Below are 57671 nucleotides of genomic sequence, written 5' to 3' on the forward strand. Positions count from 1 at the left end.
CCACGACCACGACGATTGCGGGGGACCCGATCGTGACGGTGACCCGGGCTGCTGGTGAGCCGATCGTGACCGAGCAGGTCGTGCCCGCAGATCCCGAGGTCACCGTCACCGAGGGCGAGGCCTTCTCCGAGACCACCACGACGACCGCTCCCGCCGAGCCCGTGGTCACGGTCGAGCGCACGCCCACCGACAGCGTCGTGGTCGTCACCGAGGCCCCCGGCGCACCCATCGTGATGACTCAGACGCGGATCACCGGTAGCTGCGTGAGGAATCCCGGGCAGGGCAACCAGGCGAACGCCTGCTGAGCGCGGCCAACCACACCGGCCTGCCACGCACCCTCCGGGACCGCGCGGCAGCTCGGGCTTGACTGACGACGGGTGGGGACTCGCGGAGAGCCCCTACCCGTCGTCATCCGCGTCCTGTCCCGACGGGTCGATCAGCCAACCACCAGCCGACCTGCGTCACCGATGAGGCAGACACCGAGGCCGCGGCACGGGTCAACTCCGCGCCCTCTGCGTTGCTTCGGCCCTCGTTGACAGACTTACTGAAATTACCCTGCCTATCTGACGTTGTCCGGTCTGCCCGTCGAGAGGGTGGTCGTCGCCTGCGTCCATTCTTCGCCGTCAGGGGCCCACTGGCAGTCGCCGGCGGCGCACCAGCGCGGGCAGGGGAGGGCGACGGCGCCCGAGTCACTAGGATTGATCATCGGGTCGTGCACGGTTTGGGGTGACAGCATGGGGTCGTCGAGCGCAGCCTCGGCGGGCGGTCCTACGAACCCCTGGCTCAGTGCGACCTCGGTGCCGCGACGATCACCGACCTCATCGGACCGGCCGGGACGTGCGCGTGCGCGCGCCGCCTACCCACCGACCGGTGCGACGTCTCCTCAGTCTGAGCAGAGGCCGTTCGTGTCGGCTGGTGCCGGCCCCGCTTAGTCCACGGGTGCTTCGGTTTCGGCGCTGGGCGCCCCAGGCGGCACCCGGACCCGGGCCTTCTTGCGACGGTGCGGCGCCCGATTCAACCGGAGCTCTGCCGCCGGTGACAGCCCAATCGTCGGCACGGGCCGGCCGTGCGGGTGCCCGACCGCACCTGATGGACCCGCCCGTTGACGGGCCGGTGGCCATCGGCGAGCCTGCGGGTGTGGACCGGGATCGTCGGGTGACGGTGGCGGAGCAGGCTCGGTCCATCGCGGCGGCCTGGTCGCCGCCGGATGCGCCGCCCAGCTGGTGGCTGACCGCTGCGACGTTCACCGCGATCGCGGAGGACGATGAGCTGCTCAGCCTGGCTGCGGCGGTGCCGCTGGACCGGCTGCCGCCGCTGGTGCTCAGCGCCGCGCTCAGGTTCCACCTCGACGAGCGCGGCCCAGCCCGGCTGGCCGCCTACTATCCGCGACCCGGCGGTGGGCAGCCACCGCCGGACGAGGGATTCCGCCCGGCGCTGCAGGCCTTCGCCCGGTCCGAGGCCTCCGTCCTGGCCCGGCTGTGCCGTGAGCACCGCTACCAGATGAACGAGGTGGGCCGGTGCCTGGATGTGGTTCCCGCGCTCGCCGCGATCGCTGCGGAGGACCCGCGGCCTCTGGCGCTGGTCGACCTTGGCACCGGTGCTGGCTTGGGCCTGCACCTGGACCGCTACCACTACACCTACCGCCTCCCCGACGGCACCGAGTCGAGCGCCGGGGACGTGCGGTCGCCGGTGCGGCTGTCCTGCTCCGTGCGCGGCAGAGGGCGACCGCCGGTCCTGCCTCGGCTACCCGCCGTAGCGCTCCGACTCGGCGTCGACGCCGAGCCGCTGGACCTCACCGACGCTGCCACGGCGCGGTGGTTAGCCGCCTGCGTGCCGCCGGAGGTCGGCGCGGTCACCCGGTTCGCCGCCGCCGTCGAGGTGGCCCGAGCGCACCCCGCGCCGGGCCTGCGCGGTGATCTCGTCGAGCTGCTGCCCACGGTGGTCGAGGAGGTTCCGCCGGATACGCTGCTCTGCCTGGTCGACACCTATGTGCACGTGTTCCTGCCGCCGGAGCGCCTGTCCGCTTTCCGGGAGGCAGTCGCGCGGATCGGGCAGGTCCGCGACGTGGAGTGGATCTCGGTCGACCCACTGGTCCCGCTGGGACCGGCCGCGACCGGGACGGTGCAGGGCCTGAAGGTCCCACCGACCTGGCTGCGGGACAACCGCGACGGCGGCGTGTTCGGCGTGATCGGCCGGGTGAACATCCGGAACGGGGTGCGCCGCGGCACCGTTCTGGGCCGGGCCCACCCCGGCGCCGCGTGGTTGGAGTGGACCGCGGCGCCCTGACGGTCACCAGCTCGGCAGGCTCTCGGGGTACAGCACTGTGCCGGTCGCACCCAGAGGTCGGTCGCGGGGACGGCCGTCGACGTCGGCCGCATTGACCATCACCACCACGCCCGCCTCCTCCGGCAGCTAGAAGACCTCCTCGCAGGTGACCACCCGCTCCCGCGCCGGGATCGCCGCGCTCAGGCAGTTCAGCAGCGACATCTAGCCGCTACGGCATGGGTCACTCCGCGTAGAGACCTCCCGGGCCGGAGCAGCTCACTTCTCCTGGGGAGCGACGAGCACAACCTCTCGACGAGAAATCCATGCCCGAGACGCCGGTCCCCGCCGCTGACGTGGGTCGGTCTCGGGCAAGCCGTTGCTGACCGGGAGGCCGGGGACTCTGGCGACCTCGGTCGAGCAGCCGCGCCGACGCAGGGAGCGCGCCAGCAGCGGCGAGCACCGAAGATGGGGGTTTTATAGGGTTCATAAACCGCTGGCGAGGGTCATCATCGCGTTGACCAGGAGTTTTGCTCCCCCGATTGGACTCGAACCAATAATCTGCGATTTTGTGGTCGCTCGACTGAGCAACGCTGCGCACGTGCGCAGCCATGGCACAACATCCTGCGATGCGATGTTCCCGTCGGCACCATCGTGACCTCAAAACTTGTGTCCACATCCTGGAGTCACGAGGTCACCCGGTAAGCAGGTGGCCGGAGGGACAACCGGAGAAGCGCTGCAGCGGGGCGGCGACGCTCGATCCCATGACGATGCGAGCAGCGCAGGGGCGAGACATCGACCGGGGCCCCCTACTCACCGTCGCGCAGGCCGGTGAGTTCCTCGGCACCGGGGAGCGCTTCGTCCGCCGGCTGATCACCGAGCGACGGATTGCTTACGTCAAAGTGGGCAAGTATGTGCGCCTCGAGCGCGCCACGCTAGACGCCTTTGTGGACGCCGGCCGCGTCCACAGCCAGCGGTAACGAAGGCGGACAACCGCCGACGCTCCCGACAGAGTCGCGGCATGACCAAGCGAACGTTTGGGTCGGTCGACCGGCTCCCGAGCGGCCGCCACCGGGCTCGGTACCTCGGCCCCGATGGTCAGCGGCACACCAAGATCTTCAACAGCAAGGCTGACGCCTGGGCCTGGCTGGCCACCCAGCAGACCGACCTCCTCCGCAAGAGCTGGCGAGCACCGAACGCCAGTAGCCGGACCGTCGGCGATTACGCCCAGGAGTACCTCGCCCGCAACGACCTCCGCGAGGGCACCCGCGTCCTCTACGGGGGCCTGTGGCGTCACCATCTCGCCACGCCATGGACGGACGTCCCCGTCGACGAGGTCACCCCCGCCGCCGTCCGCTCCTGGCACGCCAAGGCCGGCCGGACGACAGGCCCAACGGCACTGGCGCAGGCGTACCAGCTCCTGCGGGCCATCCTCAACGTCGCGGTCGCCGACGAGGCCATCGCTTCCAACCCCTGCCGGTTGCGCGGCGCCGGCACACCGAAGGCCTCCCGGCCGTCCCGCGCACTCACGGCGACAGAGGCCTTGCAACTGGCCGAACAATTGGGGCGGGACCGGAGAACCGAGCGCTACCGCGCACTCGTGCTCGTGCTGGCCTTCGGCGGACTCCGGTTCGGCGAGGCCACCGCGCTGCGGCGCTCCGACGTCCGAGGGAACGGGCTGCTGCGTGTCGAGCGCTCGGTTCGCCGCGTGGGCGGACGGTGGGTCGTCGGCGAACCCAAGACCGACGCCGGACATCGCACCGTGGCCCTGCCCGCCGCCATCGCGGCGGTACTGGAGGACCACCTGGAGAAGCACGTCCCCACTTCTCCGGACGCGCTCGTGTTCTCCACCAGTTCCGGCGGCTACCTGGCCCGCAGCAACTGGAACTCGACCTTCCGCCGCGCCGCCGACGCCATCGGCCTGCCCGCAGTCCGACCGCACGAGCTCCGCCACACCGGCGCCACCCTCGCCGCGGCCACCGGCGCGACCACCAAGGAGCTCATGCGCCGGCTCGGCCACTCCTCACCCGCCGCCGCTCTCCTCTACCAGCACGCCGCCGACGACCGCGACGCCGACATCGCCCGAGCTCTCGACGCCATGCTTGGTGCCATCAGCGAGACGAAGGCCAACGACATCAACAAGCGGCCGGAGTGACGCCGGCCGACAGGCGATTGGTCACATAGTGGTCACGCAGGCCATCTCGTACACTCAAACAAGCCGCTGACCAGCGAGGACTAGTTCACAAGATCCTGCCTTCCAAGCGGGCCGTGCGAGTTCGCTCCCGTCACCGCTCCACGTGTACAGGGTCGGCAGGCGGCGCGACCTCAAAGCCGCTGATGTGGATTTCCATCAGCACAAAGTGACGGAACACATCGTCGCTGTGATGGCGCGAATAGACCCTTGGGCGCGCCCCGCGCGTGTCGTACATGGGAAGTCTGATGCGCCTTGCGGCGCGGCCTCGCCTTCCTACCGTCGAACCAGACCAGCAGGACCAAAAGTGAAGCGCAGGTGAGCCAGCGGGCTGACCACGGCACGGGGCAGCCTCTGGCCGGCGGACAGCGCACTGGTCCGGGTGACTGATGCGCCGCCCGCCCGGCGGCTCGGTCGGCCAATAGGCGGAGCCCGTTCGCGCCCGCGTAGATGCTGACCTGGACTGCCGGCAAGGCGCGGGACCCAAGGAGGAAGGCGACATGACAACTGAACGGTTCTCCCTACTGCCCAAGGCATCCATTTCTCTCGGCCTACAGGCTCACCAGCGCCCAGAGCTCCGCTCCCGCATGGCCGCCGCCCGCGCCTCAGGAATCACCAGCGCCGAACCCGAGCAAGAATGGCGGAACGGTGTTCCGGCCGCCGCAATCGTGGAGGCCCGAGATGCAGCTGGAGTGGCGGACCGGGTGAAGGGGGACGGCGAGGTCCTGCGGCTGTCACAGAACTTTCTGTCGGTGCGCGCTGACGTGGAGACCCTTGCCCGGCTGACCGAGGTCGCCGAGGTCCGCCGCGTGCAGACGAAGAAGCTGTCACAGCCGCACCTCGACGCGGCGCTGCCCGACATCGGGCTGGTAGCCCCGCAGACTGGCCAACGCCCGTTTGCCGAGGACGGGGAGGGCGTGCTCGTCGGGATCGTCGACTCCGGGTTCGATCTCTCCCACCCGATGTTCCGCGACGCCAATGGCCAGCTGCGGGTCGAGGGCCTGCTCGACCAGAGCCTGGCACAGCCCCGCGAGTTCAGCACCGGCCAACTCGAGCAGGGCTGGGCCAGCGGCAGGGGTCCGGGCGCGGACGAGAACGGCCACGGCACGCACGTCGCGGCCATCGCCGCCGGGTCGAGGTTCGGCGCGCTGGAGGGCGTTGCGCCCGGCGCTCGCTTGCTCTTGGTCAAGACGAACTTCCGCGACACGGACACCGCGGTGTCATGGGTCTTCCGGAAGGCAGGCGCACGGCCGTGCGTCGTCAACCTCAGCCTTGGCCACCACTTCGGCGCGCACGACGGGACGGACGCCGAAGAACGCCTGCACGGCCAGCTGACGGGTCCGGGCAAGATCATCGTGGTCTCCGCCGGCAACGAGCGCGGTGACGACATCCACATCGGTGGCAGGTTCCACCCCGGCCAAGCCGAGCAGGTCCCCTTCGACCTGCAACGCCAGTCCGACGGAACAGCCTTCGCCGTGCTGACGCTCTGGCACGCTCGCGCGGACCGGTTCGCGATCTCGCTCGTCACACCGGCAGGCGAGGTTATCGACGAACCGCCGAGCGGAAGCGCCATCCGACGAACCTTCGCCGCCGTCGCGATCGACCTCGCGCAGCAGCGCTACCGGCCCAGTGATCTGATCGAGCACCAGATCGCCCTCGACGTACGGGCACAAGCCGGCAACGGTGAACTGCGTGGCTGGCGAGTGCGAATCAATTGCCGGGCGGCGACGATCGGCCGCCTCGACGGCTGGTTCAACAACAGCGGCTTCGCCGCGTTCCGGGCGCACGCCATGTCGGAATCCGCCCGCACCGTCGGACTGTCCGCCACCGGCGATGGCTGCCTGGCCGTCGCCAGCCACGTGACCCGTAACGCATGGGACAGCGACTCAGGGCCGATGCAGGACGCGCGCCTGGTCCCGGGCCGGACCAGCGCCTTCAGTAGCCTGGGCCCGTCGCGCGATGGGCGGCAGAAGCCGGACGTCTCGGCACCGGGACAGATGGTCACGGCGGCGCTCGCACAGGGCAGTGAGTCCGCCGCCGACGACCGGTTCGCTTCTAACGGAGACCAGCTGCTCACGATCGCGGGAACCAGCATGGCCGCACCGGTGGTCACAGGTGCGGTGGCAATGCTGCTGCAGCAGAAGCCTGATCGGAACCTGGGCGACGTGCGTGACCTGCTGAGAGCCAGCGTGCGGCGCGACGTGCACACCGGTCCGGGGCCGTGGGATCCCGCCTACGGCCTCGGAAAGCTGGACGTCGCGGCAGCCCTGCGGGCGACGTAGCCTTTGAGCACTGCCAGGGTCTCCGATCCGGCCCGCGCGAGTGAGGAGGGCCGAGAGTGACCTCCAACGAGAGAGAGTGGTTCTTCGGCGGTCGGCAGTCCGACGTCGACGTCGTCCTGGAGCCGCTGGAGGGGTTCACGGCCGAACAGGTGGCGCAGCGACTGCGAGACGAGGGTGCCTCGAACGTCGAGGTGCTCTCCCCGGGGTTCATCTCGGCACGGGCGGCGCACGAGACCGTCGAAGCGCTTCGACCCGTCGCCACCGCACGTCCGAAGGCAACCAAACAGCTGCATCGGCTGGGACCCGCGCCCGAACGACGGACTCCCCGGGGCTGACGCAAGACGACCTGGCCAACGGTTCACGCGGAGGCTCGCGCTCAGATGAGGCGGCTGCCGCGGACAGGGCTGCAGTACAGATGGGCCCCCCGGGTGACCGCGCTCACTGCCCGGCGAGACCGGACCCGGGGACGGCCCGGGACGACGTCCCGGAGCGCCGTCGACGAACTGAAGGCTGAGGCACGCCGAAGGCACGGCGCGGGGGCGCATAGGCTGTCCGAGCTGCACGGAAGGATGTCAGGAGCCTTTCCCTTCCAAGCTGACTGTGCGGGTTCGATTCCCGTCACCCGCTCTACTGCGGTGTCGCGGGACACCGTTCACGGGTGCCCCGCGACACTGACCCAGGCCGCTCACGCGGCCTGATCGCCCCTACCGAACCGAGTCAACTCAAGTGGGGCAGTCCCGACGGTCTGCCAGTGGCCATAGGCCGGCGGCAGGTCCCGCCAGGGCGCCCCGGTCCGGGTGCGCCAGAGGACCCCGTCGACCACCGGGCGGTGATCGCCCCAGCGGCCTCCTCGCCGCGGAGTGCGGTCGGGCAGCAGCGGCTCGAGCACCGCCCACTGCTCATCGGTCAGGTCATGCCGGTCCTGCATCCACCTGCCCTACACCCGCGGCGAGCAGATCCGCCAGACAGGCCCTAGACGCGCGGTGGCAGCACCTTGCGCTCCTGGAGCACGCGGATCCAGTGCCGGAACGACTCCTCGGTGTCCATCACATCGCAGAACCCGTGCTGTTTGATCTTGACAGTGCTGACGAACGCGAGCGGCGGGCTCTCGGTGGCTCCATAGAGGAAGCAGAAGTCGGCGTAGTGGTGCGACTCCCCCAGCAGCTCCTGCATGCTGATCCTGCGCAGGCCGTGCTTGCCGACGATGCGATCCCACACGTCCGCCTTGGACGGCAGGTACTCCGCCATGCTGAGCGGCTCGTCGGGGCCCACCTCGACGCCGAGCTCCTCGGCCAGGGCCGGCCACAGGTCGTGCCACTCGAACACTTCGCCGTTGGTGAGGTTGTAGTGCTGCCCGTCGGCCGTCGGCTCCGTGGCGGCCCAGCGGATGGCGTTCGCGACGATGCGGGTGTCGACCGCCTCCCAGACGAAGGGCGTCCCGCCCGGGAAGGAGAACGGTCGGCCCTCCTCCTTGCAGATCGCGGCGTAGGCCCCGATGACCGGCGGCAGGTTCATCACGACGCCGTAGTTCGGTCCGACGATGAGCTGCGGGCGGAAGATCGTGTACCGCAACCCGCGCTCGGCGGTCTTCTCCTTCAGGTAGTCCTCCTGGAGCCAGTAGAAGTTGGCGTGCTCGTCGCGCGGGTACCGTTCGCGGGCCGGTACCCGCATCGGGTGCACGTGGATCCCGTACGCCTTGGTGCCCTGCAGCAGCGTCACGTGCTCCAGGGCGTCGTCGCCGGACAGCGGCTCGATGAGGTTCTGCAGCATCTCGAGGTTCGTCTGCATCTGGTCCTCCTCGGTCCACCCGGCGACCAGGCCCGGCTTCTCGTAGACCGCTGCGTAGACGACATGGCTCACGTCCGCGATTCCGGTGAATGCTGCCTTCGAGGCGCTCTGGTCCTGCAGATCCACCGGGAGATGCGTGAAGGGCTTGTCGCTGAAGACCTCCGGCTTGCGCCGCGACACCGCGACGACGTCCCAGCCGTCGTCGAGGAACCGGTCCACGACGGCGGCCCCGACGAGCCCGCTCGCTCCGGCGACGAGGACCTTGTGCGTCATGGCGCAACTCCTAGAAGGCATGACGGGGAGCGCAGAGTCGCTCGCGTAGAGCTTGACAACCGTTAAGCGAGCGCACGTTCGGCCCCACTGTGGCCTACATCACACTCTCGGCCGATTCAAGCGGTGTCAAGAGCACCAGCGCCAGGACTCGTGCAGCAGACCCGAACTGCTCGGGTGGCCGGGCCGAGCGCCGCGTCTCCGTGCGATGACTGCGCAACAGCGTCTCCAGGGTCCACGGGGAGCCGTTCGGTCACCGTTCGCCTTGGCTGCCCGTGCAGTCATCCGTCGTCGCGACCGCTGCCTCGTGACGAGGCCACGACCCGCACCCGTTCCGCGGCCGTGAACCTCGGCTCTGGCGGGTCGGGCTTGGTGGCTGCAGCCTCGCCTCGTTGAGTCCTGTCTTCCCCGCAGAGGTTGGGACCCTCAGGCCGAGTGCGGCGCTCAAGTGGTCGGCATCGCGCTCGCTGGCTGGCCGGCTTCCGTGAGCCGAGTGCGGAGCGCTGTCATGGGGAAGTACGCCCGGACTGCGGTGATGACTCCGTCCGCCACGTCGTAGGACATGGCGTAGGGGATGCGGACATGGGCTCCGTGTGCCGGTACGCCTGCAAACTCCCCGATCTGCCTGCTGTCGAAGACTGCCTCGATCATCGCAGTCCCATCGCCACAAACCAGGCTCACGAGTTCTGGACGGGCATCGAAGACTCGGGAGTGGAGGCCGATGATCAGGTCTCGAACCGCCTGCTGTCCGTGAGTTCCCTCGCCGGTCTCCGTGGTCGTCCAGACGACGTCCGGGGCGAAGAAGCGCTCGAACTCCGTACCGTCGAGCAGGGCCCGTCCTCGTCCAGACGTTCTCGTCATTGGAGGACGCCAGCGACGCCGCCAACGACGAGGCCAGCGCCGCTCGATCTGTCCGGGGAACTGCTGATGTCGCCGGAGCCGCGGCAATCGCACGAAGATGTGGCGGTCACGTCCCGCCCGGAGGCGGCGGTCACCTCACCGCGCGGCGCTGGGAAAAGTCGGCGGTCGCTTGGCGACGAACGCATCGACGCCCTCCCGCCCATCCGCGCCGTCGGCGCAGGCGCGGATCGACAGGGTCTCGCGGCGGAGCGCCCCCTCGGCCCAGGGCACGGCAACCTCGCGGAGCAGTCGCTTCGCGGCGACCTGGGCGGTACGCGACCCCGCGAGCAACTGGGCGAGGACGCGATCGGCAGCGGCCTCGAGGTCGGCGTCCGGGTGCACCTCGGCGACCAGCCCTGCGGCCTGTGCCTGCTCGGCTGAGAGCACCGGGTTGAGCAGGGCCAGGTGCAGTGCCCGGTGCAGGCCGAGCGAGGCGGTGAGCAGCGAGCTGCCGCCGTCCGGAGACAGGCCGAGCTTGGTGTAGGCGAGGGTGAAGCGCGCGGACTCTCCCGCCAGGACGACGTCCGCTGCAGCTGCCAGCGCCACGCCGGCGCCCGCAGCCACCCCCTGTACGACCGAGAGCACGACGGCGTCCATGCGGTGCAGGTCGCTGATGGTCCGGTGCAGGGTCTCGGCGAGGTCGTCGACCAGCCGTTCTCGGTCGTCCGCCGCGGCGAAGGAGCCGACATCACCACCGACGCTGAACGCGCGGCCCTCACTGCGCAGCACGACGACGCGGGCGTCGTCGTGGCGGGCGCGGCGCACCGCCCCCTGCAGCTCCTCCGCCGTCTCGGGATCAAGCGAGTTCCCCCTGCCCGGAGCGGCCAGGGTGATGCGGGAAGCGCCCGCGCCGAACTCGTAACGGACCGGGTTCACGCGCCGCTCTCCAGCGGCTCGAGGAACAGATCGGCCTCCAGCCGGTTACTGCCTGGCACGGTGCGATACCCCTCGAGGTCGGTGACGCCCTCATGGGCGAGGACCTCCTCGTCGACGAAGAAGTTGCCGGTGCAGCTGCGAGGGTCGCGCACCGGCACGGCGTACGCCGCGTCGGCCATGATCGCCGGGGTCCGCGAGCCGGCCAGTGCCTCCTCGCCGCCCAGCAGGTTGGCCACCGCCGCGGTGGCGATCGTGGTGCGCGGCCACAGGGAGTTCGCCGCGATCCCGGCCTCGCGCAGCTCCTCCGCCAATCCGAGGGTCACCAGGCTCGTCCCGTACTTGGCCATGGTGTAAGCGAGGTATGCGCCCGCCCACTTGGGCCTCAGGTCCAGCGGCGGCGACAGGGTCAGCACGTGCGCGTGCGCGCTGCGCTCCAGGTGCGGGATCGCGGTCTTGGACAGCAGGAACGTGCCGCGGGCGTTGATGTCCTGCATGAGGTCGTACTTCTTCATGTCGATCTCGCGAGTGGGCCGCAGGTCGAGCGCGCTGGCGTTGTTGACGACGATGTCGATGCCGCCAAACCTGTCCACGGCCGCGTCCACCGCCCGCGTGACGTCGTCGTCGTTGCGGACGTCGCCGACGACCGCCAGGGCCTGGCCGCCGGCTTCCTGGATCTGCGCCGCGGCGGTGTGCACGGTTCCCTCGAGCCGGGGCTGCGGTTCTGCGGTCTTCGCGAGGAGGACGACGTTCGCTCCGTCCTGCGCCGCTCGGGTGGCGATCGCCAGCCCGATGCCGCGGCTGCCGCCCGACATCAGCAGGGTCAGCCCGGCGAGCGTGGTCATGGCCGTGCCTCCCGGGCGGTGCCGCGGGACTCGGCCGCAGTCCGGCCGGGGGGTAGCACAGGCGTGCGGCCGATCTCGGCCTTGGCGATCGACCGGAGGTGTACCTCGTCCGGGCCGTCGAACAGCCGCATTGCGCGGTGCCAGCCGTACATGGACGGCAACGGGGTGACGTCGGTGACGCCAGCGCCACCGTGCACCTGGATCGCTCGGTCGATGACCGCGGTGGCGGCCCGCGGGACGGCGACCTTCGCCATCGCCACCAGGTCACGGGCCGCCTTGTTGCCCGCCGTGTCGATGACGTGGCTGGCTCGGTGGCACAGCAGCCGTGCCTGCTCGATCTCGAGCCGGGACTCGGCGATCTGCTGCTGCACGACGCCCTGGTCGGCGAGCGGGCGCCCGAAGGCGACCCGCGACCGTGCCCGCTCGACCATCAGTGCCAGGGCGCGCTCGGCGGCACCCAGCGCGCGCATGCAGTGGTGGATGCGGCCTGGACCCAGTCGCGCCTGGGCAGCCGCGAAGCCACCTCCCTCCTCCCCCACCACGTTGCTCACCGGCACCCGGGCTCCGTCGAAGACGACCTCGGCGTGCCCGTGCTGGTCGTGGTGGTTGAACACCGGGAGGTCCCGGACGACCGTGGCCCCGGGTGTGTCCAGCGGCACGAGGACCATGGTCTGCTGCCGGTGCGGCTGCGCCGCGGGGTCGGTCTTCCCCATGACGATCAGCACGGCGCAGCGCGGGTCGAGGGCGCCGCTGGTCCACCACTTCCGCCCGGAGATGACGTATTCGTCGCCGTCGCGCTCGATCCGGGTGGCGATGTTGGTCGCGTCGCTGCTGGCCACGTCGGGCTCGGTCATGGCGAACGCGGACCTGATCTCACCGGCCAGCAGCGGCTCCAGCCACCTCTGCTTCTGCTCCTCCGACCCGAGCAGGTGCAGCAGTTCCATGTTCCCGGTGTCGGGCGCCTGGCAGTTGATCGCCTCCGGCGCCAGGTCGTTGCTCCAGCCCGACAGCTCCGCGATGGGCGCGTACTCCAACTGGGTGAGTCCGGACTCCGACGGCAGGAACAGGTTCCACAAGCCCCGCTCCCGCGCCTGTTTCTTGAGTCGCTCGATCACGGGCGGGACGTCGTGGTCGTCGGGGCCGGCAACCCGGCGGTGGGCGAGGTACTCCTCCTCGGCCGGCAACACCTGGTCTCGCATGAAGGCGAGCATCCGTTCGTGCAGCTCGGCGGCGCGGGACGAGGGCGCTGGGAGGAAGTGGTCGGCGCGGACTTGGGTCACGACATCCTCCAGGGACGGAGAGCTGACCGCCGGGCACGACTGCCCAGCGGCGGGCGGTGCCATCGGGTCACGTCGTGCCGCTCAGTGCGGCGTGGCCGCGCTCGACCAGGGGGGGCACCAGGTCGCCGAGGCGCTCGAAGCCCTCGCCGATCGTCAGGCCCTGCTGGGATCGAAAGTGGATCCCCTCGAAGATCGCGGCGATCTTGAAGAACGCGAATCCGAGATACCAGGGCAGCGGCTCGAGGTCGAGGTCGCTGTGGCGGCCGTACGCCGCAAGGAGGTGGTCACCACCGGGATAGCCGGGCACGTCCGCCGGGACGGCCGCGACGGGGCTGTCCAGGCCGCGCATCCCGTCCCACCACACGAGCGTGGACGCGAGATCGGTCAGCGGGTCGCCCAGGGTGGCCATCTCCCAGTCGAGGACCGCCACGATGTGTCCGAGCACGGAATCGACGACGACGTTGTCCAGCCGGTAGTCGCCGTGGACGATCGCGGCACTCTGGCTGTCCGGGATCCGCATGGCCAATCGCTCGGCCAGGCGAGTGAGTTCGGGCAGGTCGCGGCTGTGCGACGACTCGAGCTGGCGCCGCCACCGGCGCAGCTGGCGCTCCAGATAACCGTCGGGCCGCCCGAGGTCGCCCAGGCCCACCTGCTGCGGATCGAGTCGGTGCAGTCGGGCGAGTACGTCGACCAGCTCGTCCGCCAGCGCGGTTGCGGCGGGAGCGTCCAGGCGCTCCAACTGCGCCCGTTCACGCAGTACCTGCCCGTCGGCGTACTCCATGAGGTAGAACGGCGCGCCGATCACCTCCGCGCCGGCCAGCAGCAGGGGCCGGGGCACCGGTACGTCGGTCGGCGACAGTGCCGCGAGCAGCCGGTGCTCCCGACCCATGTCGTGGGCGGTCTCGAGCACGTGCCCCAGCGGAGGCCGACGCAGCACCCAGCGGTCTCGCCCGTCGGTCAGCAGGTAGGTGAGGTTGGACCGCCCGCCGGCCACCAGCTGCGCCGACAGCGGCCCCTGCAGCAGTTCCGGGAGCGTCTGCCGGATGTGTTCCTCGAGGGCCGCCAGGGGGAGACCGGGTGGGTCCTCCCCCGTTCCCGGCCGCTGGTCCGCCTGTGCGCCGGTCACCGTCCGACGCCACCCGCGGCCGACCGCCCCGGCCGCTCCCGCGCTGCGGGAGCCGGCACACGATCCAGCACGTACGACCCGGGGGCGGGTTCGAGCGGAGGATGACCGTCGCTGCCCAGGTCGGCCGGTGCGGGCCGCTCCTCACCGGAGCGCTCGAGCACCCACTCGGCCCAGGCCTCCCACCAGCTTCCCGTGTGCTTCTCGGCGCTCGCCTGCCAGGTCTCCGAATCCGTGCCGGCGGCCCTGCCACCGGCCCAGTAGGTCGCCTTGGGGTTGCCGGGCGGGTTGACCAGGCTCGCGACGTGTCCGGCGTTGCTGAGCACGAAGGTGCTCGGTCCCGACAGCAGCTGGGTCGTGCGGTAGCAGCCCTTCCAGGGCGTGAGGTGGTCGTTCACGGCCCCGGTGACGAAGGTCGGCACCTCGATCCGGGAGAGATCGACCGGCGTCCCGAGCACCGAGACACCGCCCCGCCGGATCAGGGTGTTGTCGCGGAAGATCCCGAGGAACTGCTCGTGCAGCCGGGCGGGCAGGTTCGTCCCGTCGGCGTTCCACGCGAGGATGTCGAACACCGGCGGGTCCTCGCCCATCAGCCACTGGTTGATGACGTAGTTGAAGACGAGGTCGTCGGGTCGCATCCAGGCGAACACGGTCCCCATCGAGCGCGCGGAGATGATCCCCTTGCGCCGGCTGTCGCGCTGGGCGAGCTCCAACAGGCGCGGCGCGGAGAACGCCCCGATCGGCGCCTCGCTGTCGAAGTCGAGCAGCGTCACGCCGTAGGAGGCGCTGTGCACCACCGGGGCATCGGTCTGGGCGAGGTGGCTGAGCACCGTCGACATGAGGATGCCGCCGGCGCAGAAGCCGATGGTGTTGACGTCGTCGGAGCCGGTGATCTCCCGGACCGTGTCGAGTGCGGCCACGATCCCGCGGCCGTAGTCGTCCATGCCCCAGTCCGCCTGCTCCGGCTGTGGGTTGCGCCAGCTGAGCATGAACACCTGCAGGCCCTGGCTCACCGCGTACTCGACGAAGCTGCGACCGGGCCGCAGGTCGAGGAAGTAGTAGCGACCGATCGGCGGCGGGATCACCAGGACCGGCCGCCGGCGCACCGTCGGGGTGCTCGGCGCGTACTGGATCAGTTCGGCCACCTCGGTCCGGTGCACGACCGCGCCGGGCGTGAGAGCGAGGTCCTGACCCACCGTGAAGGCCGTGCGGTCGGTCTGCGACGGCATCCCGCCGTTGTGCCGGACGTCGTGGGCGAGGTTCTTCAGTCCGCGCAGCACGCTGGCGCCTGCCGTGTCGAAGGCGTGCTTGAGCGCGGCGGGGTTTCCGAGAGTCGTGTTGGTCGGCGCGAGCGCGCTGGTCAGCGCGTTGACGGCGAAGCGGGCCCGCTCGACGTCGTGCCAGTCGATCTGCTGCGCCTCGAGATCGTCCACCAGCCGGCTCGCCGCGCCCCCGGCGGCCAGGTAGAGCTGCCCCACGCGCCGGTAGACCGGGTTCTTCGACCATGCCGGGTCGCTGAAACGCTTGTCCTTCGGCGACGGCAGGTGCTCGTCGGTGCCGCGGGCGATCTGCACGGATTCGCGAGCCAGGCGCGTGGCCTCCCTGCTCACCGGCCCGGCCTGCGCCAGCGCGAGGCCGAGACCGCGCAGGAAGCCGCCGACCGACGGGATCGCGACCGCCTCGCCGTTCTCGACCGCCTCCACGGCGTCGGTCTCGTCGTGCGGCACGTCCCCCCGGCTGTCGTCCCGGCCGTCCGACGCTCTGCCCACGTCCGCGGTCATCGTTCTCCCCCCTCGCTCTCCGGAACTCGGTGTCGACGGCGCGGCGGTCAGCCGACGATCACGACCTCTTCGACGAAGGCGGTGGGCAGCCGTTGCGCGTCGGCGAAGTTGTCCAGGTCGGCGATCGCAGCCGCGAACTCGGGTGACGCCGCCGCGACACCGAACGCGTCCTCGTCGGCGAAGGTCAGGGTGGCCACACCGAGGAACGGCGGGTCGCCCTCCGGGGCCGCGATGGCGTGCTGCTGCACGTAGCGCTGGAGGCCCGGGATCTTCGCGTCGATCGGGCCGTGCGTGTCGCGCCAGTAGCGCAGCGCCTCGGCCCGGTCGAGGCCGGCCTTCTCGTACACCACGAAGGTCACCTTCAGCACGGCCTGCTCCTCACTTCTCATTGGGAACGAGGACGCCGCGCCCGATCATGCGGCCCTCGTCGAGCGCGTGCAGGGCGTCGTTGACGCCCTCCAGCGGGAAGGTCGTCGTGGTGAGCGTGACCGCGCCGCGGGCGGCGAGCGCCACCAGCTCCACGAGCTCGTTGTAGTTGCCGCAGATGTTGCCGACGAAGCTCGTCTCGGGGAACAGCGCCTGGCTCAGGATCTCCACCTCCAGCGTGGCCCCGTAGCCGACGAGGAAGTCGACCCCGTTGGCGCCGAGCAGTTCGACACCGTCCTTCTCCGCGCCGCCCTCCCCGACGTAGTCGATGACGACCTCGGCGCCGGCGCCGTCGGTGAGGTCGCGCACCTCGGCGACGTGCGAGCGGTCCTCGCGGGCGAGGACGACGTGGTCGGCGCCCCAGCCCCGGGCGTGCTCGAGCGCCTCGGCGTTGCGGTCCACCACGATGATCTCGGTCTGCGACAGTGAACGCAGCGCCTGGATGCCGATGTGCCCGAGGCCTCCCGCACCGAGGACGACGGTCCGGCTCCCCGGGACGGCGAACGGCAGGGCCTTGCGCACGGCGCGGTAGGCAGTCAGCCCGGCGTCCCCGAGCGGGGCGACGTCGACCGGTGTCAGGTCGCCCTTGAGCGGAACGACGGCGCGGGCGTTGGTCTTGACGTACTCGGCGAAGCCGCCCGGGGCGAACAGGCCCGGGAACACCCCGGCCGTGCAGTGCATGTCATCGCCCGCCCGGCAGGCGTGGCAGTACCCGCACGTCGCGAGCGGGTGCAGCAGGACCGCGTCGCCGACGGCGATGTGCTTTACGCCCTCCCCGACCTCGGCGACCCAGCCCGCGGTCTCGTGCCCGCAGACGAACGGCAGGTCGATGCCGGCGGCCTTTTGCGCCGCGTCGAACTGGCCGTCCCACATGTGGATGTCGGTGCGGCAGAAGCCGGCCGCCCCGACCCGGACGATCACGTCGTCGGGGGACTCGATCGTGGGATCGGGGACCGTGTCGAGGGCGAAGTCGTGGCGGTACTCGGTCAGCAGGGCGGCTCGCATCGTGTCTCACTCCCGTGGCGCGGCGGATGGGTGGCGGTGGCGGGAACGGGCCGGCAGTCGGGCCGCGCCGGCCCGGTTGAGAGCTACTCCCGCAGCTCGCGGCGCAAGATCTTGCCGGTGACCGTCTTGGGCAGCTCGTCGATGATCTCGACCTGCCGCGGGTACTTGTAGGCGGCCATCCGCTCCCTGCAGTGCGCGATCAGCTCCTCGGGGGTGACCGTGGCCCCGGGCTTCACGCTGACGAACGCCTTCACCGTCTCGCCGCGCTTCTCGTCGGGCACGCCGACGACGGCGGACTCGCGGACGGCCGGGTGCTCGGCCAGCACGTCTTCGACCTCGCGCGGCCAGACCTTGTAGCCGGACGCGTTGATCATGTCCTTCTTGCGGTCGACGATGAAGATCCAGCCCTCGGGGTTCATGAAGCCGACGTCGCCGCTCTTGAGCGCCCCGCCGGGCAGGCTGGCCGCGGTCTCCTGCGGCTTTCCCCAGTAGCCGGCGACGACCTGCGGGCCCTCCGCGACGATCTCCCCGACCTCCCCCAGCGGCAGGTCCTGGCCGTCCTCTCCCTGGATGCGCACGATCGTGCTGGGCACGGGGACGCCGACCGACAGGGCTCCGGAGGTCGGGTCCACCGGGGACGGCGCTCCGAACGGCGTCAGCGTCATCGGGCTGGTCGTCTCGGTCAGCCCGTAGGCGTTGTGCACCTGCTTGCCCGTCTCGGCCAGGAAGGCCTGCTCGGCCGTGGGTGAGATGGCCGCCCCGCCGGAGTAGACCGAGGTGAAGGAGCTGAAGTGGTCCTTGCTGAACTCGGGGGATCCGAGCAGCGCGTTGAAGGCGGTGATCGCGCCGATCGTGTACGTCGGCCGATGCTCGAGCAGGGCGTCGAGGACGACCTGCGGATCGAACCGGTAGGCCAGCACGAGCGTGGACGGGGCGAGGAAGCTGACGGCGATGTGCCCGATGAGGCCGGTGATGTGGAACAGCGGCGCGATCCCGAACACCGACCCGCCGGGGGCGAACCGGGCCCAGTCCCGGTACACGGATGCGGTGAACACGACGTTGCCATGGGTGTTCATCGCCCCCTTGGGCACTCCCGTCGTCCCGGAGGTGTAGGTGAGGAAGGCGACGTCGTTCGGGGTGAACTGGACCGCCGGCGGCGTCTGGCCTGCGTGCTGCTGCAGCAGCTCGGTGAAGTCCGTCGTCCCGTCGTGGCGCTGCCGGTTGACGCCCTTGAACAGCCGTTCGTCGTTGCGGCTCTGGTACTCCAGCTCGCTGGTCGTCAGCACCACGGTGACGTCGGTGTCGGGCACCACGCCGCGGGCCACGTCGTCGTAGAGCGTCTCCAGGCAGACCAGCACCGTCGCGCCGGAGTCCTTGAGCAGGTAGGAGAGCTCGCGGGTGCGGCTCATCGGGTTGATCGAGACCATCACTCCGCCGGCCTTCCAGGTGCCGACCATGCAGACGAGGAACTGCGGCACGTTCTGCAGGTAGACCGCGAGCCGGTCACCGCGGCCGAAGCCGTTGGCCAGCAGGGCGCTGGCGAGGGCATCGCTCTGCTCGTCGAGCTCGGCGCGCGTCAGCACCCCGTCGAAGTACTTCACCGCGGCGCCGTCCGGATCGGCGGCCACGCCCGCCCGGAACATCTCCAGCGCGTTGCCGTACTCGAGCTGCTTGTCGGCCGCCTGGTCGCCGTACAGGCCGAGCCACGGGCGCTCGTCGTAGACGCTCATGGCGGGCCTACTTGATCGCGAGGGGGTTGACGGGTGACCCGCTGCCCTGGGCGACCTTCAACGGCGCGGCCGCGTAGAAGAACTCGTAGCGACCGTCGTCGGCGCAGTCGTCCGCGAGCTTCTCCAGGTCGGCGATCTCGGTCAGCGTGACGCCGAGGTTGCGCATGAGCGCGCAGTGCAGGGGCAGCGCCACACCGTTGTTCGGGTCGTAGGTGACCTCGTTGGCGATCGTGTCGGTGACCAGGTTCGGGATCTCCATGTCGGCGAACCACTGCACGAGCTCGGGGCTGTACACCAGGCCCGGCTCGCAGAACCCCTCGTAGAACTTGTCACCCAGTTCGAAGAACAGCTGCAGGAAGTTCGTGCGGATGACCAGGATGTCGCGCTTCCGGAGCTCCACCCCCTGGGCCTGCGCGCAGGCCAGCAGGTCCTCGTGGGTGAAGGTCTCCGCGGCCTCCAGGGTCGGCTTGCCCCGGAAGCGGGCCATGTCCAGGAGGACGGCGCGGCCGACCACACCCCGCTGGGCGATCGGCTCGACGCTGGCCTTGTCCAGACCCCCGATCGTCGTGCGGGCGTCGTAACCGTTCCAGATCTTGCCGTCGTACCAGACGTGCCCCAGACCGTCGTACTGCGTCGAGCCCTGCAGGAACGCATTGATCTTGTCGTCGGCGTAGTGCAGACCACCGGGGAAGGCCGGTCCGCTGCCGCCCTCGTCCCAGTCACCCTCGTCGAGGATCTGCGTGCGCTCTGCCGGCGTCCGGCCCGGCCAGACAGGGTCCCCCTTCGGATCGCCGATGAGGCGCTGCAGGGTGAAGACCTTGCCCGAGCGGATCAGCTGTGCGGCGGCCAGCACCTGCTCCGGACCCAGGTAGTTCAGCGCGCCCACCTCGTCGTCCGGACCCCACTTGCCCCAGTTGCTGGGTGCGTCCTTCAAGACCTCGCCGACGGCAGGAACGGTGGTCTCGGTCATGGGTCCTCCTGGACATTGCGGCATCCACGGCGTGACCGCGGGCGGACGGCTGACGAATGCACTGTGATCCAGGTCATACTCGTGGCCGGTCCGCGAGGCAACCGAGGGACCGATCTCTGGGACGTGGCGCGGCGGCAGCGTCCCGGACCGCAGGCCGCGATCCGTCGTCATGCGCATGCCGGGCCGGCGCCGGTCGGACGCGGCCCTTCCCGTCGGCCGCGCTCGACCTGGCGTCGGCGCTCGGGCAGACTGCGTCCACTTGCGGATGCCGACGAGCATCAGCCTCGTCGTCCGACGGACGAGCCTCGCTCGAGGAGGACGCAGGTGGCCCACACCCAGCCGCAGGATGGGCCGGGTGCGCCTCCGGTGCTGTGGCAGCCGACAGCGGCCGACCGGGAGAGCAGCCGGGTCGTCGAGTTCCTGCGGTGGCTCGAGCGTGAGCGCGGCCTCGCCTTCGCCGATTACGACGACCTCTGGCGCTGGTCGGTCGAGGAGCTCGAGCACTTTTGGGACGCTGTGTGGCGGTTCTTCGCCGTGCCCGCGTCTGACCCCTACTCCGCTGTCCTGAGCGACCGGGCGATGCCCGGGGCGCGCTGGTTCGAGGGATCACGGCTCAACTACGCCGAGGCCCTGCTGTCCGGAGCGTCGGGCGACCGGCCCGCCCTCATCGCGGTCGCGGAGGAAGGGCCACCTCGCGAGGTCTCGCGGAGTGAGCTGCGGGGTCAGGTCGGGGCGCTCGCTGCCGCGCTGCGCGACCTCGGCGTGGGACCCGGGGACCGGGTCGCGGCCTACCTCCCCAACATCCCCGAGGCGGTGGTGGCGCTGCTCGCCACGGCGAGCCTCGGGGCCGTGTGGACGTCGTGCGCCCCCGATTTCGGGCTGCGCAGCGTGGTCGACCGCCTGGGTCAGGTGGAGCCCACGGTGCTCATCGCCGTCGACGGTTACCGCTGGGCCGGCCGCGAGCACGACCGGCGCGACGTCGTCGCGCAGCTGCGCGCGGCGATGCCCTCCGTCCACACGTTGATCATCGTGCAGTCCCTGTATCCGGACGCTCCACTCACCCCCTCCGAGGACCTGCCCTATTCGGATCTCGTCGCGCGGCCGAGGGAGCCGGTGTTCGAACAGATGGACTTTGCAGCTCCGCTGTGGGTGCTGTTCTCCTCGGGGACGACCGGCTTGCCGAAAGGCATCGTGCACGGCCACGGCGGCATCGTCGTCGAGCATCTGAAGGCCCTCGGCCTCTGCCTGGACCTCCGGCCGGACGACACCTTCTTCTTCCCCAGCTCGACGAGCTGGATGGCGTGGAACTTCCTCGTGGGCGGCCTGCTGCACGGCAGCACCGTCGTCCTCTACGACGGCAGCCCCGCGCACCCTTCCCCTGATGCCCTCTGGCAGGTGGCTGCACGGACGGGTGCGAGCGTGCTCGGGATGGGCTCGGCGTACGCGGCCGCGTGCGCCAAGGCCGGTGTCGTGGTGCCGGGCGATACGCGTGCGCGCCTGCGGACGGTCATCCCCACCGGATCCCCACTGCCCCTCTCCGGCTGGCAGTGGCTCGGCGACCAGCTGGGCCCGCAGGTCCGTATCGACTCCATCTGCGGCGGCACGGACGTCTGCACGGCATTCTTCGGCGGCAGCCCGTTGCTACCGGTCTGGCAAGGGGAGATCTCCGGCCGCTGGCTCGGCGTGGCCGCGGCGGCCTACGACCCCGACGGGCGGCCGCTTGTGGGCCGGGTGGGTGAGTTCGTCCTCACCGCACCCATGCCGTCGATGCCGGTCGGGTTCTGGCGGGACCCGGAGGGGGCGCGGTACCGGTCCTCGTACTTCGAGACCTTCGACGGCGTCTGGCGGCAGGGCGACTGGATCACCCTCACCGAGCGGGGCAGCGTCGTCGTGTCCGGCCGCTCGGACGCGACGCTTAACCGGGGCGGCGTGCGGTTGGGCTCGGCCGAGATCTACGGCGTCGTGGAATCGATGCCGGAGATCACCGACAGCCTCGCGGTTGGGATCGAGCTTCCCGATGGCGGCTACTCCCTGCGGCTCTTCGTCGTCCCGGCTGCCGGTGTCGAGGTCGACGCCGGCCTACGGGAGCGGATCGTGCGGGCGTTGCGGCAGGAGTTGTCCCCGCGACACGTTCCCGATGAGATCGTCGCCGCCCCAGGGGTGCCACGGACGCTCACCGGCAAGAAACTCGAGATCCCGGTGAAACGGATATTGCAAGGCACGGATGTCGATGCTGCCGTCTCCGACGGCGCGGTGGACCGGCCGGACCTGCTGTCGTGGTTCGCGGCCCCGACTTCCCCTGAACCCCGCCCGAGCAGGTGACCGTCACGGTCGGGTGCCGGCTCCTCGGGGAGAACGGCGATCACCTCCCCGGACAACCTGCCGCGGCGGCTACCTGAACAGCCTCGAGTCGAGACTTGGCGCGTCGGGACCGGACGGCCGCCGCTGGGCCCTCACCGATACGGGAGGTGCTCGCCGCCGAGGTAGGTGTGCTCGGTGAAGGTGAACAGCGTCGACCCCGACCGGCCGACCGAGAGCCTGCTGACGGCGCCGTTGACCGCACCCGGTTGAGCGCCGCCAGTCCGGCCGCGCCGGTACCGAGCAGGTCGGCGCAGACGGTCGCGATGACGCCGGCCGAGGTGAAGACGACGGCGTCCTGGCCCTGCTCGAGGCCCTGCACGAGCTCCCGAAGGGCGCGGGCGACGCCACCGGAGAACGCGGGCCAGCCCCCCTCGTCGCCGTGCTCGACCCAGGCGGTCAGCGCCGAGTCGAGCAGGACCTGGAACTCACGCGAGCTGCGGGGTTCCTCGCTGCCGTGCGCAGCCGCGTACCGACGGACCAGGTCGATACGGTCGTACTCGTCCCACCGCGGGTCGATCCGGGGCTCGATCCGCTCACTGTGCGGGTTCGATTCCCGTTACCCGCTCCACCGTGGCGTGTCGCGGGAGACTGTCCACAGGTGTCCGCGACACCGTTCACGTTCGGGCAGTGCGCCATGACCCTCATCCTTCTGGCCGATGAGAGCCTTCGTCAGACCCGGCGCGGGCAGGCAGGGAATGGCAGCCCGCGCGAGCGACGCCGGCATGGGCGTCAGACGTCCGGATTCGGCTGCACCATGGCGGCCAGAAGAGCGACGGTGAGCGTCGGCTTGCGGCAGACGACGTCGTGGCATGATTGTGGCATGAGTAGAACACGGCTCAGCACTACCGTCGATGAAGATCTCCTCCAGGCCGCTCGACGGGTGCGATCCGGTGACACCGACGCCGCCATGATCGATGAGGCGCTCCGTGCGCTGGTGGCGCGCCACCGTTCAGCCGAAGTCGAGTCGAGCTACACCGCGTACGACGAACACCCCCTCGACGAACCGGACGAGTGGGGTGACTTGGCGTCGTTTCGCGAAGCAGCCGCACGGTCGTGACGACGCTCCCCACGCGCGGTGAGGTCTGGTGGTGCGAGATGGCCCAGATCGGGCGCCGCCCGGTCGTCGTCCTCTCCCGCGACGCAGTGATTCCCCGACACCGGCGCGCACTCGTCGCACCGTGCACCACCACGATCCGCGGCCTCGTCAGCGAAGTCGGCCTCGAGCCCGGCGAGGACCCGGTACCCCGCCGCTGCGTGGTCAACATGGACTCGGTCGAGAGCGTCTCCGTCGCGATCCTCGTTGAGCGGCTCGGACGGTTGGCCGACACGCGCATGCGGCAGATCTGCGGAGCCCTCGCCGTCGCGGTCGACTGCGCGGACTGACGCTGTCTCGGTGGAGGAACCCACCCGGAAACATCGCGGGATAGTGGCCATGCCGTCGGCCACCGTCCCGCAGGACCGGCCCGGTGAGCCGTCCCGGACGGGGAGGACAACAGTGACTCGCTCCTCCGGGCCGGCGTGGGGCAGCCATGGCGCCGCGAACCGCAGCACTCGACTGGCCGCTGGCTGAGCGACAGCGAGGAGCCGCTCCTCCGGGCCGGCCATTGGCGCTGAGGCACGCGGAAGGCACAGCATGCGCCTGACTTCACGCTGACCAGCGTGTAAGGACGTCAGGAGCCTTACCCTTCCAAGCTGGCCATTCCGGTTCGATCCCGGTCACCCGCTCCACGCAAGGCGCAGGTCGATAGGGGCTTTGAGGTCTTTGAAAAAGCTCCGAGAAGCCTCTCTGAAGGGTCCGTTCCAGACCCTGGAGACTCCGGATTCCGCCAGTGATCTGCGATTGGGCACGCTGGGCAGCTGGATACGGCCAGGTGGCGTTCCTCAGCAAGCTCGGGCGGCTTCCGTCTCGAGCGCTCGGTCCGACGCGTGGGACCCCTGCCGAGGCGCAGTGGGGGCGGCCAGGTCAGGCAGCCTTCCGGGTGCTCTTCGCCAGCACCTCGTCGGACTTGTCCAGCTTGACCAGGCGGCGCTTCTTGACCGTGTAGCCCGGCGGGAGCGTCCCCTCGGCGAGGGCGCGGAGGGGACACCGCTTGCAGCGCGGCTTGTCCTGGCAGCACTTCTTCTTGGGCATGCGCACCGACTTGGCCACCCGGTGAGGCTAGCCTGCCCTTCTCAGACGATCCACGGGCGCCGGCGGGTCACCGGATAGCGTTCGGTGACCGCCACCGCACACATCCGGGAGTCCCGATGGCCGCCCCCGCCTTCGTCGAGCTGCTCAACACGCAGATCGGCAACGAGTTCGCCGCGCACCAGCAGTACGTCGCCTGCGCCGTCTACTTCGACCAACTGACCATGCCGCGGACGGCGCAGCTCTTCTTCGACCAGGCGCTGGAGGAGCGCGAGCACGCCATGATGATGGTCCGCTACCTACTCGACTCCGACGCACCGGTGCGCATCCCCGCCGTCCCGGCCCCGGTCAACGAGTTCCCGGACGTCGTCGCGCCGGTCGCCCTGGCGCTGGAGCAGGAGAAGCGGGTCACCGAGCAGATCAACGCGCTGATCGGCACCGCGCGGCGGGAGAACGACTTCGCCTCCGACCAGTTCATGCAGTGGTTCATCAAGGAGCAGATCGAGGAGGTCAGCAAGATGAACGACCTGCTCACGATCGTGAAGCGCTCCACCCACGACCTGGAGACGATCGAGGACTACGTGCTCCGGGAGGTCAAGGCCGAGGCCGCCGACCCCACCGCGCCACCGGTCGCGGGGGCCTGATCCGAGCGCCGCGCAGAGCACCCACTGGCTCGGACGAGGCGCAGCGGTCGCCGCCGAGCGCAGGCCCGTGCGCGTCGGTGCGGCCGCGGACCCCGCGCTCGTCGCTGCCCTGCTCTACACGACGACCCGACGGCGCCACCGGCGATCAGTGCGGCATGCGGATGATCGGCTTGACGACCTCACCGCTGTGCGAGGCCTCGACGGCGTCCGCGATCTCCTCCAGCGGGAAGTACTGGACCAGCCGGTCGAACGGGAACCGCCCCTGCACGTGCAGGTCCATCAGGGCCGAGATCAGCGCCTGCCCGCGACCACTGCCACCGAGCGTGCCGCGGATGGTCTTGCCCCACAGCGTGCTCAGGTGGTCGGCGGTGAACTCCGCCCCCGCCGGTGCGCCGCCGATGAGCAGGGCGGTCCCGAGCATGCCGACCGAGTCGATCGCCTGCCGCAGCACCGAGAGGACCCCGGTGCAGTCCAGGGCCGCGTCGGCCGGGCCACCGCAGATGTCGGTGACCGCGCCGACCGGATCGGTGTCCGTGGCGTCGATCGTGTGGGTGGCGCCCAGGTCGGTGGCCAGCCGCAGCCGCGAGGCGTGCCGGTCCACGGCGATGATGGTCGTGGCCGGTGAGCACCGGGCCGCCATCACCGCGGCCAGCCCCACTGTCCCGGCGCCGTACACGACGATCGAGGAGCCGGGCTCGGGGCGGATGGTGTTGAGGACCGCGCCGGCGCCGGTGGCGAGCCCGCAGGCCAGCGGCCCCATGAGCTCGACCGGCAGCCCCTCCGGGATGGGCACGAGCGACGATGCCGAGGTCATCGCGTAGGTGGCGAACGACGACTGGCCGAAGAAGTGGCTGGACAGCGGGTCACCGTCCGGGGTCCGCAGCGACGAGCCACGACCGCCGGGGCGCTGCCCTGCGGCGACGAGCTCACCCAGGCCCAGGCAGTAGCGCGGCTCGCCTGCCAGGCAGTTGCGGCACTGCCCGCAGTAGGGCCAGCCGAGCACGACGTCCTGACCCTCGCGGACGCCCGTGACGCCCTCGCCGACCGCCACGACCGTCCCGGCACCCTCGTGACCCAGGACGCCGGGCAGCGGGAAGGGCAGGTCGCCGTCGCGGGCGATCCCGTCGGTGTGGCAGTAGCCGGTCGCAGCGACCTTGACGAGCACGTCGCCCGGACCGGGCTCCTCCAGCTCGACGGGCCGGACCACGAAGGGACCGTGCAGCTCCTCGACGACCGCGGCGGTGATCCTCAAGACCGGCTCCTCGTGACGGGGGCGTGTGCCGACCGGGCCATCCCGACGGCCGTGGTGGCACATCATGGTCCAGTCAGCGCCCGCCGCGCGCCCTCAGTCCGTGTACCCCCGCGTGAGCAGCACGACGGTCACGAAGGTCCGGTAGAGCGCGATCGGGTCGGCGTCGGCGATCCGGACGTCGAGCGTGCCGGCGCGCTCCACGCCGACGATCCGCGTGGCCAGTTCGGCCAGGTCGGCGTTGCGGCAGGTCACCTCCAGAGTCGCGGGCAGCTCGATCCGCGGCGGCCGGGCCGAGGGCAGCGCCCGGAGAGCGGCCGCCGCGCCCTCGCGGATGAGCCGGCAGGCCTCGTCCGGGTGCAGGCTGTCGGCGGCGAACCGGGACACCGAGCGCTTCACCACGACGGCGGTGACGTTGGGGCAGACGGCGCGGGCCTCCTCGGCCGTGGTGTCGTCGCCGGTGACGAGCACGACCGGGACGCCGTGTCCGAGCGCGACCAGCGCGTTGATCCCCGACTCCCCCACCTCGACGCCGTTGAGCCGCACGCGGGCGACCGCCGCCGGGTTGTAGGTGTGCGACAGCACCGAGGACGGGCCGCCCATCGAGCCGTGGTAGCTGACGAGGAAGACGGCGCGAAAGGAGGCATCCAGGCCCTCCATCATGTACATCGGCTTGTGCCGGCCCGACAGGTATCGGGCGCCGCCGAGCAGCTCACCGGGCCGCAGGTTCTGCATCGACGAGTGCGAGTCGTTGACGAGGAACTCCGTCGCCCCGGCGTCCAGCGCACCGGCGATGGCCGCGTTGACCTCGTCCTGCAGCAGCCGCCGGTAGTACTCGTACTCCGCCCCGGGACCGCGGCACTGGCCCCAGTCGACGACACCGGCGGTGCCCTCCATGTCGGAGGAGAGGTAGACCTTCACCCGCCCATCCTCGGCCGCTCCGTGAAGGCCACGGGCAGAGGGGTTGACTGTCCCGGTGACCACCCTCACCACCGGGGTCGTCGGGGCGTTGCTGGCCGCGCTGCCCGCCGACCGGGTCCTGCTCGACGACGACGTCCTCGCCTCCTACCGGCACGACGAGGCCGAGTGGGCGCCGGCCGGCCGGCCGCTGGCCGTCGTCCGCCCGCGCGAGGCGCGCGAGGTCCAGGCCGTCGTCCGCGCCTGCCTCGAGCACCGCGTGCCGCTGGTGACCCGCGGCGCCGGGACCGGCCTGTCCGGCGGCGCCAACGCCGTCGACGGCTGCGTCGTGGTCTCCACCGAGGCCATGCGCGAGATCCGGGTCATCGACCCGGTCGAGCGCTACGCCGTCGTCCAGCCCGGCGTGGTCAACGACGACCTGCGAGCCGCCTGCGCCGCGCAGGGCCTCTGGTACCCGCCCGACCCGGCCAGCGCGCCCTGGTCGACCATCGGCGGCAACGTGGCCACCAACGCCGGCGGGCTGTGCTGCGTGAAGTACGGCGTCACCCGCGACTACGTGCTCGAGCTCGAGGTGGTCACCGGCACCGGTGAGTTGGTGCGGCTGGGCCGGCGGACGGCCAAGGGCGTCGTCGGCTACGACCTGGTCGGGCTGATGGTGGGCTCGGAGGGGACGCTCGGGGTGGTCACCGAGGTGACCGTGCGGCTGCGCCCGGCCCGGCCCGCCGAGCGGACCGTCGTCGGGTACTTCGCCTCAGTGGTCGACGCCGGCCGCGCGGTCGAGGCGATCGGCGCTGCGGGGATCGTCCCGTCGGCGCTGGAGCTGGTCGACCGGCACTGCCTGGCCGCCGTCGACGCGTGGAAGAACATGGGCCTGTCGGTCGACGCCGACGTCGTGCTGCTCGGCCGCACCGACGCCCCGGGCGAGGCCGGCGACGCCGAGGCGGGCGGCATGCTGGCCTGCTTCGAGACCGCCGGCGCCACCTGGGCCGCCGCCTCCACCGACGCCGAGGAGGCCGAGGCGCTGTTCTCCGCCCGCCGGCTGGCCTATCCCGCCGTCGAGCGCCTGGGGCCGGTGCTCACCGAGGACGTGTGCGTGCCCAAGGCCGCCGTCCCGGAGATGCTGGCGCGGATCGAGGCGGTGGCGCAGCGCAACGACGTCCTCATCGCCAACATCGCGCACGCCGGCGATGGCAACCTGCACCCGCTGCTGATCACCCCGCCCGGCGACGACGCCGCCCGCGAGCGGGCGCAGGTCGCGTTCACCGAGATCATGGCCGACGCCGTGGACCTCGGCGGGACGGTGACCGGCGAGCACGGCGTCGGCCTGCTCAAGCGCTCCGGGCTGGCGCTGGAGCAGAGCGCGGCGGTGGTCGCGATGCAGCGCGCGGTCAAGGCCGCCCTCGACCCGCTCGGCATCCTCAACCCCGGCAAGGTCCTGCCCGACGAGACGGGGGCGTCCGCGTGAGCCGCGAGCTCGTCGAGGTCGGCCGGCCCGACGGCCGCACCGTGCACGTGGCGCCGACCGGGCAACACGCCGCCGGTGCTGGCGGTGCACGGGCTGAGCAGTACCTCCGGGCCCGTGGGGATCAGTGGTAGGCGTGGACGACGGCGTGGCCGAGGCCGCGCCCCATCAGCCAGCGGTTCACCGGCAGGGTGACGACGAACGCCACCGCGAAGGCGGCGGCCAGCGACAGCCAGAACAGCGCCGAGGACAGTCCCGCCTCCATGGCGCCGGGCACGCTCACGATGACGGCGTTGTCCACGAGCTCCATGACCGCGATGGACACGGTGTCGGCCGCCAGCGCCACCTTGAGCGCCGCGCGGAACGGCAGGCCGGCGCGCAGGACGCCGCGCATGGTGAGGGCGTAGCCGAAGACGAAGGCCAGCGCGACGGCCAGGGCGACCGTGGGAGCGGTGGACCAGCCCAGCGCGGTGCCGATGACCATGCCGAGCACCTCGCCGATCGCACAGCCGGTGAGGCAGTGCAGCGTGGCCTGGGCCGCCGTCCGCCAGGAGACCGTGGCCCAGGAGACCCGGCCGGCCGGGTGGCCGGAGTGGTCGTGGCCGGACCCCTGTCCGGCGTGGCCGGCGCTGCCGGGGTCGAGCGCAGCGTGCGGATCGGACGTGTGCGCCTGGTGGGTGTGGTCGGTGTGCATGTCGCCTCCTTCGGACGACGTCCGGTATACCCCCCCGGGGTACCGATGGCAACCCCCTGACGCACCGCCGCCTCCCACCCCGGGCGGGGTGGGAGGCGGTGGCGGTCGGCGCGTGCGGATCAGCCGGCGGCGGGCTCCGCGTCCGGCGTGGCCGGCAGGCCGAGCCGGGCGAACAGGTCGTTGTCCAGGTCGAGGAAGCTCGTCTGGTGCCGGATGCGGCCGTCCTCGATCTCCAGGACGTGCAGCGCCCACGGCGCGTGTCCGCCGTCGGCCGTCGGCCGCCACTGCGCGACCGCCGGGCAGCCGTTGGCCTCGGTCAGCATCACCCGGGAGTCCCGGCACCCGCTGCCGGGGCCGAGCATCCAGGTGCCGATGTCGGCGGCGCTGCCCAGCCACATCTCGAACGGCGGCATGTGCTGGGTGGCGTCCTCGTGCAGCAGGGCGACGAAGGCGTCGATGTCGTAGCGCTCGAAGGCGTCGAGGTAGCGGGCGAGCAGGTCGCGGTGGTCGGCGTCGAGGGGCCGCTCCTCCGGGGTGCCGCCCATCGCCGCCAGCGTGGCGCGGGCCCGCTGGAGCGCGCTGTTGACGGAGGCGACCGTGCTGTCCAGCAGCGTGGCGACCTCGTCGGCGTGCCAGCGGAGCACGTCGCGCAGGAGCAGCACCGCGCGCTGGCGCGGGGGCAGGTGCTGCAGCGCGGCCACGAAGGCCAGCCGCACCGACTCGCGGGCCACCGCGCGCTCGGCCGGGTCGCCGTCCTCGGGCAGGACCTGGCGGTCGAGGACCGGCTCGACCCACGCGTCGGCCGGCCGCTTGGCCGCCAGGGAGGCCTCGACCGGCGACCACGGCGACCCGGACAGGTCCATCGGCAGCGCCCGGCGCTGGCGGCCCGAGAGCTGGTCGAGGCAGACGTTGGTGGCGATCCGGTACAGCCAGGACCGCAGGGACGAGCGGCCCTCGAACGAGCCGAAGCTCTTCCACGCCCGGACCAGGGTCTCCTGCACCGCGTCGTCGGCGTCGAAGGACGACCCGAGCATCCGGTAGCAGTAGCCGGTCAGCTCCCTCCGGTGCTCGAGCAGCCGCGGGTCGAGCTCGTCGGACACCCCGCTCAGCACGCTGGTCACGCGGACCACCTCTCCTCGTCGGCTCCCCGTCGGCGGGCGTCAGTCCACCACGGGGGACCGACGGAACGGGAGTCCCCGGAGGGAGGGCGCTACTGGTAGCTGATCAGCTGGGGACGGGGCGAGACCTGGGCGATGGTCTCCTCCGGCGTGAGCATCGGGACGTCCTCGTCGTAGAAGTTCTTCCAGCCCCAGGCCAGGCCCTCCGGGCCGACGCCCTGCAGCACCCGCCACGTGTCCTGCTTGGCACCCTGACCACCCTGGCCGTCGGCGTGCACCATCACGGCCACCTCGGCCCGGGACATGTCCACCTGCTCGCGGCCGGGGATCATGTCGACGCGGAACTGGTGCAGGACCAGCAGCTTCTGCGGCAGCCGGGCCTCACGGGTCAGGTCGGCCAGCCAGGTCACCACCCGGTTGACCTCCTCGATCGCCACCGAGCCGATCTGGGTCAGGTGGACCTGGTTCGGCAGCAGCCGCCACTCCGGGTCCAGCGCCAGCCCGACGTGCGGCAGCTCCAGGAGCTCGCGGTACCGCTCGGCCTGGGTGACGAAGTCGGTGCGGCCCGGCTGCAGGTCCAGGACGACGTACAGGCCGGCCGCGCCCGCGGCCTCCACCCACGGCCGGAGCTGCTCGATCGGCGCCTCGAAGGAGTAGTCGTTCTCCTCGGTCGGGAACTCCGAGGCGACCGTGGCGATGATCTCGAAGGCCGGGACGACGGTGGCGTCGGGAACCAGCGCCTCGTAGGGCGCGGCGACGTCACGGGCCCGCTGGACGGCGGCGTCGACGTCCTGCTCGCCCAGGACGCCCAGCGAGCCGGTGCCCGGGTGCCCGTAGAGGGCGACCATGAAGTGCTGCGGGAACAGCGTCTGCCCGCCGCCGGGCAGCTGGGTGCCGGTGGCGGCCGTCTCGACCTTCCAGTCCAGGCCGTCCTCCGCGCCGAAGGCGGTCCCGAGCGCGACGACGGTCTCGGCTCCGGACACCGCGTCGACCGCGTCGGCCGAGGCGCGCGGGTCGGTCTGCCCGCCGGTCACCTGCACGCTCGCGCCGGCGGCCCGGGCCGTGGCGACACCGGCCAGCGACTCGGCGCTGCCGGAGGCGAGCACCACCGTCGAGTCCAGCGGCTCGGCGCGGGTCACCGACGGCAGCTCGCCGTCGGCCTCGCCCTCGGCGGGGTCCGCGTCCTCCGGGAGGAGCGCGGTGGGCGCGTCGGGGTCGAGCGCCGCGACGGCGGCCGCGTCCCCGTCGTCCGGCACGGGGTCGGCCTCGGCGAGGTCCAGCCCGGTGGCGGCGGCGACGGCCTCGGCGCTGGCCGGCACGGCGACGACGTCGGCGTTCCCGGGCGCGGAGTCGGCGCCGACGGCGAGCACGGTCTGCGCGCCCAGCCGGTCGAGCTCCTCGGCGACGGCGTCGTCGGACCCCTCGCCCTCGGGGTCGAGCAGCAGCGGCACGCCCAGGCCGACGGCGGCCGAGGCGCCCAGCAGGGTGGCCGCGCGGTCGCCGTCGGGCGCGACGACGACCACGCCGGCCTCGTCGAACAGCGCGCGGCTGGCGCTGACGGCGGAGGCCACCGGCTCGGCGTCGGCCACGAGGGTGAGCCGCTGGTCGGGCGCGGAGGTCGCCACCGCCGCGGCCTCCGCCGGGTCCTCGCCCCCGCCGGCGCCCGGGGACGTGCAGGCAGCGGTCAGGAGGAGAGCGCCGAGCACGACCGGCACCGCCCTGGGGCGCATGGGGACCTCCGTCCGCCGGGCACGTGGCCACGCGAGGGCGCGGCGCCGTCGCGCGCTCCGGCAGACACCGACAGTAGCCATGCCTCTCAACACCGACCCCTCGACACCGACCCCTCGACACCGACCCTGGACACCGGCGCTCCGCGACCGGGAGCATCGCGTCCGATGAACGGCGCAGGGGCGGGTGTCGGGCCAGCCCGACAGCGGATCGACCGGCTGACGGGATCGGCCCGCCACCCCCGCGCCAGCAGGCTCGGTCCATGACCACCGACACGCTCGTGATGCCCTCCGTGACCGCCCCGCCGCACTCGCACCGTCTGCGCCAGGTCCTCCACGACTCGGGCTACGCGCTGCTGTCCCTGCCCGTCGGCGTCCTGTTCTTCGTCGTGGTCGTGACCGGCCTGGCCGCCGGGATCGGCACCGTGGTGATCTGGGTGGGCCTGGCCGTCCTCGCCCTCACCCTGCTGGCCGCACGGGGCTCGGCCACGCTCGAGCGGGCGCAGCTGCCCACGGTCCTCGGCCGCCCGGTCCCCCGCCCGGCCTACCTGCCGGGCGAGGGCGGGCCGGTGCGCCGGCTGCTCACCCCGCTGCGCGACCCGCAGTCGTGGCTCGACGCCCTGCACGCGGTGCTGCGCCTGCCGCTGGCCGTGCTCGCCTTCTCCGTCACCGTCACGTTCTGGGCCATCGCGCTCGGCGGGATCACCTACGGCCTGTGGGACTGGGCGCTGCCGCAGGAGGGCAACGAGGACCTGTTCGAGCTGCTCGGGTTCGACGGCGGCACGAGCCTGCGCATCGTCGGCTACACGCTCATCGGCCTGCTGGCCGCGGCGGTGCTGCCGTTCGCCGTCCGCGCCGTCGCGGTGCTGCAGGCGCAGCTCGGCCGGGTGCTGCTCACCTCGCGGGCGGCCACCCAGGCCGAGCTCGGGCGGCTGTCCCGCGGCCGCGACGCCGCCGTCGCCGCCGAGGCGGTGGCCCTGCGCCGGCTCGAGCGCGACATCCACGACGGCCCGCAGCAGCACCTCGTGCGCCTGGGCATGGACCTCTCCCGCGCGCAGCGCCAGCTCGACCGTGACCCGTCCGCCGCCCGCACCACGCTCGCCGGGGCCGGCGTCCTGGCCCGCGAGGCGCTGGAGGAGCTGCGGGCGCTGTCCCGCGGCATCGCGCCGCCGGTGCTCGCCGACCGCGGCCTCGCCGCCGTGCTGGCCGCGCTGGCCGCCCGCTCGCCGGTGCCGGTGGAGCTGGCCGTGGACCTGCCCGGGGAGCGCCTGGCGCCGGCCACCGAGAACACCGCCTACTTCGTCGTCAGCGAGGCGCTGGCCAACGTGGCCAAGCACAGCGGCGCCGACGTCTGCCGGGTCGAGGTCGGCCTCGTGGGGGACGTCCTGCGGGTCGTCGTCGAGGACGACGGCACCGGCGGGGCGGTGCTCGTGCCGGGCCACGGGCTGGCCGGCCTCGCCGACCGGCTGCGTGCGGTCGACGGCGTCCTCACCGTCGACAACCCGCGCGGCGGGCCGACCCGGACCGTCGCCGAGCTGCCGTGGGCGTGAGCCCCGGCGACCGGCCGCTGCGCGTGGTGCTGGGCGAGGACTCGGTCCTGCTCCGCGAGGGGCTGGTCCGGCTGCTCGAGGAGGCGGGCACCACCGTGGCGGCCGCGGTCGGCGACGGCCCGTCGCTGGTGCGGGCGGTGGTCGCCGAGCGGCCCGACGTGGCCGTCGTCGACGTCCGGATGCCGCCCACGCACACCGACGAGGGGCTGCGCGCCGCCGTCGAGGTCCGCCGCGTCGCCCCCGGGACGGCGGTGCTGGTGCTGTCGCAGTACGTCGAGGTGACCTACGCCGACGAGCTGCTCGCCGACGGCCGCGGCGGCGTGGGCTACCTGCTCAAGGACCGGGTGACCGACCTCGACCAGCTGCTGGCCGCGCTGGACGAGGTGGTGGCCGGCGGCACCGTGCTCGACCCGCAGGTGGTCGCCCAGCTCTTCGCCCGCCGCCGCGCCGACGACCCCGTCCGCCGGCTGACCCCGCGCGAGCGCGAGGTGCTCGGACTGATCGCCGAGGGGCACTCCAACACCGCGATCGCCCGGCACCTCGTGGTGACCCCCGGTGCGGTGGAGAAGCACACGCAGCGGATCTTCGCCAAGCTCGGCCTGGCTCCCGACGAGGAGCGCAACAGCCGGGTGATGGCGACGCTCGCCTACCTGCGCGGCTGAGCCGGCTCACCGCTCCAGGTTGGCGACCATCCGGGCCAGGCCCGCGACGGTCGCCGCGTACTCCTCGGCCGACAGCCCGTCGGCGACGCGGCGGCGGAAGGCGGCCACCGCGCCCGCGAGCCGGCCGTGCGCCGCCCGGCCGTCGTCGGTCAGCGCGAGGAGGCCCCCGCGGTCCTCCACCCAGGCGCGGGCGGCCAGGTCGGCCACGACGACGTCGACCCGGCCCGGCGTCGCGAACGAGGCGAAGGCGGCGGCGAGCTCCGGGCGCGCCGACGGGCCGCCGGCCAGGGAGTCGAGCACCTGCCAGTGTCGGCGGGAGAGCCCCTCGGCCGCGACGACGTCGTCGAGCCCCCGCTCGAGCAGCTCGTCGAGCCGCTTGACCCACCACCCGACCGGCCGCTGCTGCTGCACCCCCGGATGCTCGCACCGGAACGCGGTCGCGGGCCGTCGTCCCCTCCCGGTAGACAGCGGGGGTGACCGATCCCGCGGACCTCCGCCCCATCACGACAGAGGAGTGGCCGGCCTTCAGCCGGGCGATGCTCGAGGTCTTCGGCGACGAGCCGATCGGCTCCTTCACCGAGACCCCGCCGTCGGTCGCCGAGCTCGACCGCTCCCTGGGCCTGTTCGCCGACGACGGCCGGGTGGCCGCCACGGCGGGCATCTACAGCCGGCAGCTGACCGTGCCCGGCGCCGTCGTGCCGTGCGCGGGCATCACCTGGGTGACCGTCTCCCCCACCCACCGCCGCCGCGGCGTGCTCACCGCGGTCATGCGCCGCCAGCTCACCGAGCTGCACGAGCAGGGCCGCGAGCCGGTGGCCGGACTGTGGGCCTCCGAGGGCGGCATCTACGGCCGGTTCGGCTACGCGCCGGCCACCGCGCGGGGCAACCTGCACGGCCGCACGCGGCAGATGGCCTTCCGCCCCGACGTCGACCTGGGCACCGGCACGGTCACGCCGGCCGACGCCGACGCCTACCGGGCCGGCGCCGCGCGGGTGCACGAGGCACTGCGCCGCTGGGTGCCCGGCACCATGGAGCGCGACGAGCGCTGGTGGGAGCGACTGCTGCGCGATCCCGCCGAGCACCGCGGCCGGGCGAGCGCGCGCCGGTTCCTCCTGCACACCGAGGTCGACGGCGAGGTCACCGGCCACGCCGCCTTCCGCGTCCGCTCGCGGTGGACCGACGACGGCGAGCCCGACGGCACCGTCGTCGTCGAGGAGGTGCGGGCCCGCAGCACGCCCGCGTACGCCGCGCTGTGGCGGTACCTGCTCGACATCGACCTGGTGCGCACGGTGGAGTCCGCCTACGCCCCCGCCGAGGACCCGCTGCGCCACCTGCTGGCCGATCCGCGGGCGCTGCACGCGCGGCCGCTGGACGGGCTGTGGCTGCGGCTGGTCAACGTCGGCCGGGCGCTGGCCGCGCGCCGCTACCCCGCGCCGATCGACATGGTCATCGAGGTGCGCGACCGGTTCTGCCCCTGGAACGACGGCCGCTGGTGGCTGCGCGGGCACCCGGCCGGGGCCTTCTGCGCCCCCACCGACGGCGACCCCGACCTGGTGGTCGACGTCGACGCGCTGGCGGCGGCCTACCTCGGCGGCGTCTCGCTGGGCACGTTGCAGGCGGCCGGCCGGGTCACCGAGGTGAGCCCCGGCGCGGTCACCCAGGCCGCGACGGCGTTCTCCTGGCCGGTGAGCCCGTTCTGCCCCGACCAGTTCTAGGAGGACCCCGCTGCCCCCACGCCTCGCTGACGCTCGGCGCGGGCCCCTGCAGCGGGGCCTAGACGACCTCGTCGCGGGTGGGGAGGCCGCCGGCGGGGCGGTGCCGGTTCTGCTCGTAGTCGCTGATCAGGCCGATCCGGCGGGCGTGCCGCTCCTCGTCGCTCCACGGGGAGGCGAGGAAGTGCAGCACCAGCGCGGTGGCCTCCTCGATCGAGTGCTGGCGGGCGCCGACGGCGCACACGTTGGCGTCGTTGTGCGCCCGCGCGAGCTCGGCGGTCTCCCGGTTCCAGACCAGGGCGGCGCGGACACCGGGCACCTTGTTCGCCGCGATCTGCTCGCCGTTGCCCGACCCGCCGATGACCACGCCGAGGCTGCCCGGCTCGATGACCACCCGCTCGCCGACCTCGAAGCAGAACGGCGGGTAGTCGTCCTGCGGGTCGTAGTCGTGGGCGCCGCAGTCGACCGGCTCGTGCCCGGCCTCGGTGAGCGCCTGCTTGAGGTGCTCCTTGAAGTCCAGCCCGGCGTGGTCGGTGCCGACGAAGACGCGCATGGCCCGAGTCTGTCAGGGTCGGCACGTGGCGGTGCTCGGGGTCGACGGCTGGCGCGGGGCCTGGGCCGGGGCACTGCTGGAGGGCCGCACGGTGGCCCTGCTCGCCCTGTCCGACGTCGCCGCCGTCCTGGCCGTGCCGGACGTCGACGTGGTGGGCATCGACATGCCGGTCGGGCTGTCCGACGACGGCGTGCGGGCCTGTGACGTCGAGGCCCGAAGTCGTCTGGGGCGGGCCGGCAGCTCGGTCTTCCCCGCCCCGGTGCGCGCGGTGCTCGGCGCCCGCGACTACGCCGACGCGCGGCGGCTGTCGGTCGAGGCGACCGGCGGCCGGTCGCTGTCGGCGCAGTCCTTCCGACTCGTCCGGTCGATCGCGGCCCTCGACGACGCCCTGGGCGACCCGCCCCGCGACGACGTCGTCGAGGTGCACCCGGAGCTGGCGTTCCGCGCGCTCGACGACCGGGTGGGCGCTCCGAAGTCGAGCGCGCGCGGGCTGGCGCAGCGGATCCGTGCGCTGCAGCCGGTGATGGACGTGCTCGACGCGCTCGCCGCCGCCCCGCCCGGCCTGCCCGCCGTCGACGCGCTGGACGCCTGCGCCGCCGCGTGGTCGGCCCGGCGGCTGGCCGACGGCGTCGCGGAGTGCGTGGGCGACGGCACCCGCGACGCCCGCGGCCGGCCGATGCGGATCTGCTGGTGACCTTCCGGGAGGTCGCCGACGGCGTGTTCGTGCGGCGGCACGAATCCCTCGACCTCAACTGCGGTCTGGTCGTGGGCGAGGACGCGTGCCTCGTCGTCGACACCCGGTCGCACCTCGGCGAGGCCGCCGACCTGATCGCCGCGGTCCGCCGGGTGACCCCGCACCCGTGGACGGTGGTGGACACCCACGCCCACTACGACCACTGCTTCGGCAACGCCACCTTCCGCCCGGCGACGATCTGGGGGTCGCGCGGCTGCGCGGCCGACCTGCTCGCCACCGGCGAGGCGCAGCGCGCCGCCCGCGTGGCCGAGCTGCTGGCGGACGGGGACGCCGAGGCCGCCGAGCAGGTGCGGCGGGCGCCGCTGGACCCGCCGGACGCGCTGGTCGACGACGTGGCCGTGCTCGACGTCGGCGGCGTGGAGGTGGTGCTGCGGTTCCTCGGCCGCGGGCACACCGGGCACGACCTGGTGGTGGAGGTCGAGGACGGCCGCGACGGGACCACCGTCTTCGCCGGGGACCTGGTGGAGGAGGGCGCCCCGCCGGCGTTCGAGGACGCGTTCCCCGCCGAGTGGCCGGCGACGCTCGGGCGGCTGCACGTGATGGCCCGCGGTCCGGTGGTCCCCGGGCACGGCGCGGTCGTGGACGCCGCGTTCGTCGGCGCCCAGCGCGAGGAGCTGCTCGCGGTGCTCGCCGCCGTCGGCGAGGGCCGGCTCGACTGCGGCCCCTACGACGAGGCGACGATGCGGACCGCGGCGTCCCGCCTCGGTGAGACGGCTCCTCAGGTGAGACGGCTCCTCAGGTGAGACGGCGGAGCACCGGCAGCGGCAGCACCCGCAGCAGGGCCGACACCGGCCGCCACGGCCACTCGGGCACGTAGGCGCGGACCGGCTCCCGCTCGATCGCGGCGACGAGGGCGTCCACGCCGGTGTCGAGGTCGACGGTGAACGGGCCGCGGCGGCCGACGTTGATGTCGGTCTCGATGTAGCCGGGCAGCACCGTGGTCACCCGGATGCCGGTGCCGAGCAGGTCAGACCGGATGCCCTCGGCCAGCGCGTTGAGCGCGGCCTTGCTCGCGCCGTAGGCGGTGCGGGTGCCCGTCATGCCGCGGACCGAGGCCACCGAGCTGATCAGCACCAGGTGACCGGAGCCCTGCGCGCGGAACAGCTCGACGGCGGCCTCGCACTGCGCGTGGGTGCCGAGCACGTTGGTGGCCAGGATCGCCCGGTTGGCCGCGGCGGCCCCGGTGCCGACCGAGGAGCCGTTGCCGATGCCGGCGTTGGCGACGAACCGGTCGATGCCGCCGAGCTGCGCGGCCAGTGCGGGGACACCCTCGGCCACGGCGTGGGCGTCGTCGACGTCGATCGCGGCGGTGACCACGCGGATGCCGGGGCGCGCGGCGACCAACTCGTCGCTCAGCTCCTCGAGCAGCGCGGCGCGGCGGGCGACCAGCGCGAGGTCGCGGCCCCGGGCGGCGAAACGGCGCGCCATCCCCATGCCGAGGCCCGAGCTGGCGCCGGTGATCAGGATCCGCTGGCGGACGGGGCGCGACACGCGATCAGCATGCCGCGCCCGTCCGGGCCCCTGCAGCGGGGCCCCGTGGTCAGCGGCGGGTGAGCTCGAGGGTGTCGGCCGGCACCGAGTCCATGTCGGGGCCGGACGTGCGGGTGCGCTTCAGCTCCCAGAAGTCGGGCAGGTTGGCCAGCAGGACGGCGCCGTCGAAGGCCTTGCCGGCGTCCTCGCCCGTGGGCACCTTGCTGATGACCGGCCCGAAGAAGGCGACGCCGTCGATGTGCATGACCGGGGTGCCGACGTCGTCGCCGACCGGGTCCATGCCGGCGTGGTGGCTCTTCTCCAGCGCCTCGTCGTACTCGGTGGAGCCGGCGGCCTCGGCCAGCTCGGCGGGCAGGCCGACCTTCTCCAGCGCCGGGGCGATCAGCGCGTCGAGCTCCAGCTCCTCGTGGTGCCGGAGCGTGCCCATGGCGGTGTAGAGGTCACCGAGGACCTCGTCGCCGTGCTTCTCGGCGGCGGCGATCGCGACCCGGACGGGACCGATCGCCTGCTCCATCATCTGCTGGTACTCCTCCGGCAGGTCGCGGCCGCGGTTGAGCACCGACAGGGACATGACGTGCCAGTGCAGGTCGATATCGCGCACCTTGGCCGCCTCCAGGACCCAGCGGCTGGTCAGCCACGCCCAGGGGCACAGCGGGTCGAACCAGAAGTCCACCCGGGCCCTCACCGGCGAGCTCTGCACTGCCTCAGTCATCCGTCGTCTCCCTCTCGTCGTCGCAGCCGGCCCGTGCGGCACCGGCTCCTGCGCCTGCCAAGTGCCCGGTCAGGCCGGTTGTTCCCCCGTCCCCGGCGGGCGTGTCGGCCGTCCGTGGGAAGCTGCCCGGCGTGGCCGTACCCAACCTGACCCGCGACGACGCCGCCGCGCGCGCCCGCCTGCTGGCCGTCGACAGCTACGACCTGCAGTTCGACCTCACCGACGGGAACGGGCACCCCGGCACCGGGACCTTCCGCTCGACGACGACGGTGCGCTTCACCTGCCGCGAGCCCGGCGCCGCCTCGTTCGTCGACCTGGTCGCCGAGACGGTGCGCTCGGCCACGCTCAACGGGAACGAGCTCGACGTCTCCACCTACACCGAGGAGGGCGGCCTGCCGCTGCCCGACCTCGCCGCCGACAACACCCTCGTCGTCGACGCCGACTGCCGGTACTCCAACTCCGGCGAGGGCCTGCACCGCTTCGAGGACCCCGAGGACGGCCAGGTCTACCTCTACACGCACTTCGAGCCGGCCGAGGCCAAGCGCGTGTTCGCCTGCTTCGACCAGCCCGACCTCAAGGGCACCTACGAGGTGCACGTCGTGGCGCCGTTCGACTGGCAGGTCGTCTCCAACACCGGCGGGCGCACCATCGAGGCCGGCCCGAACGGCTCGCAGCTGGTGCACTTCGAGCCGACCAAGCGGCTCTCGACCTACCTGGTCGCGCTGATCGCCGGGCCCTACGCCCGGGTGACCGACGCCTACGAGGACATCCCGCTGGGGCTGTACTGCCGCGCCTCACTGGCCGAGCACCTCGACCCCGAGGAGCTGTTCCGGGTCACCAAGCAGGGCTTCGAGTTCTACCACCGGGTGTTCGACTACCCGTACCCGTTCGACAAGTACGACCAGCTGTTCGTGCCGGAGTTCAACGCCGGCGCGATGGAGAACGCCGGTGCGGTGACCGTGCTGGAGGACTACGTCTTCCGCTCGCGGACCAGCCGGGCGCGCTACGAGCGGCGCTCGGAGACGGTGCTGCACGAGCTGGCGCACATGTGGTTCGGCGACCTCGTGACCATGCGCTGGTGGGACGACCTGTGGCTCAACGAGTCCTTCGCCACCTACATCTCCACGCTGTGCCAGGCCGAGGCCACCGAGTACACGACCGCGTGGACGACGTTCGCCAACGCCGAGAAGGCCTGGGCCTACGCGCAGGACCAGCTGCCCTCGACCCACCCGATCGCCGCGGACATGGTCGACGTCGCGGCCGTCGAGGTGAACTTCGACGGGATCACCTACGCCAAGGGCGCCTCGGTGCTCAAGCAGCTGGTGGCCTACGTCGGCCGCGAGGAGTTCCTCGCCGGGATCCGGCAGTACTTCCGCGACCACGAGTACGGCAACACCACGCTGGCCGACCTGCTCGACCCGCTGTCGGAGGCCACCGGCCGGGACCTCAGCGAGTGGTCGGCGCAGTGGCTGGAGACCAGCCAGGTCAACACCCTGCGCCCGGTGTACGAGCTCACCGACGACGGCCGGTACGCCTCCTTCGCCATCGAGCAGACCGCCGTCCCGGAGCACCCGGTGCTGCGCCGGCACCGGCTGGCCGTGGGCCTCTACGACCGCGGGCCCGACGGGCTCACCCGCACCACCCGGGTGGAGCTCGACGTCGACGGCGCCCGCACCGAGGTGGCCGACCTGGTCGGGCACCCGGCGGCCGACCTGGTGCTGGTCAACGACGACGACCTCACCTACGCCAAGCTGCGCCTCGACGAGCGCTCGCTGACGACGCTGCGCGAGGCGATCGGCGCCGTCCCCGATCCGCTGGCCCGCGCGCTGTGCTGGGCGGCGGCCTGGGACATGACCCGCGACGCCGAGCTGCCCGCCCGCGAGTGGGTGCAGCTGGTGCTCGGCGGGATCGACGCCGAGACCGAGATCAGCGTCGTGCAGTCGCTGCTGGCCCGGGTGCAGTCGTCGCTGACCTCCTACGCCGACCCGCGGTGGGCCGAGACCGGCTGGGCCGCGCTGGCCGACAAGGCGGTGCAGGCGCTGGAGTCGGCGGCCCCGGGCAGCGACGAGCAGCTGCAGTGGTCGCGCACCCTGGCGTCGGCCGCCCGCACCGAGGAGCACGCGGCGGTGCTGCGCGGGCTGCTCGACGGCTCGCGGACGGTCGAGGGCCTGGCCGTCGACACCGACGCCCGGTGGGCCTTCCTCCACGGCCTGGTCGCCATCGGCGCGGCGGGGGACGCCGAGATCGACGCCGAGGCCGAGCGCGACGCCACCGCCACCGGGATCCGCCGGGCCGCGACCGCCCGGACGCTGCGCCCGACGGCCGAGGCGAAGGCGGCGGCCTGGAAGCGCGCCTTCCACGACGCCGACGTGCCCAACGCCGTGCACGAGGCGCTGGTGGCCGGCTTCTGGCACCCCGCGCAGCGCGAGCTCACCGCGGAGTACGTCGAGCGGTACTTCGCCGAGATCGGCCCCATGTGGGACCGCCGGCCCGGCGAGATCGCGAAGAACGCCGTGCAGTACCTGTTCCCGCCGGTGGTCGAGGAGCGCACGCTGCAGGCCGCCGACACGTGGCTGGGCCAGGAGGGGCACCCCGCCCCGCTGCACCGGCTGGTCTCCGAGGGCCGTGACGGCATCGCCCGCGCGCTGCGCGCCCGGCAGCGGGACGCCGCCGGGAAGTGAACCGTGCGGTCGTCAGTGGCGGCGCGCGGAGTGCGGGTGGCCGGCCTGGTCGGACAGCTGCCGCAGGCCGTTGACGATGCCGCCCACGAGGTCACCGGCGGCGAAGGAGTTGGTCATCGACAGCACCGCGAGCGCGCACGCCCGGTCGGGCAGCCGGCGGGCGGCCGACGCCCCGGTGACCACCTCGATGACCCGCTGGCCGGGCGAGACGGCCAGCAGCACCGAGTCGACCGGGTCGCCACCGCGGGCGTGCAGCTCCTCGGCGCGGATTCGGGTCCTGGGCCCGAGGTCGCCGATGTACAGCGTGAAGCGCAGGCCGGTCTCGCGCGAGGACATGGTCAGCGCCTCGTCGAGCCGCGCCAGCTCGCGGTAGCTGAAGATCGTGTCGTAGCCCTGGTCGGCCCGGTTCGGCGCGGTGTCGACCGTGCCGCTGTCGTGGGGCTCGGCATCCAGCACGCGGGTCATCGCGGAACTCCGGGGGAGGTCGAGGGGTGGGTGGGGATCACCGGGTCACCAGGTCCCGCGGGCGCCGCCGAGCGGGCCGCCGGCGGAGGGCACGGGTGTGCCGGCCGAGACCGCCGTGGCACCGCGCGTGCCCGCGATGACGCTGGAGCCGACGGCGCTGGAGCCGTGGCCGTCGAGCGAGGCGCCGTGGCCGGACCCGTGGCCCGAGCCGATGGCCGCCGTCTCGCCGTAGAGCGAGGAGCCCACCGCCTGGGTGTCGCCCTCGCCGGCGGCGTGCGTCGGGGCGTTCTCGGGCTGGGGCTCGTACCAGACCGGCTCGTGCTCCCAGGGCTGCCCCGGCTTGTAGCGGATGCCCGGGCGCTTGCGGCCCCCGGGCAGGTACGTCATCGCCCAGAAGAAGACGTACACCGCCAGCGGGGCCACGACGAACACGAGCAGGGTCTCGACGACGCTCACGCCCGGGAATCTACCGCCCGCGGTGATCGGTCATGCGTCGGCGTGCCAGCCCGGCGGGTGTCGGTGCGCCCACGGCCGGGCCTCCTCCAGCTGGGCCGCGAGCGCGATCAGCGTGGCCTCGTCCGCGGGCCGCCCGACCAGCATCGTGCCGATCGGCAGGCCGTCGGCGGTCCAGTGCAGCGGCACGCTGACGGCGGGCTGGCCGGTGACGTTGTAGAGCGCGGTGAAGGCGGCGTAGCGCTCCTGCCGCGCGAAGTCCGCGGCGCCGTCGCCGTCGGCGTCGAACCAGCCCAGCGGCCGTGGCGTCATCGTCGTCACGGGGGCGAGCAGGACGTCGAAGCCGTCGGTGGCCTGCACGTACCGGCGGGAGAAGTTCCTCAGCGCGTTGAGCGCCTCCATCGCCGCCTGCGCCGACAGCGCCAGCCCGCGGGCCCGCAGCTCGCGGGTCAGCGGCCGCAGCTCCCCCACCCGGCCGGCCGGCACCGCCAGGGTCGCCCCCGACAGCGCCCACACCCGCTCGAAGGCGCCCAGCACCTCAGGGGAGATCAGACCGCCCGGGACGTCGACCACCTCGTGCCCGAGCGACTCGAGCAGCCGGGCGGCGTCGTCGAGGGCGGCGGCCACCTCGGGCTCGAGGACGGCACCGGGCAGCGGGAACTCCAGTGCCCGGCCGATCCGCAGCCGCCCGACCGGGCGGTCGGCGCAGCCGAGGAAGGTCTCGCCGGGCGGCAGGGGCGGCGCCCACGTCGTGTCGCCGGGGACCGGGCCGGCCATCGCGTCGAGCATCGCGGCGGCGTCACGGACCGTCCGGGCCAGGGGACCGTTGGTGCCGAGCCCGGTGACGTCGCTGCCCAGCGGTGCGTTGCTCACCCGGCCGCGGGTGGGCTTGATGCCGAACAGGCCGTTGATGCTGGCCGGGATGCGGATCGAGCCGCCGCCGTCGCTGCCCTGCGCGAACGGCAGCATCCCGGCCGCGACCGCCACGGCCGCGCCGCCGCTGGAGCCCCCGGCCAGCCGGGTCGGGTCCCACGGGCAGCGGGCGGGGCCGGCGACGTCGTTGTCGGTGTAGCAGGGGAAGCCGAACTCAGGTGTGTTCGTCTTGCCGAGGCTGACCGTCCCGGCCGCGGCCAGCTTGGTGACGACGGCGTCGTCGAACCCGGGCACGAAGTCGGCGTAGACCGCGGAGCCGAAGGTGGTGCGGACGCCGGCGGTGTTGTTGAGGTCCTTGATCGCCGTCGGGACGCCGAGCAGCGGCGGGAGGTCCCCGCCGCGCAGCGCCCGGGCCTCGGCGTCGGCGGCCGCGGCCAGCGCGCGCTCGGGCGTGACGGTGACGAAGCCGCCGAGGCCGGCGTCGAGGGCCTCGACCCGGGCGAGCGCGGCCTCGACCAGCTCGACCGGGCTCACCGTCCGGTCCCGGACGGCGGCCGCCTGCTCCAGCGCGGTGAGCTCGTGCAGCTGCGTCCCGGTCACGGGCGGCGACGCTAGCCCGCGCGGTAGACAGGTCTTCGTGCACCTGGCCCAGACGGACCTGACCCGCGCCGCCGCCGAGGCGCTCGACGACGCCGACCCGCTGGCCGGGTTCCGCGACCGCTTCGCCGGCGTCGAGGACGGCCTGCTCTACCTCGACGGCAACTCGCTGGGCCGCATGCCGCGCGACACCCCGGCGGCGCTGGCGCGGGTGGCCGAGCAGGAGTGGGGCCGCGGGCTGGTCGGGTCGTGGGCGTCGTGGATCGACGTCGGCACGCGGGTCGGCGACGTCATCGGCACGGGCGTCCTCGGGGCGCGGCCCGGTGAGGTGCTGATGGCCAACACCACCACCGTCGACCTCTACGAGCTGGTGGTGGCCGCCGCCGACGCCCGGCCCGGCCGCGACGTGCTGGTCTGCTGCGCCGACGACTTCCCCACCGACCGCTACGTCGTCGCCGGCATCGCGGCCGCCCGCGGGATGACCGTGCGCGAGGTGCCCGCCGACGTCGACGAGGGTCTCGACCCCGCCGACCTGGCCGCCGCGCTGGACGAGCGGGTCGCCGTCGTCGTGCTGTCGGCGGTGGCCTACCGGTCGGGGGCGCTGGCCGACGTCCCTGCGGTGACGGCGGCGGCCCGCGACGCCGGCGCGCTCGTCGTCTGGGACCTCTCGCACGCCGCCGGCGCGGTGGAGCTGGACCTGGCCGCCAACGGGGTCGACCTCGCCGTCGGGTGCACGTACAAGTACCTCAACGGCGGGCCCGGCGCGCCGGCGTTCCTCTACGTGCGGGGGGAGCTGCAGGAGTCGCTGCGCCAGCCGATCTGGGGCTGGTTCGGCCAGCGCGACCAGTTCGCGATGGGGCCGGTGTACGACCCGGTGCCGGGCATCGGGCGGTTCGCCACCGGGACGCCGCCGGTGCTCGCGGCCGCCGCGGTGGAGGTGGGGGCGCGGCTGGTGGCCGAGGCGGGCATCGACCGGCTGGCGGCGAAGGGGCGGGCGCTCACCGGGCTGCTGGTCGACCTCGCCGACGCCCACCTGGCACCGCACGGCGTGGCGCTGGCCAGCCCCCGCGACGCCGCCCGCCGCGGGTCGCACGTCACGCTGGCGCACCCGCACGCCTGGCAGCTGACGCAGGCGCTGGTCGACCGCGGGGTGGTGCCGGACTTCCGCACACCCGACCGCGTCCGCCTCGGGCCCGCGCCGCTCTACACCCGGTTCGTCGACGTCTGGGACGCCGTCGACCGCTTCCGCCTGCTCCTCGAGGACGGCGGCTGGGCCGCCTACCCCGAGGAGCGCGCCCCCGTCACCTGACGAGGCATAGGAAGCAATGCGCACGTCTCACGCCCCGATACGTGCGTATTGCTTCCTATGCCTGGCTAGGTGACGTCGGGGGGGACGCCGATCGGGTTGCGGTCGGGGAACAGCCCGGCGGTGACGACGGCGCGGCGCACGGGCACCAGCAGCTCGGCCAGGCGGTCGCAGCGGGGGTCACCGAGGGTCCGCCACGGGGCGAGGGCGAGGCGGTCGGTGTCGGTCTCGATCGCGGTGACCATGGCCAGGCCCTCGGCCGACAGCTCGTCGCCGTCGAGCCAGCCGCGGCCGGCCAGCTCGTCGGACGCGGCGGCCCACGCGTCGTCGTCCCACCCGCGGGCCTTCTGCAGCCACTCGCGGTCCACCCGCCCCGCCGCGGCCACCAGCACGTGAGCGCCGACACCGGACACCTCGCGGCCGACCAGCGCGACGGTGTGCCCGTCGCCGCGGTGCTCGCGCAGGGTGGTGAGCGACTGCCACAGCGCCAGGTGCGGCTCGTCGGGGACGGCCACCGCCGCGTTCGCCGCGGCGAGCGGACGGCCGGGCAGGTCGACCGCATCGGCGGCGACCCGCGCCAGCCCCGCGGCCTCCGCCGCCTCGGCCGAGGCCGCCCACTCCCCCAGCACCCGGCGCACCGTCGCGTCGACGCCTGCCAGCCGGGCCGCCAGCGCCCCGGCCGGCGTCACCGCGTCCCACACCGCGGGCACGCGGCGGGCGACGAAGGACGGCGCGAAGTTGACGAAGGTCGCCGTCACGACCTCCGGGCCCACCGGCCCGAGCGGCGCCGCGCGCATCGCGAAGTAGGCCGACCAGAAGCCGGTCAGCCCGGCCGCCTCCGCCGCGGCCCGCGACTCGTCGGAGAAGTACGTCAGTGCGTGGTACGGCTCACCCAGCGCCCACAGCCGTCGGGCGGTGCCGGCCGAGGTCATGCCGAGACACTCTCCGGCACGCCGAGCCACTCGCGCCAGCGCGGGTCGACGCTGCGGGCGCCGAGCAGCCGCCAGGCCGCGCCGCTCGGGGTGTGCGGCGGGTGCGGCAGCTTCCAGCCCAGCTCGGCCAGCGAGCGGTCGGCCTTGGTGTGGTTGCACCGGCGGCAGGCGGCCACGACGTTGTCCCACGTGTGCGTGCCGCCCCGGCTGCGCGGCACCACGTGGTCGATGCTGGTCGCCGAGCTGCCGCAGTAGACGCAGGTCTGCCCGTCGCGGGTGAACACCGCGCGCCGCGACAGCGGGACCTGGGCCGGGTAGGGCACCCGCACGTACCGGGTCAGGCGCACGACCACGGGCACCGGCAGGCTCACGCGCTCGGCGTGGACCACCTCGGCGGCGTCGTCGACCGGGACCGCCTTGTCCGCCAGGACCAGCACGATCGCGCGGCGGCTGGACACCACGCACAGCGGCTCGTAGGTGGCGTTCAGCAGCAGCGTGGCGGCCGTCGTGCCGGACGAGGGCACGGGCAGCCGGGGGACGGGGACGGGGTCGCGCCGCGGACCTGGGTGGCCCGCCGGCGACGACCCGGACGCGGAACGCGACACGGAGCACCTCCGGAGGCCCCGGACCGCCGTACCGGGGCGGCCCGTGAGCAAGCCCATAGTGCCCTGACCAGGCCCGGTGGCGCTCGTGGGGAGCCCACGGCCGCGGTTACGGTGGTCCGGGTGCGCTACCCCGACGCCGAGAAGCTCGACCTGGTCGAGGACCTGCACGGCCACCGCGTGGCCGACCCCTACCGCTGGCTGGAGGACGCCGGCGACCCGCGGACGCAGGCGTGGACCGCCGCAGAGGACGCCCTCACCGCCGAGGTGCTCGGCGCCCTCCCGCTGCGCGCCGACCTCGCCGCCCACCTCGAGCGGCTCGTGCACGCCGGCGCCGTCGGCGTCCCGGTGCACCGCGGCGGCCGGGCGTTCTCCACCCGCCGCGACCCCGGCCAGGAGCACGCCGTCCTGCGGGTCCGCGAGCCCGACGGCACCGTCCGGGTGCTGGTCGACCCCGTGGAGGTCGACCCGGCCGGGACGACGACGCTCGACGCCTGGTCGCCGTCGTGGGAGGGCGACCGGCTGGCCTACCAGCTGTCCACCGGCGGCGACGAGGAGTCGCGGCTGTACGTCCTCGACGTCGCCACGGGGAAGCAGGTCGACGGCCCGGTCGACCGCTGCCGCTACTCCCCCGTCGCCTGGCTGCCCGGCGGCGAGGAGCTCTTCTACGTCCGCCGGCTCCCCCCCGGCCAGGTGCCCGCCGGCGAGGAGCAGTTCCACCGCCGGGTGTGGCGCCACCGGGTCGGGGCCGACCCCGACGGCGACGTCCTGGTGCACGGCGAGGGGCTCGACCCCACCAACTACTACGGCGTCCGGGTCAGTGCGGACGGCCGCTGGCTGGCCGTGTCCGCCTCCGCCGGGACCGCGCCGCGCGACGACGTCTGGCTGGCCGACCTCGCGGGAGACGGCGACCTGCGGGAGCTCCAGGTCGGCGTCGACGCGCAGACCGCCGCCTGGGTGGCCCGCGACGGCCGGCTGTGGCTGCTGAGCGACCGCGGCACCCCGCGCTGGCGGCTGGCCGTCGCCGACCCCGCCGACCCCGCCACCTGGCCGGTCGAGGCGTGGACCGACGTCGTCCCGCAGTCCGACGACGGCGTGCTGTCCGACGTCGCGCTGGTCGACGGCGCGGACGGGTCGCTGCAGGTGCTCGCCGTCCACTCGGTCGACGCCACCGACCGGCTCTCGGTGTGGGCCGCGGACGGCTCGGGCCGGCTGGCGGAGGTGACCGGCCTCGGCGCCGGCAGCGTCTCCGGCGTCAGCGCACCGCCCGAGGGCGGGACGACGGCGTGGGTGGGCTACACCGACCACGCGACCCCGCCGTCGGTGCTGCGCTGGGACGCCGCCGAGCCGAGGGCGCTGGCCGAGGACGAGCGCGCGCCGGTGGCCGGCGAGGTGCCGGAGATGACCGTCGTGGAGACGCACGCGACCTCGCCCGACGGGACGCCCGTGCACCTGTTCGTGCTCTCCGGCAGCGGGACGCCGGACACCCCGCGGCCGACCGTGCTCTACGGCTACGGCGGCTTCAACGTCTCGCTGACGCCGGGCTACTCGGCGCAGGCGCTGGCGTGGGTCGCCGCCGGCGGCGTCTGGGCGGTGGCCAACCTGCGCGGCGGCTCCGAGCACGGCGAGGAGTGGCACCGCGCCGGGATGCGCGAGCGGAAGCAGAACGTCTTCGACGACTTCGCCGCCGCCGGCGAGCACCTGGTCGCCGAGGGCTGGACGACGCACCGGCAGCTGGCGGTGATGGGCGGGTCCAACGGCGGCCTGCTCGTGGGCGCCACCCTCACCCAGCGGCCCGACCTCGCCGCCGGCGTCGTCTGCAGCGCCCCGCTGCTGGACATGGTCCGGTACGAGCGCTTCGGCCTGGGCCGCACCTGGAACGACGAGTACGGCACCGCCGAGGACCCGGTCGAGCTCGGCTGGCTGCTGGGCTACTCGCCGTACCACGCCGTGCGGGAGGGCACCGCCTACCCGGCGACGCTGTTCACGACCTTCGAGTCCGACACCCGCGTGGACCCGCTGCACGCCCGCAAGCTCGCCGCCGCGCTGCAGGCGGCGACGAGCGCGGAGGCGCCCGTCGTCCTGCGGCGGGAGACGTCGGTCGGCCACGGCGCCCGGGCGGTCAGCCGCACCGTCGGCCTGGCCGCCGACCAGCTGGCCTTCCTCGCCGCGGCCACCGGTCTGTCCGGTTGGGGCGCGCCGCCCTCCTGATCCGCCGTCCCGACCTGACACCATGGAGAGTGATGACCGCTCCACCCTCCGTGATGATCGCCGCCGCCGACAGCGGCCTCGGCGACGCCGCCCCCGCGTGCCTGACCGATCCCACCACCCTGTGCGCCAAGGTCTACGAGCTGTCCGGCCTGGGCTGGCTGGCCACCAACGCCGAAGCGCTGATCGAGAAACCCGCGAAGATCCTGCTGGTGGTCGTGGTGGCCGCCGTCGTCCGGATGCTGCTGCACCGGGCGATCCGGCGGCTGACCGACCGCACCGCCACCGGCGCGATGCCCACGATCCTGCGGCCGCTGCGCAACCGCGCCGCCGCCGGCGGCACCGACCCGCTCGAGCAGGTCGCCGCCCGGCGCACCCAGCGCGCCGAGGCGATCGGGTCGGTGCTGCGCAGCGTCGCGTCGTTCGTCGTCATGGGCATCGCCGTCGTGCTGGTGCTCGGCGAGCTGGGCCTCAACCTGGCGCCGATCGTGGCCAGCGCCGGCGTCGTCGGCGTCGCGCTCGGCTTCGGCGCGCAGAACCTGATCAAGGACTTCATCGCCGGGATCGGGATCATCCTCGAGGACCAGTACGGCGTCGGCGACGTCGTCGACCTCGGCGAGGCCAGCGGCACCGTCGAGGCGGTGGGCCTGCGGATCACCCGGCTGCGCGACGTCAACGGCGTCGTCTGGTACGCCCGCAACGGCGAGATCCTGCGCGTGGGCAACAAGAGCCAGGGCTACGCCCAGGTGGTCATCGACATGCCCGTCGCGCACGACACCGACCTCGAGCGCTGCCGCCGGGTCATGCAGGAGGTGGCCGACCGCGTGTACGCCGAGGAGGACTGGTCGGCGGTGCTGCTGGCCGAGCCGGAGTCCCTCGGCGTCGAGCAGATCACCGCCGAGGGCGTCTTCATGCGGGTGCAGGTGCGCACCACCAACGCCGACCAGTGGCGGGTCGGCCGGGAGCTGCGCATGCGGCTCAAGGAGCGCTTCGTCGCCGAGGGCATCAGGACGCCACCCCCGCTGATCGGCGCTTCCTCCGGCGCTGCGGGCAACGGCGCCCGATGACCACCGGGGACGGCCGGCCGGCGACCTTCCGCGAGGTCTTCGCCGTCCGCGAGTTCCGCCCGCTGTTCGGCACCTACACGCTGTCGACCATCGGCGACGAGCTCGCGCGGGTCGCGCTCACCGTCCTCGTCTACCAGCGCACCGACTCACCACTGCTGGCGGCGTTCACCTTCGCGCTCGGCTTCCTGCCGTGGGCGCTGGGCGGGCCGGTGCTCGCCACGATCGCCGACCGCTTCCCGCGGCACCGGGTGCTGATCACCAGCGACGTCGTCCGCGCCGCCCTGGTCGCCGGCATGGCGGTCCCCGGGACGCCGCTGCCCGTCCTGCTGGCGCTGCTGTTACTCGTCTCGCTGTTCGCGCCGCCCTTCGAGTCGGCCCGCGCGGCGCTCATGGCCGACGTCCTGGAGGGCGAGCGGTACGCCGTCGCCACCTCCCTGACCAACGTCAGCCTGCAGATGTCCCAGGTCGTCGGGTTCCTCGCCGCGGGCGGGCTGGTCACCGTGCTCAGTCCCTCGGCCGTGCTGCTGGCCGACGCGGCCACCTTCGCCGTCTCCGCCGTCTGGCTCACCGTCGGGCTGCAGCGGCGTCCGGCGCCGACCGAGGGCGTCGCGGAGCCCGCGTCGGTGTGGCGGGAGGCCGGCGAGGGCCTGCGGCTGATCGGCGGCAGCCCGCGGCTGCTGGCCATCATCGCCCTGCTGTGGGTGGGCACCCTGTTCGCCAACGCCGCCGAGGGCATCGCCGCCCCGCTCACCGACGAGCTCGGCGAGCGGGCCGTCCAGGTCGGCGTGCTGCTCGCGGCCCAGCCCCTCGGGACGACCGTCGGCGGCCTGGTGCTCGCCCGGCTGCTGGGGACGGCGCGCAGCGACCGGCTGATGCCGCTGCTGGTCGGCCTGTCGCTGGCGCCGGTGCTGCTGGCCGGGCTCGTGGTGATGAGCGCGGGCCCCGGCCGGGGCGCCTACGCGCTCGTGGTCGTTCTGCTGTTCGTGTCCGGGCTCGGCGCCTCGTGGAGCATCCCGCTCAACGTCGCCTTCGTGCAGGCGGTGCCGCCGGCCTACCGGGGACGCGCCTTCGGCGTCGCGGTCAGCGGGCTCTACGGCATCCAGGGCGTCGGGGCGCTGGCCGCCGGGCTGGCCGCGGAGGGGCTCGCGCCGAGCGCCGTCGTGGCGCTGGCCGGCGGGATCGGCCTGGTCGCGGTCGTGCCGCCGCTGCTCGCCTACGGGCGGACGAGGGGCGCCGTGGCGCAGGACAGCCCGGCTGCGGGACCATCGGTGCCATGAGCGAGGCGAGCCGGTCCCTGCCCTCGGCACGGACCTTCTACGACGAGGTCGGCGGCGAGCCGACCTTCCGCCGCCTCGTCGCCCGGTTCTACGCCGGCGTCAAGGCCGACCCGGTGCTCGCGCCGCTCTACCCCCAGGACGACTGGGAGGGCGCCGAGACCCGTCTGCGCCGCTTCCTCGCGCAGTACTGGGGCGGCCCGACCACGTACTCGCAGGAGCGCGGCCACCCGCGCCTGCGGATGCGGCACGCCCCCTTCGCGATCGGCGAGGCCGAGCGAGACGCGTGGCTGCGGCACATGCGCGACGCCGTCGACAGCCTCGAGCTCGACGACGAGCAGGACGACACCCTGTGGGCCTACCTGACGATGGCCGCCCACAGCATGCAGAACCGGTGAGGACCCCCCGAAGGACCCCCTCGCCCCCCGCCCCTCGCCCCTCGCGGCGGGGCCCTGCGAGGGGGCCGTTCCCTCATGTCACCTAGGAGCCCGGTGAGTTCCCTCACCCCTGCCCGCCCGTTCCGCCGCACCGACGCCGACTGGTGGCGCGACGCGGTCTTCTACCAGGTCTACATCCGCAGCTTCGCCGACGGCAGCGGCGACGGCGTCGGTGACCTCGCCGGCATCCGCGCCCGGCTGCCGCACCTGGTCGACCTCGGCGTCGACGCGCTGTGGATCACGCCCTTCTACCCCTCGCCGATGGCCGACCACGGCTACGACGTCGCCGACCCGCGCGACGTCGAGCCGGTCTTCGGCGACCTCGCGGAGTTCGACGCGCTGCTGGCCGAGGCGCACGCCGCCGGCATCCGGGTGACCGTCGACCTCGTCCCCAACCACACCTCCGACCGGCACGCGTGGTTCGCCGAGGCACTGGCCTCCCCGCCCGGCTCCGCCGCCCGCGCCCGCTACCTCTTCCGCGACGGCCGCGGCCCCGACGGGTCGCAGGCGCCGAACAACTGGCCCTCGGTCTTCGGCGGGCCGGCGTGGTCGCGGGTGCCCGACGGGCAGTGGTACCTGCACCTCTTCGCACCGGAGCAGCCCGACCTGGACTTCACCGACCCCGAGGTGCTCGCCGACCTCGAGACGACGATGCGCTTCTGGCTCGACCGCGGGGTCGACGGCTTCCGCATCGACGTCGCACACGGGATGGCCAAGCCCGAGGGCCTCCCGGACATGCAGCCGATGGAGGACACCGGCCTGCTCGACGACCACGGCCCCGGCGACCTGCGGTTCGACCAGCCGGGCGTGCACGACGTGCACCGGCGGGTCCGCGCCGTCCTCGACGCCCACCCCGGCACGATGGCCGTCGGCGAGGTCTGGGTGTCCGACGACGACCGGCTCGCCGACTACCTGCGCCCCGACGAGCTGCAGCTGGCCTTCAACTTCAAGCTGTTGACCGCCGACTGGACCGTCGACGGCCTGCGCGACGCCGTCGTGCACTCGCTGGCCACCGTCGCCGGCGTGCCGGCACCCGCCTGCTGGGTGCTGTCCAACCACGACCGGCCCCGGCACGTCACCCGCTACGGCGGCGGCGAGCTGGGCACCCGGCGGGCGCGGGCAGCAGCGCTGCTGCAGCTCGCCCTCCCCGGGGCCGCCTACGTCTACAACGGCGACGAGCTCGGCATGCCCGACGTCGACCTGCCCGACGAGGTCCTGCAGGACCCGATCTGGGAGCGCTCCGGGCACACCGAGCGCGGCCGCGACGCCTGCCGGGTCCCGGTGCCGTGGTCGGGCACCGAGCCGTCCTACGGCTTCTCGTCGCAGCGCGACACCTGGCTGCCGATGCCCGGGGGCTGGGGGCCGCTGACCGCTCGGGCCCAGGCCGCCGACCCGTCGTCGATGCTGTCCCTGTACCGGGCCGCGCTGGCCCTGCGGGCCTCCTCGCCGGCGTTCTCCGGCGAGTCGCTGGAGTGGCTCCCGGCGCCCGAGGGCTGCCTGGCGTTCCGCCGTCCGGGCGGCCTGGTGTGCCTGCTCAACCCGTCCCCGGAGGCCGTCCCGCTGCCCGAGGGACGGGTCCTGCTGGCCAGCGACGACGTCGCCGGCGGCACCCTGCCGGCCGACGCGGCGGTGTGGCTGCAGGCGTAGTCCCGGAGAGCCCGGGGTCCCTGCGTTCAGGAGGCGCCGAATCCGGACGCGGGTAGCATCCGAGTCGTAACGAGGCGTCACGGGGGACGCTCCACACGGTCGACCGACCCGTCGTCGGGGACCCATCTCGGGGGAGGCTCGCCCGCCCATGGCGCTGCTGCAGGTCGAGGGGCTGACGAAGTCGTTCGGGGCCCGGCGCGTCCTGCGAGACGTCTCCTTCGCCCTCGACGAGGGCGAGATCGTCGGACTGGTCGGCACCAACGGCGCCGGCAAGTCCACCCTCGGGGACGTCGTTGCCGGCATCACCGCGGCCGACTCCGGGGCCATGACGCTGCAGGGCCACCCGTACGCGCCGCTGTCGGCGGAGGACGCCCGCCACCTCGGCGTCGGCGTCGTCCAGCAACTCGTGCACATCGACCCGGGGCTCACCGTCGCGCAGGCCGTCTTCCGCGGCACGGCGCAGGCCGGACGCCCGCAGGAGGAGCTCCGGCGGCAGGCCCGGGTGCTGCTCGCCGAGGTGGCGCTCGACGTCGACCCCGACACGCTGGTCGGCGAGCTGCCGCACTTCGTGCACGGCCTGGTCGAGACCGCCCGCGTGCTCGCCGAGGACACCCGGATGGTCGTGCTCGACGAGGTCTCCGCGCCGCTGCTGCCCTCGGAGGTCACCAGCCTGCACGCGGTCGCCGCCCGGCTGAGCCGGCAGGGCCGCGGCGTGCTCTACATCAGCCACCGGCTGCCGGAGATGCTCGAGGTCGTCGACCGCGTGCTGGTGCTGCGCGACGGCCGGATCGCCCTGGACTCCCGGGCCGCGGAGATGGACCCGGTCCGGCTGGCCGCGGAGACCGTGGGCGAGCCCGTGACGCCGCCGGCGCCGCGGATCGCGTCGGTCCCGGCGCCAGTCCCGGTGTCGGCGCAGGCGCAGGACGTCCCGGCGCGCACCACGCCGCGGCTGGCCGCCTCCGACGAGGTCGCGCTGCGGGTCCGCAACCTGCGGGTGCCCGGCGCGGTCGAGGGCGTGGACCTGCTGCTGCGCCGCGGCGAGGTGATCGGGCTGACCGGGCACCGCTCCTCCGGCGTCCGCGAGATCGCCGGCGCCCTGTCCGGCGAGCTGCCGGCCATCACCGACGAGCTCCTGCTGCACGGCGAGCAGCGCTCGCTGGGGTGCACCGACGACGGCTCGCTCGCGCTGCCGGTGTACCGGCCCGACGAGGACGCCTACGGGGTCGACCCCGGCGAGACGATCGCCCGGACGCTCACCCAGGAGGCCTGGGGTTCGCTCACCGACCTGCGCAAGGAGATCGCCACCCTGCGCGGGGTCATCCGGACCGTGCACGAGATGGACGTCAAGACGATGAGCATCCGCACCGTCTTCGGCGCGCTGTCCGGCGGCGACCAGCACAAGCTCGCCCTCGCCCGGTGGATGACGGCCTCGCCACGCGACGTCGTCGTCCTGCACGAGCCGACCCGGGGCCTCGACGTCCGGGCCCGCCGGCAGGTCCGCCGGCTGCTCGACGAGGCGACCGGCCACGGGACCTCGGTGGTCGTGGTCTCGGTGGACCCCGACGAGCTGGCCGAGTGCTGCGACCGCGTCGGGATCGTGGCCGACGGCCGGGTGGCGCGGTGGATCGACACCGGCGAGCTCGCCGTCGACGCGGTGCGCGAGCGCATCGTCGAGGCCGCCACCGCGGCTGCCTGAAGAAGGACCCCGTCCTCCCCGCCCTTCGCAGGCTCAGGGCGGGACCCGGGACAGGGCCGGGGCCGGCACCCTCCCCGACCCCCCGTCCGGGTCGGGTGCCGGCCCGCCTGCTCAGAGGCGCCCGCTCAGACGGCGACGTGGGAGGCGACCGCCCGCAGCTTGTGCCGCGCGAGCGCCAGGTTGGCGGTCACGCGGTTGAGCACCAGGTAGATGAACAGGCCGGAGTTGCCCTGGCCCTTGAGCACGTTGATCAGGTGGTACTGGCTGCCCAGCGTGATGAGGATGTCCTCGACCTCGTCCTTGAGCTCGAGGTCGCTGATGGTGCGCAGCTTGGCGCGCACCACGTTGGAGTTGCCGGCGGCGGCCACGTTGAGGTCGAAGCCGGGGGTGCCACCGGCCGCGAGGGCCATGCCGCTGTCGATGTCCACGATCGCGGCGCCGTTGGCGCCCTCGATCGCGAGCAGGTCGGCGATCACGTTGTCGAGCGTTGCCACGGATGGGGCTCCTGTCGTCTCGAGAGGGGGACGCAGCGGAGTGCTGCGCACCGGGTCGGGAGACCCGGCTCGGCCGGACGGACCGGACGTCTGGGGAGGCACGACGCTCACCGGCGGCGGGGCCGCCGGGGCGTCGTCCGCCGGCCCGGCCGGAGCCGGGACCGGGTGCGGGACCTGCGGCGGGACCGCGTCGTCGTCGACGGCGGCCGGCGGGGCGGGGGCGGGCCGGTGCTCCGGCACCCGCGACTGCTGCCACGGGAGCTCCTGTGGCTCGTGGCGCCCCCACTGCCACAGCGACGCCCACCACCCGGTTGCCATGGTCCAGTCCCGCCCTGTTCGCGCGTCCGCCGAAGGCCTCAGCGACCCCAGACAACACGTCCCCGGCAGGCCGGGCAAACCGGCAGACGTATCTGCAGGTGAGCGCGCCGCCACCGACGGCAACCGTCCGGCGGGGCCGCCGGACCGGTCTCCCCCGCCCCTCCGGTACCTTCCGCGGGACCGCGCGGGCCCGCCCGCTGCCTCTCGCAAGGAGTCACCGTGAAGACCCGGGACCTCGCCTACGTCGCCCTCTTCGCCGCCATCATCGCGGTGCTGGGGACCCTGCCGGCGATCAACGTCGGCCCGGTGCCGATCACCGCCCAGACCCTCGGCGTGATGCTGGCCGGCAGCGTCCTCGGCGCCCGCCGCGGGTTCCTCGCGGTGCTGCTCTTCCTCGTGCTCGTGGCCGTCGGCCTGCCCCTGCTGGCCAGCGGGGCGGGAGGCCTGGCCCCCTTCGCCGGCGCCTCGGCCGGCTACCTCTACAGCTGGCCGCTGGCCGCCTTCGTCGTCGGCTGGCTGACCGAGCGCTCCTGGGACCGCTACGACGTCCTGCGCGGCACGCTGTTCAACGTCGTGGGCGGCATCGTCGTCATCTACGCGATCGGCGTCCCGGTCCTCAAGGCGGTCACCGGCCTGGCGTGGGGCCCCGCGTTCTGGACCGGCGCCGCCGTGTTCGTCCCCGGCGACCTGTTCAAGGCCGTGGTCGCGGCGGCCATCGCCGACGTCGTGCGGCGCAGCTACCCCGTCATCGACCGTCCCCGCCGGACCGCCGGCAGCCGGTGAGGTTCCGCCGTCCCGGTCCGGCGCCCGCCGCGGACGACGTCGCGGACCCGGGGCGCGGCATCGAGCTGCGCGGGGTCTCCCACCGCTACGGCGACCGGGAGGTCCTCGACGGCCTCGACCTCACCCTGACCGAGGCGCGGATCGGCGTGGTCGGCGCCAACGGGTCGGGCAAGAGCACCTTCGCCCGGCTGCTCAACGGCTTGGTCGTGCCGTCGGAGGGGCGGGTGCTCGTCGACGGGCTGGACACCCGCACCCAGGTGCGCGCGGTGCGGCGCCGGGTCGGCTTCGTGTTCCAGGACCCCGACGCGCAGATCGTGCTGCCCACGGTGGCCGAGGACGTCGCCTACGGCCTCGAGAACCAGGGCGTGCCGCCGGAC

The 57671-nt window shown here is 73.3% G+C and carries 55 protein-coding genes (1 of these 55 running past the window's edge); 26 read left to right on the forward strand and 29 right to left on the reverse strand.

The genetic code is table 11. From position 1 onward, the window contains the following. The 4 genes from BM414_RS20495 to BM414_RS20510 all read left to right on the forward strand — a co-directional run. On the forward strand, window positions 1-305 hold a 305-nt coding region (locus BM414_RS20495), incomplete at its 5' end, for a hypothetical protein (RefSeq protein WP_217644842.1). Between the two features lie 850 nt (window positions 306-1155). After that, window positions 1156-2286 (forward strand): DUF2332 domain-containing protein, encoded by a 1131-nt coding sequence (locus BM414_RS20500; RefSeq protein WP_175551711.1) that lies wholly within the window; start codon window positions 1156-1158, stop codon window positions 2284-2286. A gap of 740 nt (window positions 2287-3026) precedes the next feature. Further along, window positions 3027-3242 (forward strand): excisionase family DNA-binding protein, encoded by a 216-nt coding sequence (locus BM414_RS20505; protein WP_217644843.1) that lies wholly within the window; start codon window positions 3027-3029, stop codon window positions 3240-3242. Between the two features lie 41 nt (window positions 3243-3283). Beyond that, window positions 3284-4417 (forward strand): site-specific integrase, encoded by a 1134-nt coding sequence (locus BM414_RS20510; RefSeq protein ID WP_093582470.1) that lies wholly within the window; start codon window positions 3284-3286, stop codon window positions 4415-4417. 130 nt (window positions 4418-4547) lie between these two features. Here BM414_RS20510 and BM414_RS29560 read toward each other — a convergent pair whose 3' ends face one another. Then, window positions 4548-4691: a hypothetical protein gene (locus BM414_RS29560; protein WP_175551712.1), complete on the reverse strand. Its 144-nt coding sequence runs from the start codon at window positions 4689-4691 to the stop codon at window positions 4548-4550. A gap of 349 nt (window positions 4692-5040) precedes the next feature. On the opposite strand from BM414_RS29560, the gene BM414_RS20515 reads away from it, so the two are divergent. Beyond that, window positions 5041-6735, forward strand: a complete 1695-nt coding sequence (locus BM414_RS20515; protein ID WP_175551713.1) for a S8 family serine peptidase — start codon at window positions 5041-5043, stop codon at window positions 6733-6735. A gap of 56 nt (window positions 6736-6791) precedes the next feature. After that, window positions 6792-7070 (forward strand): hypothetical protein, encoded by a 279-nt coding sequence (locus tag BM414_RS20520; protein ID WP_093582474.1) that lies wholly within the window; start codon window positions 6792-6794, stop codon window positions 7068-7070. Window positions 7071-7420: 350 nt separating this feature from the next. Here the strand turns inward: BM414_RS20520 and BM414_RS20525 are convergent, their stop codons facing one another. From BM414_RS20525 to BM414_RS20580, 12 genes are all read right to left on the reverse strand, one after another. Continuing rightward, entirely contained in the window at window positions 7421-7663 is a 243-nt protein-coding gene (locus BM414_RS20525) for a transposase (protein ID WP_093582475.1), read from the reverse strand. Between the two features lie 44 nt (window positions 7664-7707). After that, on the reverse strand, window positions 7708-8796 hold the full coding sequence (locus BM414_RS20530) for an SDR family oxidoreductase (RefSeq protein ID WP_093582477.1): 1089 nt from the start codon (window positions 8794-8796) through the stop codon (window positions 7708-7710). A 441-nt stretch (window positions 8797-9237) separates the two neighbouring features. After that, the gene (locus tag BM414_RS20535) at window positions 9238-9654 is read right to left on the reverse strand and encodes a nuclear transport factor 2 family protein (RefSeq protein WP_093582479.1); all 417 of its coding nucleotides are present in this window, start codon (window positions 9652-9654) and stop codon (window positions 9238-9240) included. Between the two features lie 135 nt (window positions 9655-9789). Beyond that, window positions 9790-10569: an enoyl-CoA hydratase-related protein gene (locus BM414_RS20540; protein WP_093582481.1), complete on the reverse strand. Its 780-nt coding sequence runs from the start codon at window positions 10567-10569 to the stop codon at window positions 9790-9792. Then, window positions 10566-11411, reverse strand: coding sequence for an SDR family oxidoreductase (locus BM414_RS20545; protein ID WP_093582483.1), 846 nt, complete (start codon window positions 11409-11411; stop codon window positions 10566-10568). Before BM414_RS20545 ends, BM414_RS20540 begins: the two co-directional genes overlap by 4 nt. Then, entirely contained in the window at window positions 11408-12691 is a 1284-nt protein-coding gene (locus BM414_RS20550; RefSeq protein ID WP_245784869.1) for an acyl-CoA dehydrogenase family protein, read from the reverse strand. Before BM414_RS20550 ends, BM414_RS20545 begins: the two co-directional genes overlap by 4 nt. Before the next feature lie 67 nt (window positions 12692-12758). Then, window positions 12759-13817 (reverse strand): phosphotransferase family protein, encoded by a 1059-nt coding sequence (locus BM414_RS20555; protein WP_093582487.1) that lies wholly within the window; start codon window positions 13815-13817, stop codon window positions 12759-12761. Further along, the gene (locus BM414_RS20560) at window positions 13814-15583 is read right to left on the reverse strand and encodes a PHA/PHB synthase family protein (protein ID WP_245784870.1); all 1770 of its coding nucleotides are present in this window, start codon (window positions 15581-15583) and stop codon (window positions 13814-13816) included. The genes BM414_RS20555 and BM414_RS20560 overlap by 4 nt, the downstream gene beginning before the upstream one ends. A gap of 59 nt (window positions 15584-15642) precedes the next feature. Continuing rightward, window positions 15643-15963, reverse strand: a complete 321-nt coding sequence (locus BM414_RS20565) for an EthD family reductase (protein ID WP_217644844.1) — start codon at window positions 15961-15963, stop codon at window positions 15643-15645. A 10-nt stretch (window positions 15964-15973) separates the two neighbouring features. Further along, a complete protein-coding gene (locus BM414_RS20570) occupies window positions 15974-17026 on the reverse strand; it encodes an NAD(P)-dependent alcohol dehydrogenase (RefSeq protein ID WP_093582493.1) in 1053 nt (350 codons plus the stop codon). A gap of 83 nt (window positions 17027-17109) precedes the next feature. Then, window positions 17110-18756 carry an AMP-binding protein gene (locus BM414_RS20575; protein WP_093582495.1) on the reverse strand — a complete coding sequence of 549 codons (1647 nt, stop codon included), beginning with the start codon at window positions 18754-18756 and terminating at the stop codon, window positions 17110-17112. A gap of 7 nt (window positions 18757-18763) precedes the next feature. Further along, window positions 18764-19726 (reverse strand): cyclase family protein, encoded by a 963-nt coding sequence (locus tag BM414_RS20580; protein ID WP_093582497.1) that lies wholly within the window; start codon window positions 19724-19726, stop codon window positions 18764-18766. Window positions 19727-19807: 81 nt separating this feature from the next. Here BM414_RS20580 and BM414_RS20585 point away from each other — a divergent pair, with 81 nt between their 5' ends. The 3 genes from BM414_RS20585 to BM414_RS20595 all read left to right on the forward strand — a co-directional run bounded on the left by BM414_RS20585 (window position 19808) and on the right by BM414_RS20595 (window position 23470). Continuing rightward, on the forward strand, window positions 19808-22048 hold the full coding sequence (locus BM414_RS20585) for an acetoacetate--CoA ligase (protein ID WP_245784871.1): 2241 nt from the start codon (window positions 19808-19810) through the stop codon (window positions 22046-22048). 637 nt (window positions 22049-22685) lie between these two features. Then, window positions 22686-23144: a type II toxin-antitoxin system VapB family antitoxin gene (locus BM414_RS31470; RefSeq protein ID WP_281246768.1), complete on the forward strand. Its 459-nt coding sequence runs from the start codon at window positions 22686-22688 to the stop codon at window positions 23142-23144. Continuing rightward, window positions 23141-23470, forward strand: coding sequence for a type II toxin-antitoxin system PemK/MazF family toxin (locus tag BM414_RS20595; protein WP_093582499.1), 330 nt, complete (start codon window positions 23141-23143; stop codon window positions 23468-23470). Before BM414_RS31470 ends, BM414_RS20595 begins: the two co-directional genes overlap by 4 nt. 580 nt (window positions 23471-24050) lie before the next feature. Here the strand turns inward: BM414_RS20595 and BM414_RS20600 are convergent. Then, a complete protein-coding gene (locus tag BM414_RS20600; protein WP_093582501.1) occupies window positions 24051-24236 on the reverse strand; it encodes a hypothetical protein in 186 nt (61 codons plus the stop codon). Between the two features lie 98 nt (window positions 24237-24334). On the opposite strand from BM414_RS20600, the gene BM414_RS20605 reads away from it, so the two are divergent. Next, the gene (locus BM414_RS20605; RefSeq protein ID WP_093582503.1) at window positions 24335-24859 is read left to right on the forward strand and encodes a ferritin; all 525 of its coding nucleotides are present in this window, start codon (window positions 24335-24337) and stop codon (window positions 24857-24859) included. 145 nt (window positions 24860-25004) lie between these two features. Here the strand turns inward: BM414_RS20605 and BM414_RS20610 are convergent, their stop codons facing one another. Both BM414_RS20610 and BM414_RS20615 read right to left on the reverse strand, forming a co-directional pair. Then, window positions 25005-26111, reverse strand: coding sequence for an NAD(P)-dependent alcohol dehydrogenase (locus BM414_RS20610; RefSeq protein ID WP_093582505.1), 1107 nt, complete (start codon window positions 26109-26111; stop codon window positions 25005-25007). Window positions 26112-26204: 93 nt separating this feature from the next. Continuing rightward, complete coding sequence (locus BM414_RS20615; RefSeq protein ID WP_093582507.1) at window positions 26205-27029, reverse strand: M55 family metallopeptidase; 825 nt, start codon at window positions 27027-27029, stop codon at window positions 26205-26207. 55 nt (window positions 27030-27084) lie between these two features. On the opposite strand from BM414_RS20615, the gene BM414_RS20620 reads away from it, so the two are divergent. Then, a complete protein-coding gene (locus BM414_RS20620; RefSeq protein ID WP_093582509.1) occupies window positions 27085-28491 on the forward strand; it encodes an FAD-binding oxidoreductase in 1407 nt (468 codons plus the stop codon). Window positions 28492-28612: 121 nt separating this feature from the next. On the opposite strand, the gene BM414_RS20625 is transcribed toward BM414_RS20620, so the two are convergent. From BM414_RS20625 to BM414_RS20635, 3 genes are all read right to left on the reverse strand, one after another. Next, entirely contained in the window at window positions 28613-29182 is a 570-nt protein-coding gene (locus BM414_RS20625) for a DUF4396 domain-containing protein (RefSeq protein ID WP_093582511.1), read from the reverse strand. 119 nt (window positions 29183-29301) lie between these two features. Next, a complete protein-coding gene (locus BM414_RS20630; protein WP_093582624.1) occupies window positions 29302-30303 on the reverse strand; it encodes a sigma-70 family RNA polymerase sigma factor in 1002 nt (333 codons plus the stop codon). Window positions 30304-30392: 89 nt separating this feature from the next. After that, window positions 30393-32030, reverse strand: coding sequence for a hypothetical protein (locus BM414_RS20635; RefSeq protein ID WP_093582513.1), 1638 nt, complete (start codon window positions 32028-32030; stop codon window positions 30393-30395). A gap of 260 nt (window positions 32031-32290) precedes the next feature. Here BM414_RS20635 and BM414_RS20640 point away from each other — a divergent pair, with 260 nt between their 5' ends. Together BM414_RS20640 and BM414_RS20645 are read left to right on the forward strand one after the other, a co-directional pair. Continuing rightward, complete coding sequence (locus tag BM414_RS20640) at window positions 32291-33577, forward strand: sensor histidine kinase (protein WP_093582515.1); 1287 nt, start codon at window positions 32291-32293, stop codon at window positions 33575-33577. Beyond that, the gene (locus BM414_RS20645) at window positions 33574-34239 is read left to right on the forward strand and encodes a response regulator (protein WP_245784872.1); all 666 of its coding nucleotides are present in this window, start codon (window positions 33574-33576) and stop codon (window positions 34237-34239) included. The genes BM414_RS20640 and BM414_RS20645 overlap by 4 nt, the downstream gene beginning before the upstream one ends. 6 nt (window positions 34240-34245) lie before the next feature. Here the strand turns inward: BM414_RS20645 and BM414_RS20650 are convergent, their stop codons facing one another. Further along, window positions 34246-34650, reverse strand: coding sequence for a MarR family winged helix-turn-helix transcriptional regulator (locus BM414_RS20650; protein WP_093582517.1), 405 nt, complete (start codon window positions 34648-34650; stop codon window positions 34246-34248). Between the two features lie 62 nt (window positions 34651-34712). Between BM414_RS20650 and BM414_RS20655 the strand changes: the two genes are divergently transcribed. Beyond that, the gene (locus BM414_RS20655; RefSeq protein ID WP_093582519.1) at window positions 34713-35954 is read left to right on the forward strand and encodes a GNAT family N-acetyltransferase; all 1242 of its coding nucleotides are present in this window, start codon (window positions 34713-34715) and stop codon (window positions 35952-35954) included. Between the two features lie 58 nt (window positions 35955-36012). Here BM414_RS20655 and BM414_RS20660 read toward each other — a convergent pair whose 3' ends face one another. Further along, the gene (locus BM414_RS20660; protein ID WP_093582521.1) at window positions 36013-36504 is read right to left on the reverse strand and encodes a ribose-5-phosphate isomerase; all 492 of its coding nucleotides are present in this window, start codon (window positions 36502-36504) and stop codon (window positions 36013-36015) included. Between the two features lie 25 nt (window positions 36505-36529). On the opposite strand from BM414_RS20660, the gene BM414_RS20665 reads away from it, so the two are divergent. Then, window positions 36530-37198, forward strand: a complete 669-nt coding sequence (locus BM414_RS20665; protein WP_093582523.1) for a DUF429 domain-containing protein — start codon at window positions 36530-36532, stop codon at window positions 37196-37198. After that, the gene (locus BM414_RS20670) at window positions 37195-38001 is read left to right on the forward strand and encodes an MBL fold metallo-hydrolase (RefSeq protein WP_245784873.1); all 807 of its coding nucleotides are present in this window, start codon (window positions 37195-37197) and stop codon (window positions 37999-38001) included. Before BM414_RS20665 ends, BM414_RS20670 begins: the two co-directional genes overlap by 4 nt. Here the strand turns inward: BM414_RS20670 and BM414_RS20675 are convergent. Both BM414_RS20675 and BM414_RS20680 read right to left on the reverse strand, forming a co-directional pair. Continuing rightward, the gene (locus BM414_RS20675) at window positions 37994-38749 is read right to left on the reverse strand and encodes an SDR family oxidoreductase (RefSeq protein WP_093582525.1); all 756 of its coding nucleotides are present in this window, start codon (window positions 38747-38749) and stop codon (window positions 37994-37996) included. The genes BM414_RS20670 and BM414_RS20675 overlap by 8 nt on opposite strands. A gap of 49 nt (window positions 38750-38798) precedes the next feature. Next, window positions 38799-39461, reverse strand: a complete 663-nt coding sequence (locus BM414_RS20680) for a mycothiol-dependent nitroreductase Rv2466c family protein (protein WP_093582526.1) — start codon at window positions 39459-39461, stop codon at window positions 38799-38801. A gap of 131 nt (window positions 39462-39592) precedes the next feature. Here BM414_RS20680 and pepN point away from each other — a divergent pair, with 131 nt between their 5' ends. Continuing rightward, window positions 39593-42142, forward strand: coding sequence for an aminopeptidase N (gene pepN, locus BM414_RS20685; protein WP_093582630.1), 2550 nt, complete (start codon window positions 39593-39595; stop codon window positions 42140-42142). Between the two features lie 12 nt (window positions 42143-42154). Here the strand turns inward: pepN and BM414_RS20690 are convergent, their stop codons facing one another. Genes BM414_RS20690 through BM414_RS20700 form a run of 3 tightly spaced genes read right to left on the reverse strand, consistent with a single transcriptional unit; the run spans window position 42155 to window position 44533 of the window. Continuing rightward, on the reverse strand, window positions 42155-42607 hold the full coding sequence (locus BM414_RS20690; protein WP_093582529.1) for a DUF5130 family protein: 453 nt from the start codon (window positions 42605-42607) through the stop codon (window positions 42155-42157). Between the two features lie 45 nt (window positions 42608-42652). Next, on the reverse strand, window positions 42653-43063 hold the full coding sequence (gene ctaJ / locus BM414_RS20695) for an aa3-type cytochrome oxidase subunit CtaJ (protein ID WP_093582531.1): 411 nt from the start codon (window positions 43061-43063) through the stop codon (window positions 42653-42655). Window positions 43064-43093: 30 nt separating this feature from the next. After that, a complete protein-coding gene (locus BM414_RS20700) occupies window positions 43094-44533 on the reverse strand; it encodes an amidase (RefSeq protein WP_093582533.1) in 1440 nt (479 codons plus the stop codon). Between the two features lie 37 nt (window positions 44534-44570). Between BM414_RS20700 and kynU the strand changes: the two genes are divergently transcribed. Beyond that, complete coding sequence (kynU, locus tag BM414_RS20705) at window positions 44571-45839, forward strand: kynureninase (RefSeq protein ID WP_245784874.1); 1269 nt, start codon at window positions 44571-44573, stop codon at window positions 45837-45839. Window positions 45840-45904: 65 nt separating this feature from the next. Here the strand turns inward: kynU and BM414_RS20710 are convergent, their stop codons facing one another. Beyond that, the gene (locus BM414_RS20710; RefSeq protein ID WP_093582535.1) at window positions 45905-46768 is read right to left on the reverse strand and encodes an SCO6745 family protein; all 864 of its coding nucleotides are present in this window, start codon (window positions 46766-46768) and stop codon (window positions 45905-45907) included. Continuing rightward, window positions 46765-47292 carry an HNH endonuclease gene (locus tag BM414_RS20715; protein WP_245784875.1) on the reverse strand — a complete coding sequence of 176 codons (528 nt, stop codon included), beginning with the start codon at window positions 47290-47292 and terminating at the stop codon, window positions 46765-46767. The genes BM414_RS20710 and BM414_RS20715 overlap by 4 nt, the downstream gene beginning before the upstream one ends. A 201-nt stretch (window positions 47293-47493) precedes the next feature. Here BM414_RS20715 and BM414_RS20720 point away from each other — a divergent pair, with 201 nt between their 5' ends. From BM414_RS20720 to BM414_RS20745, 6 genes are all read left to right on the forward strand, one after another. After that, window positions 47494-49581: a prolyl oligopeptidase family serine peptidase gene (locus BM414_RS20720; protein WP_093582634.1), complete on the forward strand. Its 2088-nt coding sequence runs from the start codon at window positions 47494-47496 to the stop codon at window positions 49579-49581. A gap of 32 nt (window positions 49582-49613) precedes the next feature. Continuing rightward, entirely contained in the window at window positions 49614-50645 is a 1032-nt protein-coding gene (locus tag BM414_RS20725; protein WP_093582539.1) for a mechanosensitive ion channel family protein, read from the forward strand. Next, window positions 50642-51922, forward strand: a complete 1281-nt coding sequence (locus tag BM414_RS20730; protein ID WP_093582540.1) for an MFS transporter — start codon at window positions 50642-50644, stop codon at window positions 51920-51922. The genes BM414_RS20725 and BM414_RS20730 overlap by 4 nt, the downstream gene beginning before the upstream one ends. After that, window positions 51919-52317 carry a globin gene (locus BM414_RS20735; protein ID WP_093582542.1) on the forward strand — a complete coding sequence of 133 codons (399 nt, stop codon included), beginning with the start codon at window positions 51919-51921 and terminating at the stop codon, window positions 52315-52317. The genes BM414_RS20730 and BM414_RS20735 overlap by 4 nt, the downstream gene beginning before the upstream one ends. A 93-nt stretch (window positions 52318-52410) precedes the next feature. Beyond that, a complete protein-coding gene (locus BM414_RS20740) occupies window positions 52411-54003 on the forward strand; it encodes a glycoside hydrolase family 13 protein (protein ID WP_245784876.1) in 1593 nt (530 codons plus the stop codon). A gap of 148 nt (window positions 54004-54151) precedes the next feature. Then, window positions 54152-55699: an ATP-binding cassette domain-containing protein gene (locus BM414_RS20745; RefSeq protein ID WP_093582546.1), complete on the forward strand. Its 1548-nt coding sequence runs from the start codon at window positions 54152-54154 to the stop codon at window positions 55697-55699. Window positions 55700-55824: 125 nt separating this feature from the next. Here the strand turns inward: BM414_RS20745 and BM414_RS20750 are convergent, their stop codons facing one another. After that, entirely contained in the window at window positions 55825-56193 is a 369-nt protein-coding gene (locus BM414_RS20750) for a hypothetical protein (RefSeq protein ID WP_093582636.1), read from the reverse strand. 537 nt (window positions 56194-56730) lie between these two features. Here BM414_RS20750 and BM414_RS20755 point away from each other — a divergent pair. Then, window positions 56731-57294, forward strand: coding sequence for a biotin transporter BioY (locus tag BM414_RS20755; protein WP_093582548.1), 564 nt, complete (start codon window positions 56731-56733; stop codon window positions 57292-57294). Continuing rightward, window positions 57291-57671, forward strand: partial view of an energy-coupling factor ABC transporter ATP-binding protein gene (locus BM414_RS20760; RefSeq protein WP_093582550.1) — the 5' portion only. Its footprint extends 360 nt past the window's final position; only the first 381 of its 741 coding nucleotides appear in the window; its start codon is at window positions 57291-57293; the stop codon falls past the right edge of the window. Before BM414_RS20755 ends, BM414_RS20760 begins: the two co-directional genes overlap by 4 nt.

The sequence above is a fragment of the Geodermatophilus amargosae genome (assembly GCF_900116515.1).
In the GTDB taxonomy this organism is placed as follows: domain Bacteria; phylum Actinomycetota; class Actinomycetes; order Mycobacteriales; family Geodermatophilaceae; genus Geodermatophilus; species Geodermatophilus amargosae.

Bases quoted from the DNA above. Each gene is read 5' to 3' on its own strand.
- BM414_RS20735 (WP_093582542.1), top strand. From the start codon at position 51,919: ATGAGCGAGGCGAGCCGGTCCCTGCCCTCGGCACGGACCTTCTACGAC.
- BM414_RS20525 (WP_093582475.1), bottom strand. From the start codon at position 7,663: ATGCAGGACCGGCATGACCTGACCGATGAGCAGTGGGCGGTGCTCGAG.
- BM414_RS20570 (WP_093582493.1), bottom strand. From the start codon at position 17,026: ATGCGAGCCGCCCTGCTGACCGAGTACCGCCACGACTTCGCCCTCGAC.
- BM414_RS20575 (WP_093582495.1), bottom strand. From the start codon at position 18,756: ATGAGCGTCTACGACGAGCGCCCGTGGCTCGGCCTGTACGGCGACCAG.
- BM414_RS20710 (WP_093582535.1), bottom strand. From the start codon at position 46,768: ATGACCTCGGCCGGCACCGCCCGACGGCTGTGGGCGCTGGGTGAGCCG.
- BM414_RS20510 (WP_093582470.1), top strand. From the start codon at position 3,284: ATGACCAAGCGAACGTTTGGGTCGGTCGACCGGCTCCCGAGCGGCCGC.
- BM414_RS20660 (WP_093582521.1), bottom strand. From the start codon at position 36,504: ATGCGCGTCTTCGTCGGCACCGACCACGCCGGGCTGGACTTCAAGGAG.
- BM414_RS20515 (WP_175551713.1), top strand. From the start codon at position 5,041: ATGGCCGCCGCCCGCGCCTCAGGAATCACCAGCGCCGAACCCGAGCAA.
- BM414_RS20505 (WP_217644843.1), top strand. From the start codon at position 3,027: ATGACGATGCGAGCAGCGCAGGGGCGAGACATCGACCGGGGCCCCCTA.
- BM414_RS20625 (WP_093582511.1), bottom strand. From the start codon at position 29,182: ATGCACACCGACCACACCCACCAGGCGCACACGTCCGATCCGCACGCT.
- BM414_RS20605 (WP_093582503.1), top strand. From the start codon at position 24,335: ATGGCCGCCCCCGCCTTCGTCGAGCTGCTCAACACGCAGATCGGCAAC.
- BM414_RS20730 (WP_093582540.1), top strand. From the start codon at position 50,642: ATGACCACCGGGGACGGCCGGCCGGCGACCTTCCGCGAGGTCTTCGCC.
- BM414_RS20580 (WP_093582497.1), bottom strand. From the start codon at position 19,726: ATGACCGAGACCACCGTTCCTGCCGTCGGCGAGGTCTTGAAGGACGCA.
- BM414_RS20640 (WP_093582515.1), top strand. From the start codon at position 32,291: ATGACCACCGACACGCTCGTGATGCCCTCCGTGACCGCCCCGCCGCAC.
- BM414_RS20535 (WP_093582479.1), bottom strand. From the start codon at position 9,654: ATGACGAGAACGTCTGGACGAGGACGGGCCCTGCTCGACGGTACGGAG.
- BM414_RS20745 (WP_093582546.1), top strand. From the start codon at position 54,152: ATGGCGCTGCTGCAGGTCGAGGGGCTGACGAAGTCGTTCGGGGCCCGG.
- BM414_RS20545 (WP_093582483.1), bottom strand. From the start codon at position 11,411: ATGACCACGCTCGCCGGGCTGACCCTGCTGATGTCGGGCGGCAGCCGC.
- BM414_RS20530 (WP_093582477.1), bottom strand. From the start codon at position 8,796: ATGACGCACAAGGTCCTCGTCGCCGGAGCGAGCGGGCTCGTCGGGGCC.
- BM414_RS20690 (WP_093582529.1), bottom strand. From the start codon at position 42,607: ATGACCCGCGTGCTGGATGCCGAGCCCCACGACAGCGGCACGGTCGAC.
- BM414_RS20725 (WP_093582539.1), top strand. From the start codon at position 49,614: ATGACCGCTCCACCCTCCGTGATGATCGCCGCCGCCGACAGCGGCCTC.
- BM414_RS20680 (WP_093582526.1), bottom strand. From the start codon at position 39,461: ATGACTGAGGCAGTGCAGAGCTCGCCGGTGAGGGCCCGGGTGGACTTC.
- BM414_RS20635 (WP_093582513.1), bottom strand. From the start codon at position 32,030: ATGCGCCCCAGGGCGGTGCCGGTCGTGCTCGGCGCTCTCCTCCTGACC.
- BM414_RS29560 (WP_175551712.1), bottom strand. From the start codon at position 4,691: ATGTACGACACGCGCGGGGCGCGCCCAAGGGTCTATTCGCGCCATCAC.